The following is a 50922-nucleotide window of genomic DNA, read 5'->3' as shown; positions in this document are numbered from 1 at the left end:
TTATCAAGCATGTGGTGCCGGCGTTTCGGTGAGCGTCCGAAATTTAGTGTTCGATAAATGAAAAACGCCCCGGGTGATTTGGGGCGTTTTTTGTTTTGGCCGGAGTCGCTCGAGTTAAACGTCAGTTCATGAGCGCGGGCGACACTCGGCCACTGTCGAAGAGCTGCTTGAATATCTCCACGACAATCTCAAAATTTGAGCAGATGGCTGAACCAGCAACGGCGTCGCCTTGGATATGCATGATTCCGCCACGATTTTTATCACCGCAAAATACTTTGACATCGTAGTCATCGCCATCATCAACGCCGAGAGTCAGTGCGTACTTGCCTGTCTCTGCAACAACCTGCAATGTCAAGAGTTCGAAGCCTGCTAATTCTTCAATATCCAGGGTTACACTCCCCAAATTTCGGCAGGACTCTTCAAGGTGCGCAACGACATCATTCCAAGATGGATCTCTTTGCGTGCCACCTTCACAGGTTCTGCCAAAACCGACCGTCCAGGAGAGAGAGCGCTTCATATTATTTCACCTCTTTTACTGATTTCATTCCAGGGCGCCAATAAAGCGTTTTACCTGTCGCAAGCTCTTTGATGGTAAGTGAGGACAGGCCAGACTCGTTAGCCATTGCAGCAATGTCTCCACGGCAGAACCCACATACTGCCTTTCCAGATACCCTGAGCTCCATGCTCGCCCCGACCGTTTTCCCTGCAGTGAACGCCTGCTGGATCACACCAATTTCTGCATGTGCATCAGCCATATTGCCATTTGGGAGAACTTTCTTGGTGGACGTCGCTTTGGTCGTGACTCGATTAGAAATTAGCGTCGGTTCATTGGCATTTGCTAATGATGGTGGACGAGCAGTCTGATTTGTATCCTTGAATATCTCCCCGCCGATCCTCCCTTCAGCAGTTACGGCTGGGGCGAGCTTCAACACATAGCCACCAAGTGCCAGCGCCATATTCAGCGTAAGGTCAGCCCAATAGCTTGGCTCACCCAGCATGTAGCCATAATGATCCATTGCACCCGAGAAATCACCGGTTTGCACTCGTTGTATTGATGACGCAACGTCTAGGCTCCAAGAAGGTTGCGAGAGGTAGTTTTCCTTCCAAGCCGGGGGTAGCTTGCTGAAAATCGCATACTCAGCAGGTTCCATAATCACCCTGGGCTGATTGTCCGGCCCGAGGATCGTATACCCCACCGCCACGCCGGAAGCGTCGATATTCTCGACTACGCCCTCCCCAATACTTCGCGAAGTGACCCCGGCCATTTTAAGGATAGTGGAGCAACCGAATCCGGAAGGATTGGCTCGACACGCATCGTAGTCCTTTCCAAAGTCATCCCAATGAGCTTGGTAGTTGTAGGTTGTAGCATTGCCCGCCACGGTCGAGGCAATCCCCGCATCACCACCTGAAAGAGTAGCGCCGAGCACACCCACAATTTGTGAAAGTGCTAAAAGATTGGCTGATGCTTGGTTATATTCCGGCGTTCCTTGAACGAGGTTCGAAGGTAGTAACTTGTCACCCAACAACCCAACGAGCACCTCGTTGGCTCCGCCAGCAATTGCCCCGGTTCGGAAATCCCCACCCATGGCTTCAGCCAGCAAGCCACCTAATGCCGCGTGAAGAATTATCTTTTCGAAACTTCCATCGACGAGAGGAAGGTCTCCAATCTTCCCCGCACCAACCGCCCCACCAATACTGGCCGCCGTACCTGCAGCCGAAGCTGCGAGATTATCCTGCAAGCTACCACCATAAACTGCGGTTCTTATCAGAGCATCGGCGGTTACTTTGATGGCGATCAGTTTGAAGCTATTAGAATCGAACCCTAGCGCCCCTGGATCGTAGTTCAGCCCATCGGCAACGCCTGCCGTCGCAGCCGCTACGACGTAACTTTTTAATGCATCTTTCGAGGTAACATCCTTCAGCACTTCGCCCAGGTTGCCCCGATTATCAATTGTACTGACAGTTGCCTTTGTCGCTGCCGTGATCGCTAAACCCTGCAGCATCGTATTCATGCCCGCCATCATCGGACCGAGAACTGCGGCCATCGCGATAGCGATGATCAACTGCGATGCCGGCCCCAAACCCGACGTTTCGTACTTAAACGAGTCATGAATTTCTTTGACCTGACGCCAATCTACATCGCCACGCGCTTCCGCATCCTTTAGCCATTGAAGCTGAGGGTCCGCCTTTACCATCGCATCAATGGTTTGGCTAACGCTTTGCTGATCGACCTGTTTAATGTCAATTTTCAGGCCTTCAACCGCGTTGATAGTAAGTTCGCCAGCAGCAAACAAACTGCTTTGTCGCAGTGTTTCGTCGGTATTCCCCTGTCCTTTCGAAGCAGTCCAGAACGCATCGCCTTTGCTCTTGGTATGACTTTCATCATGGAGGTCCTTTACCCCCTGAAAGTAAATCTCTCCCCCACTATCCAGCGTTATGTCTTTGCCGCTTTCTATCTTCGCGGCCTGATACCGCTGGTCTCCTTCACTGACGAGTGTCACGTCACCACCCGCCTTGATCTGGCTCCCCACATGAGTGATCTGGGTGACTTCGTCACGCTGCATCTTATTTGCGCCGAAACCACCCTTCTCCTTCATATCGTAAAGGGTGTAATCCTTGTTCTGCGCGGCCAGAAGGTTCAGGTCGTTGCCCGCGTAGACGTAGGCTTCGTTGCTCGCGCTGATCTTGCTCGCGACCAGTGTGGTGTCGCGGCCGGAGTTGGTTTTTACGTCGCCGCCAGCGATGAATTTAGCGGCTTTCTGGACGGTGTGGTTGTCCTCTTGGTGAACGCGTTCCCTGCCGTCCTTGCTGCGGGTTTCGACGTTGTGTTCATCGCCGGCCGAAACCAGATTCAGGTCACGTATTGCGTCGGCTATAAGATTGCCTTTGGCCTCAGCGGTGCTGGCGATGACATTAATGTCACGTCCAGCGTCCATAGTCAGGTTGCCACCGCTTTTCACCGTCGACGCAAGGTTTTCCACGGTGGTGGTGATGACGGAGCGATGGCCGCCATTGAACACTTCGTGCAGTTCGTTTTCGTTGCGCGTCGCCAGCAGGTTGATGTCGCGGGTAGCGCTCAGGCTGGCGTCGCCGCCGCTGCTGATTGAGGACGAATTGACCAGATCGTTGCCGGACTTAATGGTCAGGCTGTCGCGCGCAGTGATGTTGCCGCCCTCATCGACGAGGGTGCGCATGCCATTGCCGTCACGCACCGCGATGGCGGTACGATCGTTGACGATGTCGCCCTTGAGGCTGGTCAGTTCGACCTGGTTGCCACGGATTTCGCCGGCCAGTGCGTTGCGAATGCTGTCGGTGGCCATCAGCTTGATGCGCTCATTGGCTTCGACCAGACCGCCCTGATAGAGGCTGCCCTTCACATCGACAGAAACGTCTTTGCTCGCGCTCAAGGTACCGACGTTGACCAGATCGTTACCCGCCAGCAGTTCCAGATCGCGGCCCTGAATCAGGCTGCCGCCACGCACGTTGCGCGATTCGGCCTGGGCCAGGTAGAGCACAGGCACCAGCACTTTCTGGCCGTCGACGATACGTTCTTCCATCCAGACGATGTCGTGGGTCAGTGCGGCAACCTGCGCGGAGGTCAGGCTAACGCCGACCGACAGGTTCAGTTCGTTCTTGCTGGCGAGCGCGTTATCCATCAGGTAACGGAATTGCTCGTAGTCGTTCTCCAGGCCATTGGCGAGGAAACGCTGGCCCGTCTGGGCCATCACCGCATCACTGATCAGACGCGATTCGTAGCGACCATCGCCGAGGCGGCGTGCGGCTTCATCGGCGCTGAAATCGAGTTTGCCGAGCAGGTAGTCGGAACTCATGAACGCCGTGGTCTGGGTCAGCTCCGGGTTGGTTTCGATCAGGTAACGGCTCTGCGGATTGCTGCTCTGCACGAACATGCCGTATGGGCCTTTCGGCAGTCGGAACGTCGAAGACGCCGTCGGATCAACCGCCGCAAACGGCACACCTTTGAAGTCGACCGGAACAAAGCTGATCTGCTTCACGCCGTCGGCATCGACATGCTCGATGCGAGTCACGGCAGTCGGTGCCTGGACACTGGCATCAGTGCTGCGCTTGCCCAGATTGATGTTGATGCCACCGACCGCATCGGTCTGGTCGCTGGACAACGAGCCGGTCAGTTGGCCATAAGTGTTCTCGTACAGCGTGCCGTTCTGAATGCTGTTGGTCACATCCAGCTTGACCTTGCCCCCGGCCTGGAGCACCGCCGCGTAAACGTTGTTGCCGTTGTCATTCCATGTGGTGTCGTCGCTGGTTTGAGCAAAGCGCGAATCGCTGGAGCGGCTGACCAGTTCTTCGAAACGAGCTTCATCGAAATTACCCGCCGCAGTCGCCGCGTTGAAGGCCGGGATATCGATGAACTCCATCTGATCCCACAGGCTGTTGTCGATGTGCCCCGGCGTGCCGATCTGCACCACGCGATGGCCCGAACGCGACACCGCGCCTTTGTTCAGCAGGCTGTCGGCCGTAATGCTCAGATCACCATTCGCTGCCAGCAGGCTGTAACGGTTTTCCACCTGATTGGCGTGAATGGTCAAGTTCTTGCCGGCGACGAAACGCGCCGCACGGGAGTCTTTGAGAACCCGGTCGTCGAAGTCGGTGGTGATGGTGATGTAGCCGCGTTTCCAGCCGTCACCGCCGCCGCAATGCTGACCGCAGACCCAACTGAGGCTGCCGGACGACTGCCCTGAGGTCATCTCGAATTCCGCCTTGGCGTTTTCCACCGAGACCGCGTTGATGTCGATATCACCCTCGCCTTCGACGGTGCCCGACAGGTTGCTGAAGACTGCAGCACGACCACCACCGACCGCATCGAATGTCAGGTTGCCGCGGCTGTAGATGTCGCCATAGAAGTTGTTCAGGCTGTTGCCGTGCAGCTTCATCGTGCCGCCGCTGAACAGCAGCGTATCGGCACCGTTGTAAATGCCGTTGGCGGCGGTGAATTCGAGGTTACCTTGGGCGCCGAGGGTGCCTTCGTTGTTGATCTGCGCCGCCGTCACCATGAGGTTCTGGTTAGCGATGAGGCGGCCGAGGTTGTCCAGCGTGCCGCGCAGGGTCATGACGGTATCGCCACCGCTGACTAGTCGACCGTCCTGTTGAATCACGTCGTTGGCGTTGATCGTAAGCTTTTGCTGCGTCGAGACTTTGCCGCTGTTGAGCAGGTTCCCCCCCAGGTTCAGCGTCAGGTCACCATCGCTTGCCAATTGCCCGGCGTTGTTCAGGTTGGCGACATTCAGATTCAGTGTCGAAGCACTGGCGATCCGGTCGCCGGCGTTGAGCGTCAGGTCCTGCGCGCTGGTGTAAGTCAGCCCGCCGTTGAGCTGCCAAGTGCCGACGCCATTGACCGCGCCGACATCCCACACGCCCTTGCCCAGACCGGTGAGGCTGCCTTGGGTGCCGGTCAGTTGGCTCAGGTCCAGATCGAACAGACCCTGCGCCGCGTGGCGCACGTTGCCGCTGAGGTTATTCAGTTGCGCGCCGGACAGCACCAAATCCTGGCTGCCGATTTCAATCACGCCGCTCTGATTGTTCAGGTTCCCGGTCAGTTTGATCTGACTTGCGGCGCCACCTAGCGCACGGATCTGGCCGCCTGCGCTGTTATCCAAGCCGCCGGCAGTGAGTTTGAGGTTGGTGGCCGATTCGATCAGGCCGCCCTGATTGAGAATCTGCCCGACCGCTTCGAGGCCCAGTTGATTGCCACTGATCTCGCCGCCGCTGTTGTCCAGGCTGGTGCCGGTGAAGATCAGGTGATCCTTGCCGAACAGTTTGCCGGCGCGGTTGGTCAGACGGGTTACGGTCAGCGTCAGGTCATTGATCAGGCTGGAAATCAGCCCGGCCTTACCGTTGACTGCGCTGTTGTCGAGGTCGGCGCTGGTGATATTCAGCGAGTCGGCTTGCAGGGTGCCGCCCTGGTTCTGCAGACTGCCGGTACCCAGCGCCAATTCGGCGTGGCTGCCGCTGGCGAGGATGATGCCCTGCTGATTGAGCAGGGTCTTGCCGGTGATTTTCAGGCCGTCGCTGCCAGCGATGATTTGTCCGGCCGCGCTGTTATTGATCGCCGCGCTGGTGATGTCCAGACGCTTGCCTTGTAGGGTGCCGCCACGGTTGTCCAGCGAAGTGAGCTGATCGAGCAGCAGACGCTGATCGCCGGCATCGACCACACCGGTCAGGTTGCTGAATACACCGGCAATGTTGAGGACAACATCACCGCCGTTGCCGACGATGCCGCCCTTTTCATTGTTGCTAAGTTGAGTGGCGTTGATGTCGATGGTTTTGCCGAGCAGGACTCCGGCGCGGTTATCGACGACATCGCTTTCGATGTGCAGGTCGGCGTCGCTCTGGATCCGGCCCTTGTGGTTGAGCAGTTGCGATTGGCCCGGCGCGGTTTGCGTGAGGAGCAATCGCGCGCCATCGGCACCCGCCGCCAAAAGGCCGCTGTCACTGTTATCGAGGCTGGCGGCGTGCAGCTCCAGACCGTCGGCGATCATGCGCCCGCCACGGTTGTCGATGTGGCCGTCTTTCGCCACCATCCACAGCTGTTTTGCGGCAACGATACCGCCACGGTTATCGACCGAGCCGGCCTGAATGTCGATGTCAGCCTGACTGGATTGCAAGCGACCCAAGGCGCTGTTCAGGTGTTGCTGGACGACTAGCGTAAGCTGGCCGGTTTCGGCGCTGATCGTGCCGTCATTGTTGCCAGTAAGATTGCGCAGGTTTGCATCGACTACGCCACCGAGCAGTTTGCCGCTGGCGTTTTGCAGATCCTGCGCGGTCAGATTGAGGCGATCAGTGCCTTGAATCAGACCCTGGCTGTTGTCCAGATCTGCGCTGGTGATCAAAGTGTCAGCGGAGGAAATCGTGCCTTGGGCGTTGTCGAGCGCGCCAACGCTGGTCACCTCAAGGGTCTTGCCGGTCAGGCTGGCGTTGCGGTTGTTGATGCTCTGCGCGGCCACCGTCAGGCGTTCCGACGCCTGCACTTTGCCGTCGTGGTTATCCAGATCCTGCGTCAGCGTCAGTTCGGCTGTACCGTTTTCGGCACTGATGTCACCTTTGTCGCTGTTATCGAGGCGCGCCGCGGTGACCTTGATCTGGTCAGCCGCCAGCGTACCGCCCTGATTGAGCAATTCGCCGCCAGACACTGCCAGTGTGGTTTTCGCCTGAAGCTTGCCTTTGCCGTTGTCCAGACGCTCACGGGCGACCACTTTGGCGTCGCTCTGGCTGGCGCCGATCAGGCCGCTGCTGTTGTCGAGTTGGCGGGCATCGATGTCCAGGCGCCCGGCAATGATTTTGCCGTCGGTGTTTTTCACATCTCGGGCATTGAGCTTGAGACTGCCACCAGCGATTTCAATACGCCCGTGACGGTTGTCCAGGCTGTCGACGACCAGGCTCGCCGCTTGCCCATCGGCGAAGCGAATCAGACCGTTGAGGTTGACGATGGCCGGAGCGCTCAACGCCAGGCGATTCTCACCGTAAATGCGTGCATTGACCCCTTGGTTGACCAGTCGCGCAGCGTTGAGCGTGACGGTTTTTGCCTGGACGATGCCGTTCTGGTTGTCCAACACAGTCGCTGCCGTGGCATTCAGGGTGCGGCTGGCCAAGACACTGCCAGTGTTGCTCACGGTGGCGCTGTTGATCGACAGATCACCGGAGGCATTGCGACTGTTGTCGGCATTCACCCCGGCTTCGATCACGCCGTTGTTGGTCAGCTTGCCGCCGCTGCTCAGGCTGACGCCGTCGCGGGCGGCCAGGCTTTGGCGGTTGATCAGTTGCTCGGTGGTTTGCACGTTCAGTTGCGTGCCGGCGTACACCGACCCTTGAGCATCGAGGCTTTTCGCTCTGATGGCGACGGCGTTGCTGGCCGTGACTTTGGCCATGCTCAACTGGCCATTGACGTCGATCTGGATATCACCGGCGCTGGCAGCGAGATCGCCCGCCAGCTTCACGCCGACGCCCTGTTCGGTGCCCACCAGTTTGATCGCACCGGCATACATGCCGCCGAGCGCCGAGGAGTCGATGGCCAGTTGCGGTTTGGCGCTGCCATCGTCGGCGCGCGCGGTGGCGGCGAGGGTCTCGGCGTTGACGTCATTGCGGCCGGTGGTGATGTTGAGGTGCTTGGCGTGGATCTGCGCGTTGATCTGCGCACTGCGGGTGATGATTTCGAAGCTGTCGACGCTGCTCGCATCGAGGCCGGCGCCATCGATGGAGATGCTGCCCTGATCCACCTGAAAGTGATCCAGTCGACCGTTGTCGAGCACCGGTTTACCGGTGGTCAGCGTCACACGCGGGGTGTTGATGAAGCCGCAGCCGTTGCAACTGATGCCATAAGGGTTAGCGACGATCACCCGCGCCGACTGCCCTGCCACTTCGGTGTAACCGCGCAACTGGCTCGGGCTACCGCCATTGACTTCGTTGAGGATGGTTTGTGCCGCCGCACCGCGCAGGTTCGGATTGCCGAGGATGATCCCGCCCAGTTGCGTTGGTTGCGTGCGCGCTGTGGCGTTGTTGAGGATGACGCCCTGCGCGCCGACGTTGTAATCGTGAAACTGGTTATGCGACAGCCCACTGGCATTGGGTGCGGCGATGTTGACGATCGGCACGCCATTGCCCGCGCGATCCAGACTGGTGCCCGGCGCATTGACCACGATGCCATCCGCCTGCGCCCACATCGGTTGCCAGAACATGACGTTGGCCAGCAGGAACGCCAGGCCGCGTTTAGGCATGCCCCAGAAGTGCTCGCGCGGTTTGACGGCCGCAGAAGGTTGGCCGGCCATGAAGGTCAGGTGGCGAATGTCCATATCAGAATCTCGGGGCAGGCAAAAATTAAATGAAGAAATCCAGACGGAAGTAGATCGGCGCTTCACGCTCGGTCAGCGCATCCGGGCGTTCCAGAGAGTGCGCAAAGGTCACGCCGGCGGACAGGTATTTGCCACGGGCAAACAGGTCCAGCGAATTGCTCGACATGCGCCCGTGCTGATCGCCGTTGTAGCGACCGTTCTGGATCACACCCTGGTCGTAACCGAGGCTGGTGCCGTATTCGGAGAACACCGGTTGCAGCCATTCGATGGTCACCGGACGCGTCCAGCGCAGGTCATTGCGCCAGTAACCACCACTGTCGCCGGACAGCGACTGATCCTTGTAGCCACGGATCGACGACGAGCCGCCAAGGCTGGTGCGCTGCGGACTGAACAGCACGTCTTCACTACGCTGGCCGGTCATCAGGCTGCTGAAGCTGAAGGACTCGCCCCACAGTTTGAACGGCTGCAGGTAGCTCAGGGTGGCGGTGTATTTGCGATAGCGTGCATTCGGCTCACCCGGTCCCGGATCATGACTGCCTTGAGCGTCGAAGGCGCCAATGCCCTCCTGCATGCCGGCGTCAAAGTTGACGAAGGCACTGCCGACACGGCGACCGTGGTTGAAGCCGAACTGCGCTTCACTGATGCGGTTGCTGCTCAGTTTGAGTTTGCTGTCTTCGATGAAGTTGTTGGTGCGCAGGTACGACAGACCAGCGCTGAGCGAAGTCTTGCTGACAGCGTCGCGGTGGATCACCCGCTCGGCGCGCAACTGATGGTTTTCGCTGTCGCCGGTCTGTTTGAAGTTGTAGAGGTTGGCGGCGATTTGCGAGCGGTATTCGCTCTGGCTGTAGGTGTAGCTGAACGTCCACCAGCCCCACGGCAGGCTGTAATTGAGCATGGCGTTACGGGAGGTGTGCTGATGGTCGGTCATCGCATCGTGACCGCCACGCAGGCTCAACTGATCGGCCAGGCCAAGCGGGCTGTCCCAGTCAAACGTGGTGCCCCACTGTTGCTCACCGGTGCTGCGCTGGCCGTCGTTGTTGCGCGACAACCCGACTCGCCATGGCTTCTGCGGGGTATTGTTGACCAGCACTGCACTGCCACCGACGTTCTGGCCGGGCGCCAGCTCCATTTTTGCCTGATTGGATGGTAGACGATTGAGCTGATCGACCATTTGCTCGATCTCGCGCAGGTTGACCAGGTCACCGGTTTTGCCGGGAAAGGCCATGGCCAGTTCGCGCTCCGAGAGCTGGCTGTTTTCCGCGCCTTTCATGCCTTCGAGCTTGCCTTCGACCACCAGCACTTGCAGATGCCCGGTGGACAGATCCTGCTGCGGCAGGTAGGCGCGGCTGGTGACCAGGCCTTTCTCGATGTAGTGATCGGTGATGACTTTGAGCAGTTCGTTGAGCTGCGGCACACCGAGGCATTCACCGATATAGGGTTTGAGCAGACGAGTCTTGTCGCGCTCGGAAAGACTGTCGGCCCCTTTGAGTTCGATGTCTTTGATCGGGAAACAGCGGGTATCGGTGGGGGCTACCGGTTGCGCAGGCTTGGCGTCCTTGCCAGGCAAATCCTTGAGTTCTTCGAGGCGCCGCTGCTGCTCTTCGAGCAGGCGGTTCTGGCGGTCACGGATAAGGTCTGTGTCACCAGGAGTCGGTGCGGCGACGGCAATCTGAAGTGGAGACAGGCACAGCAAAGCTACGCACAACCTCGCCACGAGGGCGGGTGAGGACATGTTCGATCCCTCGAGACGAAAGTGACATCAAAATAGTGGCGCGATATTAGATGGCCATCATTTTGACGTCAAACTATCGTTTAAACCTTTTGTCGGTTTTGTATCAAGGATTGAACAAACGGGGCCGTTGCAGCCCCGCAATGTTTCTGACTGGCTTACCCGCGAACACGGTGCTCATCAAAGGCATAATCTTCCTGGCAATCCGCCGAAGGGCCTTTCTCCACATTGACGTAATGCACCGTGTCAGCATCAGTAAGCTTGTAGGTGTAAACATCAGGCGCAGCGACGCCATTGGTTCTCAGCACACTCTTGCCATTGGTAGCTGCCCAGGTGCCATGCTCGGTTTGCACCCTCTGTGTCTGCTCGGCGTCGCGGAAAAAGGTGATGGAGAAAGTACCGTCGGCGTTGAACTGGTTTTTCCAGGACATGAACTGGCATTTGCCGTTTTCGTCGCGCTGACCTTTCCATGAACCGACCAGCGATGGGTCAACGACCGGCTTATTAGTGGCGCAGCCAGACAATGTCGCGGCCAGAATAATAAGTGCCAGGGAGAGATTCCGTTTCACAGGGTGTTTCCTTTTTTCGATAAATTCAGTGCGCTGTGCATGCCGACTCAACTTTTTACGAGCGTGCGCTGCCGAGGCTGAGTAACGTCATAAACATGCTGTTCGCAATGCTCACCGCTGAACTGGAACTCCACCTGGTAGACCTTGCCACGCTCGGGAGTGAAAACAGTGGTCAGCGGCCCGCAGGTATAAATACCTCCCGTAACCCGGCTGTTCGAATACCCCGAAACCTCAAAGGGCTTGTCGGCATCCGCTTGTGCCTCCACTTGCGGGAAGCGCTTGACCGTGGCGCTGTTCGCCACTTCATTGAGTTTGGCGATCCAGCCGAAAACATGGCCCCGACCTGAATCGACGACGGTGCCAAGGACCTCCATTCGACGGTCAGGATCATCCGCGCGCCGGATGGAAAACTCCACCGGATGGGTGCCACCGGAGGCTTTCATGATGACCTTGGCGTGCTGGTCATCCGTTGCCACTTTGTTCTGGCCCAGTTGAACACCATCTTTCAGCAGGCTTGGAGAAGAATCCCGAACATTGGAATGGCAGCCTGCCAGCGTAAAAATCACAGCCAGAGGCAATAATGCGCGTTTATTCACGGACGAATTTTCTCGATTAAGGACGGGCGCCAGGAATGACATCAAAATAGTGGCGCGATATTAGTTGGCCATCATTTTGGCGTCAAACCTTTGTTCATCAGTGTTCAACACCCAGTCGCGTCGCGACGTCCTCCGGTGCCAGCGCGCGACCATCGGCCGAGATCAATTCCAGCTTGCGAATCGGCTGACGATCCTTTGCATCAACCATCACCGACCCCGGCTCACCCGGCGCGTACATGAATTCACCGCCCCACTGCGACAGCGCGACGATCACGGTCTGCAAGGCTTTGCCACGTTCTGTCAGCACGTATTCCTTATAGGCCCCGCCGTCAGCGGCTGGCAGCGCTTGCAGAATCCCCTGCTCCACCAGCCCCTTGAGGCGTGCGCTGAGCATGTTTTTCGCGATATCCAGACTCTTCTGGAAATCATTGAAACGCCGGATGCCATCCAGCGCATCACGAATGATCAGCAGCGACCACCAGTCACCGATCAGGTCCAGCGTGCGGGCGACCGGGCAGGCATTGCCCTGCAAACTTTTGCGTTTCACGTAAATGTGCTCCCTCGAATCAGTGGGCGGCTGCGCGGTTCAGGGTTGCATCATACAACTCTATCGCCGTTCGACGGCTGAACTGCGCAAAACCAGCACCTGCATACAAGTAGCCGGATCGCTTTGCGCTGATAGTGAATGCCGCCATTTCGGCAGCGAACCCTGAAGCAGGAGTTTCCATGAGCACTTTCACCACGCAAGACGGCACCGAGATCTATTACAAAGACTGGGGCAGCGGTAAACCCGTGCTGTTCAGCCATGGCTGGCCACTGGATGCCGACATGTGGGAATACCAGATGGAATACCTGAGCAGCCGTGGTTACCGCACCATCGCCTTCGACCGCCGTGGTTTCGGCCGTTCCGATCAGCCGTGGACCGGTTACGACTACGACACCTTCGCCGATGACATCGCGCAACTGATCAACCATCTGGACTTGCGCGACGTGACACTTGTGGGCTTCTCGATGGGCGGTGGCGACGTCAGCCGCTACATCGCCCGGCATGGCAGCGAGCGGGTTGCAGGTCTGGTGCTATTGGGTGCGGTGACGCCGCTGTTCGGCAAGAAAGCCGACTTCCCACAGGGCGTCGACACCTCAGTATTCGATGGCATCAAGGCTGGCTTGCTGCAAGATCGTGCGCAGTTCATCGCCGATTTCGCCGCGCCGTTCTACGGCACCAATCAGGGCCAGAAAGTCTCCGACGGCGTGCTCACGCAAACGCTGAATATCGCCCTGCTGGCTTCGCTCAAAGGCACCGTGGATTGCGTGACCGCATTCTCGGAAACCGACTTCCGTCCGGACATGGCGAAAATCGACGTGCCGACGTTGGTGATCCATGGCGACGGCGACCAGATTGTGCCGTTCGAAACCACCGGCAAACAGGCTGCTGCACAAATCAAAGGCGCCGAGTTGAAAGTTTACGCCGGGGCGCCCCATGGCTTTGCGGTGACGCATGCACAGGCATTGAATGAGGATTTGCTAGCGTTTCTCAAACGCTGAAAATTCGGCATTAAAAAAGTCCGTCGGCATCGGCTTGACGGACTTTTTTGTTACCCTCGTTCAATGACCCCTTCCGACCGCAACGAAATGGACGAAGACATCTCTCTGCAAGCCGCCGATTGGTGCATGCGTCTGCACGATGACGATTGTCCGCCGGCTGAACGCGAGGATTTCCAGCGCTGGATAGAGCGCGACCCGCGCCACGCTTTCGAGTACGCCAAAATGCTCGAGATCTGGGATCTCAGCGGCCAATTGCCGGATGAGCCCGAGACGGCGAAAAAACTCCTCACCGGTCATGGGCTGGCGCCACAACGCAAACGTGAAATTTAAGAGTCAGGTTCACCCCGACCTTCCCGCCTACCGAGCTGCAGCCCGCATTTTTAAAGGCTTTCGGCTTTCTGCATCAGAATTTTATCTTCACATCCCAGCTTAATAATATTTTACCGATACCCCCCCTCTCCCTAGTCTGACCTCAAGCCAAACGGACAAGCCAACAGCGGCCCGAATCCCACTGCCTTGCTAGGAAGGATGTAAAGATGACCCCTGAAATAATAAAAACAGACACGCTGATCGTGGGTGCCGGCCAAGCGGGCGTGGCGATGAGCGAGCACCTGAGCAAACTCGGCGTGCCGCACCTGGTGCTGGAGCGCAATCGCATTGCCGAACGCTGGCGCACCGGGCGTTGGGACTCGCTGGTTGCCAACGGCCCGGCGTGGCACGACCGCTTTCCCGGCCTGGAATTCGATGACGTCGACCCTGACGGTTTCGCCCCGAAAGAGCGCGTGGCCGACTATTTCGAAGCCTACGCGAAGAAATTCAATGCGCCGATCCGCACCGGTGTGGAAGTGAAAAGCGTGGTGCGCAATGTCGGACGCCCGGGTTTCACGATCGAGACCTCCGAAGGTGTGATCGAAGCCAACCGTGTGGTCGCCGCTACCGGACCGTTTCAGAAACCGGTGATCCCGGCGATTGCCCCGCAAGACGAACGTCTGTTGCAGATCCATTCCGCTGACTATCGCAACCCGCAGCAATTGCCGGCGGGCGCCGTGCTGGTGGTCGGTGCCGGCTCTTCCGGCGTGCAGATCGCCGATGAGCTGCAACGCTCCGGCAAGCAGGTTTACCTCTCCGTTGGCGCCCATGATCGCCCGCCTCGCGCCTATCGCAACCGTGATTTCTGCTGGTGGCTGGGTGTGCTCGGCGAGTGGGATCAAGCGGCGATGAAGCCGGGACGCGAGCACGTGACCATCGCGGTCAGCGGCGCCCATGGCGGTCGCACCATTGATTTCCGTGGTCTGGCCCATCGCGGCATGACCCTGGTCGGCGTTACCGAGTCGTTCAATAACGGCGTGGTGACCTTTAAGCAGGACCTCGTCGGCAATCTCACTCGCGGCGACGAAAACTACCTGGCGCTGCTGGACGCCGCCGATGCCTACATCGAGCGCAACGGGCTGGATCTGCCGGAAGAACCGGAGGCACGCGAAACCTATCCGGATCCCGAGTGCGTGAAAAATCCGCTGGCCGATCTGGATCTGGCCAAGGCTGGCGTGACCTCGATCATCTGGGCCACCGGGTTTGCCGTGGATTATTCGTGGCTGCAGGTCGCGGCGTTCGATGACAAGGGCAAGCCTGTGCACCAACGCGGCGTGTCGAGTGAGCCGGGCGTGTATTTCCTTGGTTTGCCGTGGCAGTCGCGTCGCGGTTCGTCGTTTATCTGGGGTGTGTGGCACGACGCCAAGCATGTTGCCGATCACATCGCCACCCAGCGCAAATATCTGGACTACCGCGATGCCGAGCAGCGTGAAGCCGCCCTGCATTCGAACGCCCACAACAAGGCCGCTGACACTGTCGACGCTTGATGTCCTTTTCGCTCCGGCGCCGATTGCGCCGGGCAACCCCTCTTTCAGGAGCTGCACATGAGCAAGCCAACCCACACTCGCATCCGCATGTTCAACACCAAAGACACCTACCCGAACCAGACGCTGGACAACGATTTGTGCCAGGCCGTTCGCGCGGGCAACACCGTTTATGTGCGCGGTCAGGTCGGCACCGATTTCGACGGCAATCTGATCGGTCTGGGTGATCCGCGTGCGCAGGCTGAACAAGCCATGCGTAACGTCAAGCAACTGCTCGAAGAAGCCGGCAGCGACATGAGCCACATCGTTAAAACCACCACCTACCTGATCGACCCGCGTTACCGCGAGGCGGTGTATGGCGAAGTCGGCAAGTGGCTAAAGGGCGTGTTCCCGATTTCCACCGGGCTGGTGGTGTCGGCGCTGGGGCAGCCGCAGTGGCTGATGGAGATTGATGTGATTGCGGTGATTCCTGAGTAAGGCATCACACCGAGTCGCGGCCTTCGCGAGCAAGCTCGCTCCCACATTTGGAATGCATTTCATTGTGGGAGCGAGCCTGCTCGCGAAGAGGCCAGTCCAGACACACAAGGAGTTCAATAGATGACCTTTTCAATCGCAGCCCGCTGCGCCGAAACCGGCCAGTTCGGGGTCGCCATCAGTTCCTCCAGCATCGCCGTGGGTGCCCGTTGCCCGTGGCTGCTGCCAGGCGTTGGCGCGGTGTCGAGCCAGAACATCACCCTGCCCTCCCTCGGCCCGGAAGTCCTTGCGCTGATGGAGCAAGGCCTGGCCCCCGATGATGCGCTGGATAAAGTCCTCACCCGCAACGGCTACAGCCAGTACCGCCAGATCACGGCGATCAACCACCTCGGCCAGACCGCGCATTTCAGCGGTGCGCAAACCCTCGGCGTGCACAACGCCGTCAGCGGTGAACAGTGCGTTGCCGCCGGCAACATGCTTGCCGGGCGTTCGGTGATCGAAGCCATGGTCAGCGCCTTTGAGGAGGGTGAAGGTCAACTCGCCGATCGTTTGCTCAAGGCCCTGCACGCTGCACAAGCGCTCGGTGGCGAAGCCGGCCCGGTGCATTCGGCCGCTGTCGTGGTGGTCGGCGAGCAGACCTGGCCGATCGTCAACCTGCGCGTCGACTGGGCTGATGAAGACCCGATCGGCCAGTTGCAAAAACTCTGGGACGCTTACGAGCCGCAGCTTCAGGACTACATCGACCGCGCCCTCGATCCGGCCAAGGCGCCGGGTTATGGGGTGGCCGGTGATGACCGATGAATAGCGTCGAGTTGCTTAAGGCGCTGGTGGGGTTCGATACCACCAGCCGTGAATCCAACTTGCAACTGATCGAATTCGTTCGCGATTACCTCGAAGGTTTCGACGTACCGTGCGCGCTGATCTACAACGATGAGCGCAGCAAAGCCAACCTGTTCGCCACGATCGGCCCGGTGGATCAACCGGGCATCGTGCTGTCCGGGCACACCGATGTGGTGCCGGTCGACGGTCAGCCGTGGACGCTGCCGCCGTTCGAATTGACCGAGCGCGACGGCAAACTGTACGGCCGTGGCACGGCGGACATGAAGGGCTACATCGCCTGCGTGCTGGCCCTGGTGCCGTCGCTGGTTAAAATGCCGCTGCGCATGCCGGTGCACATTGCCTTGTCCTATGACGAAGAAGTCGGCTGCCTCGGCGTGCGCTCGTTGCTTGAGGTTTTGCAGCAACGCCCGATCAAACCGTTGCTGTGCATCATCGGCGAGCCGACTGAGCTGAAACCGGTGCTCGGCCACAAGGGCAAACTGGCAATGCGCTGCGATGTGCACGGCCACCCTTGTCATTCGGCCTATGCGCCGCTTGGAGTCAATGCGATTGAATACGCCGCCGAACTGATCGGCGAACTGGGCCGCCTCGGCCAGCAGCTGAAAGCGCCGGAGCAACGCGATGCGCGCTTCGATCCGCCTTACAGCACGGTGCAGACCGGTGTGATCAGCGGCGGCAAGGCCTTGAACATCGTCCCGGCCGATTGCCGCTTCGATTTCGAAATCCGCGCCCTGCCCTCGCAGGATCCGGCGCTGGTTGCCGAGGCACTGAAAGCCTACGCCGAGCGCGAAGTACTGCCGCGTATGCGTGCGGTCAGTGCGCAGAGTGAAATCCGCTTCAGCGCCTTGTCGGCGTATCCGGGGCTGGCCACAGATGCGCAGAGTCAGGCAGCCGAGTTGATTTCGGCTTTTTGCGGCTCGAAGGATTTCGGCACCGTGGCGTTCGGCACTGAAGGCGGGTTGTTTGATGCGGTGGGCATTCCCACAGTGGTCTGCGGTCCCGGCAGCATGGACCAGGGCCATAAACCCGATGAGTTTGTCAGCCTCGATCAACTGCAAGCCTGCGATGCCATGCTGCAACGAATGCTGGCGTTTATCAGCCTCTGACTATCGGCCCGACGGCACTCACGGGTGCAGTCGGGCCAACTCTTCGCGGCAATGATCGACAAACAACTGCACCGGTTTGGTCAGTTGCACACGACGCAACCAGGCTGCGGACAATCCCGATCCGGTGACGTTTTCCGCCAGCGGCACACAGACGACTTGCTGACCGTCGTAGGTGTAGTCGCTGAACGGTTTGGTCACCAGAATCGAAAAGCCGAAACCGTTGCCGACCATGCCACGCACCATTTCGATCGACGGTGAGCTGAAGACGATATTCGGCGTCAGCCCGCGCTCTTCGAAGATGCTCACGAAATAGGTGCGGCTCGGCACTACATCGAGCAGGATCATCGGTTCCAGCACCAGATCATGCAGCGAAACTTTCGCCTGTTGCGCGAAGCGATGGCTGGCCGGCAACAACGCATAAGGCTGTTGCGGCGGCATCAGCGGCGCGGTTTCGATGGTGCTGTCCAGATCGTGTTCGAACATCATTGCCACGTCGATGCTACCGGCGGTCAGCGCTTGCACCAACTCCTGTTGCTCACCGTCGCGAATGCGGATTTCCACCCCCGGCCAACGCGCCTTGAACCCGGCGATCAGGCGCGGCAGATAGAGCGGCGCGACGGTTTCGAAACAGCCGACATCGATCTGCCCCGCGACCACATCATTGTCGGCCAGCGCGTTCTGCTCGAACTCGTGAGCCACCCGCAAAAGCTCCAGCGCCTTGCGATAGAAGCGCGAACCACTGGGCGTCAGCGAAACCCCTTGGGCGTGATGGCGGATAAATAACTGCACCCCAAAGCTTTCTTCCAGATGTTTGATCGCGGTCGATACCGACGGTTGCGCGATGTAGAGCTTGCGCGAGGCCTCGGCAACGCTGCCGCAGTCGGCGGTGGTGACGAAGTACTTGAGCTGGCGCAGGTTGTAGGCGGCCATGTGAGTCTCCCAAAGAGCGCGGGTGTTCGCCCTGTTTCCCTGGCGCACGATCAGGTTTGAACATACCGGACGCCCGCGCCATCCGAAGCATATTTTTTTTAAGGTCTGAAGCAACAAACTTACTAATTTATCTATCCCGACGCTTTGCACATGATCACTTCAACAAGAAATGCGCCGCCCGTGCCGGCGCTTGCCGAAGTACGTCCACGTACTCATCCTTGCCTTGGAGTTCGTCATGGCTACCCCTGCAGCATCCTCCGCTCCGCTGATTGAAAAACACACGATAGGATACGTGCCCCCCGAAGATCGCCACGGAAAGGTCAGGGATCTGTTCACGCTCTGGTTCGGCGGCAACATCGCGCCGTTGCCCATCGTCACCGGTGCGCTGGGCGTGCAGTTGTTTCACTTGAATCTGCTCTGGGGCATCGTCGCGATTCTCGTCGGCCATCTGGTCGGCGGCGTGCTGATGGCGCTGCACTCGGCACAAGGCCCGCAGATGGGCATCCCGCAAATGATCCAGAGCCGCGCGCAGTTCGGCTCCCTCGGTGCATTGCTGGTGGTGTTGATTGCCGGCGTCATGTACATCGGCTTTTTCGCCTCCAACATCGTGCTCGCCGGCAAGTCATTGCATGGCGTGGTCGACAGCGTTCCCGTGCCGGTCGGCATCGTCATCGGTGCGTTCGGTTCGGGCATCATCGGCATCATCGGCTACCGCTTCATTCACGTGCTCAATCGCATCGGCACCTGGGTGCTGGGGATCGGCATCGTCGTCGGTTTCGGCTACATCTTCACTCACATTCAGACTGACGACTTCCTCACCCGTGGCAGCTTCAACCTGTCCGGCTGGCTGGCCACCGTGTCGCTGGCGGCGTTGTGGCAGATCGCGTTTGCACCTTACGTGTCCGACTATTCGCGTTACTTGCCGGCCGACGTGAAGGTTTCTTCGACCTTCTGGACCACCTATCTGGGTTCGGCGCTGGGTTCGAGTCTGGCGTTCATCTTCGGTGCCGTTGCCGTGCTGGCAACACCGGTGGGCATGGACACCATGGACGCGGTCAAACTCGCCACCGGCTCGATTGGCCCGCTGATGCTGGTGCTGTTTCTGCTCAGCGTAATCAGCCACAACGCCCTCAACCTCTACGGCGCGGTGCTGTCGTTGATTACTCTGGTGCAAACCTTCGCCTACCGCTGGATCCCCACCGCCAAGAGCCGCGCGGTGATCTCGATCATCGTCTTGCTGGCCTGCTGCTTTGCCGCCGTCGGCGCCTCGAAAGACTTCATCGGCCACTTCGTCGACATGGTGCTGGTGTTGCTGGTGGTGCTGGTGCCGTGGACGGCGATCAACCTGATCGACTTCTATGCGATCCACAAAGGCCAGTACGATATCCAGTCGATCTTCCAGGTCGACGGCGGCATCTACGGGCGCTACAACCCGCAGGCGCTGCTGGCCTACGCGATCGGCATCGCCGTGCAGATCCCGTTCATGAACACGCCGCTGTACGTCGGCCCGGTGTCGGCGCACATCAATGGCGCGGATCTGTCGTGGCTGGTGGGCTTGCTGGTGACCTCGCCGTTGTATTTCTGGCTGGCGAATCGGGATACGTCCTATCGTCGGCGGATGATGGGCGGCAAACTGGCGGGCAGCCTCTGAGATTGATTGGTTAAGAATGGAAGGCCCGCCAAGTGCGGGCCTTCTCCGTTGCGGTGTGGTATTTCTTTACGCCTGATGATTATTGGGAAAGGGACATCCAGTGCTGCGAATACTCGGTAAAGCCTCATCGATCAACGTGCGCAAAGTGCTATGGACGTGCGCTGAATTGCAGATTCCCTTCACCCGTGAAGATTGGGGTTCGGGGTTCAAGTCGACAGACACGCCTGAGTTCCTGGCGTTGAATCCCTGCGCCATGGTGCCGGTGATTCAGGACGGTGATTTCACGTTGTGGGAGTCGAACACGATCATTCGTTATCTGGTATCGCGCTACGACGGCGCGCAGTTTTATCCGACGGAGCCGATGGCTCGGGCGCGGGTGGATCAGTGGATTGATTGGCAGGCGTCGGAGCTGAATCGCTCGTGGTCGTACGCGTTTTTGTCGCTGGTGCGCCAGTCGCCCGACTATCAGGACAATGCCGCGCTGGCGAACGGCATTGAGCAATGGTCGAAGACCATGGCCATCCTCGACCGACAATTGGAAAAGACCGGCGCCTACGTCAGCGGCGAACAGTTTTCCCTCGCGGACATACCCATCGGACTGTCGGTGAACCGCTGGTTCGAAACGCCGCTGGCTCACCCGGATTTTGCCGCGGTGAAAGCCTATTACGAACGTTTGAGCCTGCGCCCAGGCTACTTGCTGCACGGTCGCAACGGCACGCCGTGATCGAGGTTATTTGCCTTTGAACGCCTCACGCCGCGCCTGTCGTTCAGCGGCGTAGGCTGCTTGTGGCTGGCTGATCAAATCTTGTCGACGCAATGGTTCGCCGCAGTGTTCGCACAGCGGCCCGAGGCCGGCGCTGTGGTTGCAGGTTTTGTGGGTCATGTTCACTGCCAGCCCCTCTTCCGGTGTTTTGCACCAGGTTTCTCCCCACGCCCGCAACGCAATGATCACCGGGTAGAACGCCTCACCTTTTTCCGTGAGGTGATACTCATAGCGTTTCGGTCGTTCGTTGTACAAGCGGCGTTCGACCAGCCCATCCGCTTCCAGACATTTCAGACGCGCGGCGACCATTTGCGGCGTACCGCCGGTCTGCGCCTGGATCTCGTCATAGCGATGATTGGCCATGAACAACTCGCGTAAAACCAGCACTGTCCAACGGTCGCCGACAATCGTCTCGGCCCGGGATATCGGGCACAGCGTGTCAGGAAGACTATCGTTTACTGCCATCAGGGCTTGCCTCTTTCACAGTTACTATGATTATCATATCTACACGATGCCGGGACAAGCCCCGTGCACCGATAATCTCATTGCCGGAGCATGCAGCCATGTCGAATACCCCCTATCCGCTGGACAGAATCGCCTATCTGTTGGTCGATCCGTACAACGATTTTCTGTCGGACGGCGGCAAGATTTTCCCTTTGATCAAACCCATGGCCGAGCAGAACGGCCTGCTGGACAACCTGCGCAAACTCGACCAAACGGTGCGCGACCTGAAAATTCCGGTGGTCATCGTACCGCATCACCGCTGGGAAAAAGGCGACTACGAAAACTGGGATCACCCGACCCCGACCCAATGCAAAATCATGCACATGCATCATTTTGCCCGGGGCGAATGGGGCGGCGAATGGCACCCGGATTTTGCGCCGAAGGACGGCGACATCGTGGTTCAGGAACACTGGGGTTCCAGTGGTTTCGCCAACACCGACCTGGATTTTCGCCTGAAGCAGCAAGGCGTCACCCACGTGATCATCGTCGGTCTGCTGGCCAATACCTGCATCGAAGCCACCGCGCGCTATGCCGCGGAACTGGGCTACCACGTCACTCTGGTCCGCGATGCGACAGCAGCCTTCAAAGCGGAAATGATGCACGCCGCCCACGAACTGAACGGCCCGACGTTCGCTCACGTGATTGCCAGCACGGACGAACTGATTGCCAACCTCAAATCACAGGGTGAAGCGCAATGAGTCTGACCGGCCATTTGCTGATTGGCGCGGCGGATGTCGCCGCCACCGAAGGCACGATGAAAGCGCTGAACCCGGCGACTGATCAACTGATCGAACCGGACTTCGCTTTCGGCGGTGCGGCACAGGTTGATCAGGCAGTCACTCTCGCCGACACGGCATTCGACCGCTACAGCCACACCTCGCTGGCCGAGCGTGCCGCGTTTCTCGAGAGCATCGCTGACAACCTCGATGAAGTACGCAGCGACTTGGCCGCACGCGCGGCACTGGAAACCGGACTGCCCGAAGCTCAGCTTGAGGGCGAAGCTTTGCGAGCCGCGACCCAGTTCCGCCAATTCGCCGAGGTGGTGCGCCGGGGCCGCTTTCTGCACCTGGCCATCGACCCGGCCCAACCCGAGCGTCAGCCACGGCCACGGATGGATCATCGCCTGCAAAAAATCGCCATCGGCCCGGTGGCGATTTTCGGCGCGAGCAACTTCCCGATTGCCTATTCGGTGGCGGGCGGCGATACCGCGTCGGCATTGGCGGCCGGGGCGCCGGTGATTCTCAAGGCGCACAACGCGCATCCCGGCGCTTCGGAAATCCAGGCGCGGGCCATTCGTAAAGCCGTGCAGGCGCATGGCTTGCCTGAAGGTGTTTTCTCGATGGTGCGTGGTGGCGGCAATGCCATTGGCGAAGCGCTGGTCGATCATCCGTTGATCAAGGCTGTGACCTTCACCGGCTCCGAACCGGGTGGCATGGCGCTGTATCGCCGTGCGCAACTGCGCCCCGAGCCAATCCCGGTGTTCACCGAAATGACCAGCGTCAACCCGACCTTCATCCTGCCCGAGGCCATGGCGGCTCGCGGCGCCGAGATCGGTGACGGCTTTATCGAACGGATGCTGGTCAACGTCGGTCAGGCCTGCTTGTGCCCATCGATCCTGATCGCCATTCGCGGTGCGGGGTTTGATGAACTGCGCGACGCCATGGGCAAACGGGTCAGCGAGGCCCCGGCGCGGACGATGCTGACACCCGGGATTCATGGCGCCTACGTCAAGGGTCTGGTGGCGATTGAAAGCGCCGGGGCGCAGGTGATCGCCGTGGGCAATCCGGCCGATGCCACATTCGCCGGGCGTGCGAGCTTGCTGGAAGTCGAGGGAGACCAATTGCTCAACGAACCGACGCTGGCCCATGAAGTGTTCGGCCCGTCGGCGCTGCTGGTGGCGGTCAGTGATGCCGAGGAGCTGCTGGCGGTCGCCCGCTCGTTCAGGGGACAGCTCAGCGCGGCCATTCACCTTGAAGATGCCGACCTCGAATTGGCGCGGCGCCTGCTGCCGATCCTCGAACGCCGCACCGGACGCATCGTGGTCAACGCCTTCGCGCATCCACAGGAAGTGACGTACGCCACGGTGCACGGCGGGCCGTTTCCGGCGACGTCGGACAGCCGTTTCACCTCGGTCGGCATGACGTCAATCGAGCGATTCCTGCGGCCGGTGGCGTATCAGGGTTTTCCGGATGAGTTGTTGCCAGAGGCGCTGCGTGAAGCCAATCCGCTGAATGTGCCGCGCAGCATCGACGGGCAATAACGGTGACCCAGTGCGCGACAGACGCGATCATGCATCTGCGCGCACCACTCCGCGCTCTTCAAGCAACCGCACAAACATGCTCAAACTGCGCGATACCGTGCCCCGTCGCCACACCAGCCAGGTGGTCAGGTAACGAAAATCCGCCGCCAATGGCCAGACACTGACGGTGGCGCTGCCGGGCATGCTCTGCAGCATTTTGCGCGGCATCAGGGCTAACCCGGCGCCCGCGCTGACACAGGCGAGCATGCCGTGGTACGACTCCATTTCGAAGATCTTGCCCGGCACGGCAGCGTCGGTACTGAACCATTTTTCAAAGTGGTGACGGTAGGAGCAGTTGGAACGGAAGGCGTAAATATTCTCGCCATTTACGTCCGCCGCGCGCTGGACGGGCGCGTGATTGATCGGGGCGATGATGACCATTTCTTCCTCGAACGCCGGCACGCCTTCCAGGGTCGGATGCAACACCGGGCCGTCGACAAACGCTGCGGCGAGGCGCCCGGACAGCACGCCATCGATCATCGTGCCGGACGGCCCGGTGGACAGGTCGAGGTCGACTTTCGGGTGCAGTTGATTGTACGCCGCGAGCAATTCGGGAATGCGCACCGCGGCTGTACTTTCCAGCGAACCCAATGGAAACGCGCCCTGCGGTTCCTCCCCCGCCACCGTCGCCCGAGCCTCCTGCACCAGGTCGAGAATCCGTCGCGCGTACTCAAGAAAACTCCACCCGGCCGGGGACAAACGCAGACGGCTTTTCTCGCGGATAAACAGATCAACACCGAGATCCTGCTCAAGCTGCTTGATCCGCGTAGTCAGGTTCGACGGCACGCGATGGATCTGCGCGGCGGCGGCGCTGATGCTGCCGTGTTCGGCAACGGCTTTGAAGATTTCCAGCTGCACCAGATCCACAGTCATTCTCCAATCGTGAAAGAAACGATCTTTATTATTCAGTTTCCAGAAAACAAACACCACCCTACTCTAGGTCCATCCGACGAACCTGCAGGACGACGCCATGAGCCAGATTTCCAGCCAGACCCACGCCATCTCGATCAACCCCGCCACTGGCGAGCAGATCGGTCATTACGCGTTTGAATCCGCCGCTGCCCTCGACGCCGCGCTGACCCGCGCGGCCTATGGCTTTGGCAAGTGGAAGCGCAAGCCGCTGCAAGATCGCTCGCGTTTGCTGACCGCCCTCGCTGGCGCGTTGCGTGAAACCAGCGAGGCCATGGCCACCATGATCACCCTGGAAATGGGTAAGCCAATCGCCCAGGCTCGCGGCGAAATCGAGAAATGCGCCAAGCTCTGCGAGTGGTACGCCGAACACGGCCCGGCGATGCTCGACGCTGAGCCGACGCAGGTTGAAGGTGGCAAGGCGCGCATCGAGTACCGTCCGCTCGGCTCGATTCTCGCGGTGATGCCGTGGAACTTCCCGATCTGGCAGGTATTGCGCGGTGCCGTTCCGGCGCTGATCGCCGGCAACACCTACGTGCTCAAGCACGCGCCGAACGTGATGGGCAGCGCCTACCTGCTGCGCGACGCCTTTACCCGCGCCGGTTTCGCCGATGGCGTATTTGAAGTGATCAACGTCACTCCGGAAGGTGTTTCCACCGCCATCGCTGACCAACGCATCGCCGCCGTGACCCTGACCGGCAGTGTCCGTGCCGGCATGGCCATCGGCGCTCAGGCCGGTGCTGCGCTGAAGAAATGCGTGCTGGAACTGGGCGGTTCCGATCCGTTTATCGTGCTCAACGATGCTGATATCGACGAAGCCGTGCAAGCCGCGGTCATCGGTCGCTACCAGAACTCCGGTCAGGTCTGCGCGGCAGCCAAACGTCTGATCATCGAAGAAGGCGTGGTCGAAAAATTCACCCGCAAGTTCGTCGAAGCCACGCGCAAGTTAAAGGTGGGTGATCCGCTATCCGCCGAAACTTACATCGGTCCAATGGCGCGTTTCGATCTGCGTGACGAGCTCGACCAGCAAGTGCGTGACACCCTGGAAGAAGGCGCCACCCTGCTGCTCGGCGGCGGCAAGTCCGAAGGCCCGGGCAACTACTACGAGCCGACCGTGCTGGCCGATGTCACCGACCGCATGACCTCGTTCAAACAGGAACTGTTCGGCCCGGTCGCGTCGATCATCACCGCCCGCGATTGCGCGCATGCCGTGGCCTTGGCCAACGACAGCGAGTTCGGCCTGACGGCAACGATCTACACCGCCAACGTGGCACTGGCTCAGCAACTAACCAGCGAACTGGATACCGGCGGCGTATTCATCAACGGCTACTCCGCCAGCGACCCGCGCGTGACCTTTGGCGGCGTGAAGAAGAGTGGTTTCGGTCGTGAACTGTCGCACTTCGGCGTACGCGAGTTCTGCAACGCCCAGACTGTGTGGCTGGATCGCAAATAATCCACACACCACAAAACCCTGTGCGAGTGAGCCTGCTCGCGATGAGGCAATGTCAGCCAACACATCAGTTGCTGACACATCGCTTTCGCGAGCAGGCTCGCTCCCACAGGGATTCGCGGACAGATTGAAAACAGGTGGCTTGGCACAATCCAAAGTGGGAGCGAGCCTGCTCGCGAAGAGGCAATGTCATCCAACACATCAGTTGCTGACACATCGCTTTCGCGAGCAGGCTCGCTCCCACATTGGGTTTATGCGGCAGCCTGTTGCGGCTCCGCGACGCTGCGATCCTTGCTTAACAATCCCAGTACCCCCGTCGCCGACACCAGCGTGATGACCGTCAGGATGTGCAGCAGATACTGAAACGCCGACGCATAACCTTGCACTAAACGTTCGTTGGCCAGCCCTGGAACGGTGTTGATTGCATGCGCCATATCGCCGGTGGTCACCCGGTGCGCGGTCTCGGCAATCAACGAGGCCTCAGTGCTACCCGTCACCGCGTGCACCGCATTCGACAGATCAGCTTGCAGCAATGACGCCAGCACTGCCGCGACAATCGCCAGGGCAATGCCCTCACCCGCCACGCGCACGGTGCTGAAGATGCCCGCTGCCATGCCGGCGCGCTCTTTCGGCACGACACTGACCGACAAACCATCCATCAGCCCCCACGGCAAACCGGCGCCAATACCGATCAGCAGCATCGGCACCACCAGCGCAAATTTCGCCTCACCGACGTTGTACAGGCTCAGCCAATGCAGGCCCACAGCGGCAATCAGGAAGCCTGCACCGGACAAGATACCGGCGGAAACGAAGCGCGCCATCGATGCGGCTAGCATCGGCACCACCAGCATCGGTGCCGACAACGCCAGCAACAGCAGACCGGCGTCGATCTCGCTCAGACCCTCAACGCCGATGAAGCGCAGCGGCAACATCACCACCAGTACGATGTAGCAAAAACAGGTGCCGATCGGCAGCATCTGCACGCCAATGAATCGCGGATAACGGAACAGGGTCAGATCGAGCATCGGCCGTTCGACACGCATTTCGACGACCACAAAAGCTGCCAGCAACACGGCCGAAGCGCCCAGCAAACCGATCACCAGCGGACTGTCCCAACCACTGTCCGGTGCCTGGATCAGGCCAAACGTGAACAGCGCCAGCATTGCGCTGAACAGCAGCGTACCCGGCCAGTCCAGCCCTTTGGCATCGGGGTCGCGGGTTTCGCGCATGCGCGGCACCCCGAAAACCAACGCGATGATTCCAATCAACGCGGTAAAGACAAAAATCGCCCGCCAGTTGAAGGCCTCGATCAGCGCACCCGCCACCAACGGCCCGAATGCCAGACCAATACCGAACGTCGTGCCGAGCACGCTATACGCCCGGGTCCGGGCATGGCCTTCGAACTCTTGAGCCAACGCCGCCGAACCGCTGGCCAGCGCCGCTGCCCCCGCCACACCTTGAACGGCCCGCAACACATCCAGCCAGAACACCGAAGGCGCCAGGCTCTGCGCGATCGAGGCGGCGGTAAACAGCAACATGCCAAAGGTGAACAGGCGTTTGCGTCCATACACATCAGCCAATGCGCCGGCGGCCATCAGCAAACTGCCGAACGTCAACATGAATGCGTTGGTGATCCAGGTCAGCGCCACCGGACTGCCGCCCAAGTCGCGGCCGATGGCCGGTGTCGCTACCGCGCCGCCAGTAAAACTTAACGGCAGGACCAGTGCCGAGAGGCAAACGGCCGCCAGTATGAGCAACTTGTCGCGCGCTCCGTGCGGCTGAGTCATAGCGTTCATCATTCCATCCTTTGAGAATCAAAAAGCTGCACTGCGCAGCGAATAAGGCGTGAAAAACCGGAAAAAATCCACCGAAGTTTGCAGACGATGAAAATGACAGCGAGCGGCCTCAAACCTGGTCGAAGTTGATGCGACTTTAAAGCCGTGCTACTGATGCGATAATCCCAACAATTTTGCATGACTTTGTGAAAGGCATTCACAGATGAAATCACCTTCGGCGGCGGATCTCAGCGTTTTCCTCTGCACCGCGCAGTGCCTGAACTTCAGCAAAGCCGCCATCGAACTCGGTCTGACGCCCTCCGCCCTGAGCCATTCGGTGAAGGCGCTGGAAAACCGCCTCGGCGTGCGCCTGTTCAATCGCACCACCCGCAGCGTGGCACTGACCGAGGCTGGCGAGCGTCTGTATGCACGGTTGAAACCGGCGTTCCGTGATATTGACGATGCGCTGGAAGACCTCAACCATTTCCGCGACAAACCCTCAGGCAACCTGCGCATCACCTGCGGGCGGCAAGCCTGTGAGCTGGTGCTGCTGCCGATTGCCAGCGAGTTTTTGCAGGTTTATCCGGACATTCGCCTGGAAGTGGTCGAGAGCGATGCGCTGCTGGATATTGTCGCGGGCGGCTTTGATGCCGGCGTGCGCTTCGGCGATCGCCTGGAGGCCGACATGGTGTCTCTGCCGATCGGCCCGACGATGCGCTCGGTGGTGGTCGGTTCACCGGCATTTTTCGAGCGCCACGCGGCACCGCAAAAGCCCGAGGACCTGCACGGACTGCCGTGCATCCGTCACCGCTACCCCAGTGGTTCGATGTATCGCTGGGAGTTCGAGCGCGGCGGCATTGCCCAGGAAATCGAAGTCAACGGCCCGCTGACCCTCGGCGATGTCAGCCTGATGGTCGGCCCCGCGCTGCAGGGGCTGGGCTTGGCCTATGTGTTCGAAGACATGGTCAGCGAACACCTCGCCAGCGAGCGTCTGGTGCAAGTGCTGGCAGACTGGTGCCCGTTCTATCCGGGCCTGCACCTGTACTACCCGAGCCGGCGCCATGTGCCGGCCCCGCTCAAAGCCTTTGTCGACTTTGTGCGCAACCGGCGTTAGGCGCTTACAAATACTTCAGCCAGGCAATGTCGCGACGACGCGCCTTCAATGCCGAGAACCAGCGTACGGCCGGGTACAGCGCAATCGACAGAAGCGCTGCCGCCAGCCAGATCGCCGCCACTGACGAGAAGCCGAAATAGCTGCCCTGATTCAGCCCGAACAGGGCCACGCCGATCAGGTACAACAGCTTCAACGCGTACAAATGCAGCAGATAGAAAAACATCGGCGCCGAACCGAACACGGTCAGCCAGCGAATCCAGCGACGGCCCTGCACACGCTCGAAGGCCAGTAGCAGCAACAGCCCGACGCTCACGGTCAGCGCGATAAACAGCAACGACGGCGGGTACTTGGTGATGTTGAAAAAACTCATCAGGGTTTGCACCGACGTATCGCCCACGGCCCACGGTTTTTCGCCATAGCCATTGATCAGCCGCAGCCCGACAAAACCCAGCAGCCCGGCGCTACCCGCGATCAGCAGTTGCCACTGACGCAAACCCGCTTCAACGCCGCGAGCAAACCACGGCCCCAGCGCATAACCCAGACCGATTACACCGATCCATGGCAACAACGGATAGGAAGTGCGCAGACGAAGGTTGTCGCTAACTTCGATCCAGCCGCGATCATGCAAAATCGCCCACGGCACATGCAGCGCCGACTCCACCGGAAAGTGCACCGCGTCGAGCAGGTTGTGGCCGGCGATGATCATCAGGCTCAACGTCAGCAACAGCCAGCGCGGCAGCCACACCAGCAGCGACAAGGCGATCATGCTCAAACCGATCGCCCAGATCACTTGCAGATAAATCACGCTCGGCGGCAGCTGGAAGGTCCACGCGAAGTTCACCAAGGTGAACTCCAGCAGCACCAGAAACAGACCACGCTTGAACAGAAACGCACTGACATCAGACTTGCCCGCGTACTTTTCGCCAAACAACCACGCCGATAATCCGGTCAGCAGCACAAACACCGGCGCACACAGATGCGCCCACGTGCGGCTGAAAAACAGCGCTGGCTCGGTGCTGGCAATGTCCATCGGGTCGCTGACTTGGCGATGCAGCAAAAAGGTTTCGCGCACGTGGTCCAGCAGCATGAACAGAATCACCAGGCCTCTGAGGGCATCGATGGACAGCAGCCGGCCAGTGGCCAACGGGGCAGAACGAGGAAGCACAATCGTCATGAGCGTTTCGCAATCGAAGGGATAACAGCAGATGCCTGCAAGGGGCACCTTGAAATTTGCGTTACCTTATAACATCAAACAATAAATAACCACGCTCAAACGATAGTAATTCTCAGAAAAACTTCGACAACACACGTTGCCCAACAGGCTCAGGCTTCTATAGTGATCAGATCTACCCCGCCCTCGCGGCCTGCTGTCGAGCGTTGTCCATGGTCAACACCGAACACCTGATCATCTGCGAGCACTGCGATTGCGTGTACGAAAAAGCCGTGCTGGCCAAACACCAGAAGACCTCCTGCGTGCGCTGCGGTGGCGTGCTGCAGCGCTTCAACGGTTTGACTGTTGAACAGCGTCTGGCCCTGACATTCACAGCGGCAGTGCTGTGGCTGTTCGCCAATTTCTATCCGGTGATGAGCATCAGCATGAAGGGCCTGAAAAACAGCGCGACGCTGTGGGATTCGGTGCTGGCGCTGAGTCAGGGGCCGATTACTTTCATCGCCATGGTCGCAGCCATTGCAATCATCATTGCCCCGGCGTTTCAACTGGTGCTGCTGATCTGGGTGCTCAGCTTCGCCTTGTCCTCCCGACGCGCGCCGAGCTTCAAGCTGTGCATGCGCTGGCTGGAGACCCTGCGGCCGTGGAGCATGCTCGAAGTGTGCCTGCTGGGGGCGATGGTCGCGGTGTTCAAACTCGCGGGGCTGCTCGATGTGTTGCCCGGCATCGGCCTGTTTGCGCTGGCGGTACTGAGTTTGATGATGATCAGGATTGCCGGCCGCGACATCCGCGACCTTTGGGACATTCTATGAAGCGACCACCGACCGCCAGCGAGCTCAATCTGTGCCTGTGCCACAGCTGCGGGCTGGCCTGCGACATGACCGACTCGCCACACGAATGCCCACGCTGCGACGCACCGCTGCATCGGCGCAAGACCAATTCGCTGACGCGCACCTGGGCTTACATGTTCGCCGCACTGGCGTTTTACGTGCCAGCCAATCTGCTGCCGGTCATGAATACGGTGATGCTCGGCAATGGCGCCGACAGCACGATCATGAGCGGCGTGCTGGAGTTTTGGGAGCACGGTGCGTGGGACATCGCCCTGATCATTTTCATCGCCAGCATCGCAGTGCCGGGGGTCAAGTTCGTCGCCCTGTCGCTGCTGTTGATTACGGTAAAGCGTGACAGCGCCTGGGCGCGCAAGGAGCGCTCGAAGCTGTACCGTTTCGTCGAGCTGATCGGCTATTGGTCGATGCTCGACGTTTTGGTGGTGGCGCTGGTCGCGGCCCTGGTGAAGTTTCAGGCGCTGGGCGATATCGAGCCACGACCGGGCATTCTGTTTTTTGGCCTGGTCGTGGTGTTCACCATGCTCGCGGCGATGAGTTTCGATCCGCGCCTGATCTGGGACAAGGACACGGGCGACGACCTCAGCGACGTTGAACCTCAAGCAGCACCTGCAACGGATGACGCAGTGCCTGATCCGACTGGCGCTTGACCTGACTGCGGCAGGAATAACCGGTCGCCAAGGCTTCGCCCTGCTCTGCCGGCGCATCGACCTGACGCGCCCAGGACTGTTCGTAGATCACTGCTGACGTCTGGCGATTGCGCGCCTCGTGACCGTAAGTGCCGGACATGCCGCAGCAACCGGTAGCCTGCGTGGCCAGCTTCAAACCCGCACGTTCGAACACTTGCTCCCACTGCCGGGTTGCGGCCGGGGCGTTGGTTTTCTCGGTGCAATGGGCGAGCAGTCGGAACGATGCGGAGTTGTCCTGTTTCGTTTGCTCCGGCATCACCTTAAGCAACCACTCCTGCACCAACGCCACTTCCGGGCACTGCATACCGGGGACTTTCAGGTACTCCTGGCGATACACCAGCGTCATCGCCGGATCGAGGCCCAGCAACGGCACGCCCACATCCGCCAATTCACGCAGTTGCCGAGCGTTGCGCAACGCCGCGCGATTGAACGCCGAGAGGAAGCCCTGCACATGCAAAGGCTTGCCGTTGGCGCTGAACGGTGCCAGATATACCTGATAGCCGAGGCGCGAAATCAACTCGACCAGATCAGCCAGCAGCGGCGCTTCGAAGTAGCGCGTAAAGGCGTCCTGCACGATGACCACACTGCGCTCGCGTTGCGCCTCGGTCAGCGCCGACAAGGTCAAAACCTTCGCCGGTTGCACCTGCCAACGGCGCATCGCCGCATGGAAATCAAAACGACTGAGCAGCGGCACATCGACCATGCCACCGATCCGCTCCAGCAGACCACGGACCCACGAAGCGCCCATCAAACCGTTGTACAGCGCCGGAATCCGCGCCATGTGCGGGATGCTGTATTCCAGCGAGGCAATCAGATAATCCCGCGCCGGACGCAGATAACGGCTGTGATACAGCTCAAGAAAGCGCGAACGAAACTCCGGCACATTGACCTTCACCGGGCACTGCCCCGCACAGGATTTGCACGCTAGGCAACCGGCCATGGCGTCGTAGACTTCATGGGAAAAGTCTGCAGAAGCCGAACGACTGTTACGCCAGCGCTGCCACAACGAGCTGAAAAATGCCGGTTGGCGAATCACATCGGACAATACGTCAACGCCCGCCTCGCCCTGCAAACGCAGCCACTCACGAATCAATGAGGCGCGGCCCTTGGGCGACTGCGCACGTTCGCGGGTGGCTTTCCACGACGGGCACATGGCGTCATCGGGATCGAAGTTGTAGCAGGCGCCGTTGCCGTTGCAATGCATGGCGGCGCCGTAGCTCTGCCAGACTTTTTCGTCGATCTGCCGATCCAGTTCGCCACGCAAAGTGATTTCGTCGATTTTCAGCAGCGCAGCGCCGGTGTTCGCCGGGGTGGCGATCTTGCCCGGGTTGAACTGGTTGAACGGGTCGAACGCGGCCTTCAGGGCTTGCAGCGCCGGATACAGTTCGCCGAAAAACGCCGGGGCATATTCCGAGCGCAAGCCTTTGCCGTGCTCGCCCCATAGCAAGCCGCCGTAGCGCTGAGTCAGCGCGGCGACGCCATCGGACACCGGCCGCACCAGCGCGGCTTGCTGCGGGTCTTTCATGTCGAGAATCGGCCGTACGTGCAGCACGCCCGCATCGACGTGACCGAACATGCCGTACTGCAAACCATGACTGTCGAGCAGGTCTCGCAACTCGGCGATGTATTCGGCCAGGTGCTGTGGCGGCACCGCCGTGTCTTCAACGAACGGCTGCGGCCGCGCTTCGCCGGCGACGTTACCGAGCAGGCCTACTGCGCGTTTGCGCATGCCGTAGACCTTGTTCACTGCCGCGTGTCCGACCGCCAGCGTGTGGCCCAAGCGTTCAACGGTTTGATCGCGGCTCAGATGTTCGACGAATGCTTCGACCCGGCGCTGCAAGTCCTCCGGATCGTCGCCGCAGAACTCCACCAGATTGATGCCCAAGGTCGGCCGCTTGGCGCTTTCCGGGAAATACTCCGCAACGCCGTGCCAGACGATGTCCTGCATCGCCAGCAGCAAGACTTTCGAGTCCACGGTTTCGATCGACAGCGGCTTGAGCGCCATCAAGGCCCGCGCATCGCGCAAGGCGTCCATGAACCCGGCGTAGCGGATGTTCACCAGCATCGTGTGCTTGGGAATCGGCAACACATTCAGCCGCGCTTCAACCACAAAACCCAGCGAGCCCTCAGCGCCGCACAGCACGCTGTTGAGGTTGAAACGGTTGTCCGCCTCACGCAGGTGCGCGAGGTCATAACCGGTCAGGCAGCGGTTGAGATCGGGGAAGCGCTGTTTGATCAGTTCACCCTGCTCATCAATGATCTGCCGCGCACAGCGATAGACTTCACCGACGCGATCTTCGCGGGCGCACAGGGCTTCAAGTTCGCTTTCCTCAAGAGGCAAACCGTGCAGGCGCTCGCCACCGCGCAAGACCATGTCGAGTTCGAGTACATGGTCGCGGGTCTTGCCGTAGGTGCAACTGCCCTGACCACTGGCATCGGTGTTGATCATGCCGCCGACGGTGGCGCGGTTGGAGGTCGACAGTTCCGGGGCGAAAAACAGCCCGGCGGATTTCAGCGCAGCGTTGAGCTGATCCTTGACCACACCGGCCTGCACACGCACCCAGCGTTCCTCGACGTTGATTTCGAGGATGCGGTTCATGTGCCGCGACAGGTCGACGACGATGCCGTCAGTCAGTGATTGGCCGTTGGTGCCGGTGCCACCGCCGCGCGGGGTGATCACTACTTGCTGATAGGCAGGCTCTGCAATCAACCGTGCGACCCGCGCCACGTCCTCGGCATCCATCGGAAACACCGCCGCTTGCGGCAGGCGCTGATAGATCGAGTTGTCGGTCGCCAGCACCACGCGGCTGGCGTAATCGGCGCTGATTTCACCGCGAAAGCCACTGCTCTTCAGGGCTTTGAGAAACTGCTGGTAATCGCTGTTCAAGGCTTTGGCGGGGGACAGCTGGGCAATCATCGGTCAGGTTATCTCATTCAAATCGGGCCGTGCGGCGGTGAACAGTTGTACGCAACGAATGATTGCGTCAGGCTCCGCCATCTCATGGTGCCCATGTTCATTGCTGACGAACGCCGGGACAACCGTAAATTCGACCCGCTATTGATGACTTTTACGAATGAATCCTCGCACGCTCACCCCTTCCATGTCGTTGTTGCTGGCTTTCGAGGCCGCCGCGCGCCATGAAAGCTACACCCGCGCCGCCCACGAACTGTCGCTGACGCAGAGTGCGGTCAGCCGTCAGGTGCAGATACTCGAGAAGATGCTCGGCATGCGTTTGTTCACTCGCGAAGGCCGGCAAGTGGTGCTGACCGATGTCGGGCGCATGTATCAACGCGAACTCGCCGAAGCGCTCGGGCAGATTCGCAGTGCGACATTGCAGGCGATGGCGTTTGGTTCGGGCATTCACAGTCTGCGTCTGGCAACGCTGCCGACCTTCGGCTCGAAATGGCTGCTGCCACGGTTGAAGGACTTCTACACCGCGCACCCAGGTATGACCGTGCATTTGCATTCGCGGATCGAAGCGATCGACTTTGATACCAGCGAAATCGATGCGGCGATCTGTGTTGGCGGCGGGGAGTGGCCGGGACTGACCGCCCTGCCCTTGCACACCGAGGAACTGGTGGTGATTGCCAGTGCGCAGCTGTCCAGCGCCGAGCGCAATGACGCCGAGCAGCACATCGCCGGGCAACTGCTGCTCAATGTCAGCAGCAATGCTCAGGCGTGGGCGGAATGGTTCAGCCATCAGGGTCTGCCGCACCGCAGCATGCGCATCGGGCCGAGCTTCGAGATGACCTCGCACCTGATTCAAGCGGTGCGGGCGAATATTGGTGTGGGGTTGGTGCCGCGAATTCTGGTCGAAGATGAGTTGTTGAATGGTGAACTGCTGCAACTGGGTGAGCCAATTACCAGTCGCCGCAGCTATTACCTGGTGTATCCGCCGCGTAATGAGAATTTGCCGTCGCTGAAAGCGTTTCGGGATTGGCTGGTGCATACACTCTGAAGAATGAGTCGCCCCCTTCGCGAGCAAGCCCGCTCCCACACATTGGAATACATTTCCCTGTGGGAGCGAGCTTGCTCGCGAAGAGGCCAGCGAGAACGACATCAAAACCTCGGTTTAACTGCCTTCCAATCCGGCTTGTACCGCTGCATCTGCCGCACATCATCACGCTGACGAATCCCGCAGGTCAGATACTGATCATGCAGCTTGCCCAACTGCTCATGATCCAGCTCCAGCCCAAGCCCCGGTGCGCGAGTAATCTTCACGCAGCCATCAACAATCGGCAGCTTGCCGCCCTTGATCACTTCTTCATCTGGCTCCTGCCACGGGTAATGCGTATCGCAGGCATAGTCCAGATTCGGCACCGCCGCCGCGACATGGGCCATTGCCATCAGGCTGATGCCCAGGTGTGAATTGGAATGCATCGACACGCCGAGGCCAAACACGTCGCACATCTTCGCCAGGGTCTGCGTGTCGCGCAGGCCGCCCCAGTAATGGTGGTCGGCGAGAACAATCTGCACGCTGTTTTGCGCGATGCTGCGGCGGAATTCATCGAAATCGGTGACCACCATATTGGTCGCCAGCGGCAGACCAGTGCGTTTATGCAGTTCGGCCATGCCGTCGAGGCCAGGGGTCGGGTCTTCGTAATATTGCAGGTCATCGCCAAGCAACTCGGCCATGCGAATCGAGGTTTCCAGTGACCAGTTACCATTCGGATCGATGCGTAACGGGTAGCCGGGAAAGGCCTTTTTCAGCGCCTTGATGCACGCCACTTCATGCTCCGGCGGCAACGTACCGGCCTTGAGCTTGATGCTCTTGAAGCCGTACGCCTCGATCATCCGTGCAGCCTGCGCGACGATTTGCTGCTCGCTGAGTGCTTCACCCCAGTTGTCCGGTTTGTACGGCGAGTCGACATGTTGCGCGTACTTGAAAAACAGGTAGGCGCTGAACGGCACTTCATCACGAATCGCACCGCCGAGCAGATCCACCAGCGGCACATTGAGGTAATGCGCCTGCAAATCGAGGAACGCCACTTCGAATGCCGAATAGGCGTTGCTCACCGCTTTACTGGCATGGGAACCGGGGGCCAGTTCGGCACCGGCAAGGCTCGCAGGTTTGTTCGCAGCAACGGTGGCCTGCACGATCGCGCGTAACTGGTTGAGGTTGAACGGATCGAGACCGATCAGTTGCGCCTGCAACTGCTGCTGGATCGCCAGCGCTGGCGCATCGCCGTAGCTTTCGCCGAGGCCTATGTAGCCGTTGTCGCTTTCGATTTCAATGATCGAACGCAGGGCGAAGGGTTCGTGGATACCGCTGGCGTTGAGCAGCGGCGGATCGCGGAAGGCAATCGGAGTCACGGTGACACGGGTGATTTTCAAGATAACGCTCCTGACAGATCAACAATCAATTCAATGGCTCGCGGCCGGGCTGGCCGTCGCGACAACGGCGGTGACCTCATGTGGCTTTGCCGGGGCTTTGCCTTTGGCTCCTGGCGCTGTGCGGGCGAAGAAGATCACCACCGCAGCGATCAGTGACGTCGCCGCCAGGCCATAAAGTCCGCCCTCGATCGAGCCGGTGGTTTCTTCGAGGAAGCCGAACGCGGTCGGCGCAACGAAACCGCCGAGGTTGCCGATGGAGTTGATCAGGGCGATCACCGCAGCGGCGATACGCGCATCCAGATAGCTTTGCGGGATCGGCCAGAACAACGCCGACGCGGCCTTGAAACCGATGGCGGCGAAGCAGATCGCGACGAAGGCGAAGATCGGCCCGCCAGTGGTCGACATGAACATGCCGATCGCCGCAATCACTAGCGTCAGCGCGACCCAGGCTTGCTGGAATTTCCATTTGCCGGCCATTGCCGCGAAGCCGTACATGGCGACAATTGAAATGATCCACGGGATCGAGTTGAGCAGGCCGACCTGAAAGTCGCCGAGGTTACCCATCTTCTTGATCATGCTTGGCAGCCAGAACGTCGCGCCGTAAATGGTCAGGGCAATGGAGAAGTAGATGAAGCAGAACAGCGCAATCTGCCGATCCGCCAACAGCCTGAACATCGACGGTTTGGCCACCTGCGACGCCTCACGAGCGCGCTGCTCTTCGACAATCGCCGCCGCCAGCGCTTCGCGCTCTTCTTCGCTCAGCCACTTGGCCTGACGCGGATGCGATTGCAGCCAGAACCAGACAAACGCGCAAAGCACCACTGAAGCTGCGCCCTCAATCAAAAACATCCACTGCCAGCCATGCAGGCCCAGGCCGCTGATGTGCAGCAACGCACCGGAGACCGGGCCGGAGATCACCGAGGCAATCGCCGAACCGCTGAGAAACACCGCCATGGTCTTGCCGCGCTCGGAGGCCGGCAGCCATTGGGTGAAGTAATAAATGATCCCCGGAAAGAAACCCGCCTCCGCCGCACCGAGAATAAAGCGCAGCACGTAGAAACTGGTTTCACCTTTGACGAATGCCATGGCCATGGCGGCGGCACCCCAGGTGAACATGATCCGCGTCAGCCAGACCCGCGCACCATAACGCTGCAGAAGCATGTTGGACGGCACTTCGAACAGTGCGTAGCCAACAAAGAACAAACCGGCGCCGAGACCATAAGCCGCCGCGCCGATGCCCAGATCGGTTTCCATGTGGCTGCGCACGAAACCGATGTTGACCCGATCGATGTAGTTGACGATGAACATCACCACGAACAGCGGCAGCACGTGGCGCTTGACCTTGGCGGCGGCACGGGCGAGAACCGTGACGTCCAGCGGACTCTGGAGGGTTTTCAAGGGGCGACTCCCGATCTTGTTTTTTTAGGGATGGCGTAATGCGATGGACCGATCATGGACGGCGATCATTGATCCCGTCTAATCTAACTTGGCATTCGATTGATACCCGGATTAGATCAATGTTCGAACTGACCCAGCTACGCTGCTTCACCACCGTCGCCACCGAACTCAACTTTCGCCGCGCCGCCGAGCGACTGAACATGACGCAGCCGCCGCTCAGCCGGCAGATCCAGTTGCTCGAGCATCACCTCGGCGTCGAGCTGTTCACCCGTAGCACCCGCAGCGTCGCGCTGACCGCTGCTGGCCGTGCATTTTTCATCGAAGCACAGAACTTGCTGGAGCGCGCGCAGCAGGCAGCCGTCACCGCCCGACGGTTTGCCGAGGGCGATATCGGCTCGGTGAACATCAGTTTTGTCGGCAGCGCGGTGTATGAGTTTCTGCCCAAGGTGATCGCCGAGGCGCGACTGAAACAGCCGCAGGTGAAAATCGATCTGTCGGAAATGAACACTTACCAGCAACACGAAGCCCTGCGCGCCCGCCGCATCGATCTGGGCATCGCCCGTGCGCCGTTATTGGAACCGGGCTACGCCACCGAATGTCTGGTGCGCGAGCCGTTTGTACTGGCAGTCCCGAGCGCACATCCATTGGCGACAGCGGCTGAAGTGGCGGTCAGTGATCTGGATAAACAACCTTTCCTGATGTATTCCCACGCCGCGTATCCGCCGTTCAATGAACTGCTGACCGGCATGCTGCGCTCGGCTCGGGTCGCGCCGGATTATGTGCAGTGGCTGGGGTCATCGTTGACGATTCTGGCTCTGGTCAACGCCGGCATGGGCCTGGCACTGGTGCCGCGTTGCGCTACCAGTGTGGTGTTCAAGAATGTGGTATTTCGCGATATCGATCTGGGCGAAGGGGTGCAGAGCGAATTGCATCTGATCTGGCGGGAGAACAACGACAACCCGGCGTTTGCGATGTTGCTGGAAGCGATTCGCCGGGCGGTGGCTGAGGGTTGGGGCTAAGGAAATACTAGCTCTTCAGCGGTGGTGGAGCACTGGGTGCCTTGGGCTGCGCATTTGCCACTGGCTTGCCATCTTTCGTGTAGCGGCGCGCCACCCATTCTGGCATTGGTTGCGGTGCTCTGGCTGTCATAACGAAACCTCCGATTTCGGGCCGAATTCGACCCACTTGACCTTGCCGGAATCTATCAGCAAAAACTCAGCGCCAAAAGGCACTTCTGCCCCTTCGGCATCCAGCCAACAGGGATTCTGCATCACGAACTGGCCACTGCTGGATTCCGGCGGCCACTCCACGGGCCAGCCAAAAACGCGCCTTTCGTCGTTCAAATGCAGCGTGACCAAACGATGATGCTGGGCAAAAACGCTGAACCATTCGCTGGGATAGGAAGTTTGTTTCGTGACATTTCGACTGCGTAACCAGCCATGCAATTTGTCATTCGTAGCCAGATAGCAGGACAGCAACCCGAGCGTCACCGACACAACGAATGCCCATATCGTTTCCGCTTTGGCATCCCATCGGCCCAGAGAAAATCCTTTCGACCCCACCCACAAACTCAGAGCTCCGATTCCCCAAACCGCTCCCTGAATCACAAACGTAAAAATCAGCGCCTGCACAATCTGCCCGAACGTATCAGGCCGCTTGAACGCCGTCAGCGAGTAAAAAATCCACGCCGACAAAAAGCCGGGAATCAGGTACTGCAACAGCGGAATAACTTCTTTGACCAGATCATCCATGATCCGAGACTCCTTGAAAGGTCGTACCGGCCTGACTATCCACCAGCCCTCAAAAGCCTAGTGCACACAACTGCAAACCCTCGTGCGCAACTGTCACCGTTCATTTCGCGAATCAGATCCCACCTCATCAGTCTCCAGGCAAGCAAAAAAAAACAGAAACCGACGATACGGCTTCTGCTTTTTTTGTCTCTGCAGGCATCGTTACAGGCAATCACGTACCGATTGGCGCAACGAACCGGACTTCGCCCACGGCGGCCCCTGATACAACGAAACCCGGCTGCCATTCTTGTACTTGACGATGTCGAGAATCTCATCGGCCGTGATGATGCTTGGCGCGGTGATGCGATAGCCGTTGGAAATCGATGTCTGCGAGGTTTTGGCGACATCCTTCTGCCACAACGGTAATACACACGCGGCATAGTCCTTGGGTGCCTTGTCACTGGTCTTGTTGACATTCGGCTCACCCGGCACCAACGACGCCGGCAACGAGCAACCCGCCAACAGGGCCAACGCCAACGTCCCGATCCATATCCGCATAGTGTTTTCCTGATCTGAAAAAAGTGAATGTAGCGCGTAACCCGGCGCACATCCATCGTGGCACCGCGCCCTCAGCATAATCTGCACAACTTTTCACAACCGCTCGGCGTGCTGACGAACGCGCTTTGCCCATCGACGAAAAATGCGACTACTCTTTTCTACCGAGAATGTTCTGGAGGTGATCATGCGGCTCAATGAATACGAACACGAACTTCAACGCGACCTGCAAAGCGTTGCATCGGACCTGCGATGGTCGGCGGTCGACCTGAAACGTATCGCGGAACAACTGCGCAAATCCGGCAACGAGGCGGATGCGCAAACTGTGCTGAGATCCTGCGAGGTGCTGCAAAGCGATGAAGAACGGCTGCAACTCTATGCCAGGGAAGTGAAGGCCCGCGCCATCAGCCGTACCAAGGTCCACTGACCGCCCCGCCCTTTCCCCCATATAAAAGCCCCGACACATGCCGGGGCTCTTTCGTTACAACACGTCAGTGATTTTTGTGACTTTGCGCGCGCGTCGAGCGTTTTTTGTAGCCGGGCAAGGCAGCAGCGTAGGCCAGCGCCTCCTCCCTGCTGCCAAACGACGCCAGCCGATCACCCTGGGTGCAAACCCGCCATGGGCCATTGTTCACGCTAAGCACGTCATAGCCGTTCATGTGCATCTTGTTCAACATCGGCATGCTCATGGACACCTCCATTTTTGCTAACGGTCAGATCCAGCTCACGCGTTTACCTTACACCCGCATTCGCACGAATGGCCGACCGGGTGTCGCCAGCCCCGGCAGTCAAGGATCTGGCACTTTTCCCCGGAGCGATCGCTCCAATACCTCATGAAACCTTTACCTCAAGGCCCGGCTCAAATATTGCAGTTTTATTTCTGTCTTATGACAAACGTTAAAACAGGTAACAGATGAAAGTACGTGCAACCGTTATATGCGAACAGGATCGCCACATTCTCCTGGTGCGCAAACACCGCTGCCGCTGGACATTGCCCGGCGGTAAGGTCGAGCCAGGGGAAACCCGGGCGGAGGCTGCCGTGCGCGAATTGCAGGAAGAAACCGGCCTGGATGCCGACGAGGTGTTGTATCTGATGGAACTGCAGAGCGGCAGCACGCGGCATCATGTCTACGAGGCGTCCGTGCAGGACTTTGAGCAGGTGCGCCCGCAAAACGAGATCATCGATTGCATCTGGCATCCGCTGGATGCGGTGCGCAATCTGAACACCAGCGAAGCGACGCTGCGCATTGTTCAAGCGTTTCAACGACGTTTATGAGGGCTTAGCCAGCGAACGCGCGACGACCGGCGCTCATTTCGGTGCGTAATTCACCGATGAAGTTGGAAATGTCACGGACAGTGACGAGATGCTCGGGCGAAACGCCATTGAGCAATAAATCCACCCGTCCGCTTTCCGGGTCATAAACCTTGATCTGCAGGAGCCCATGCGCTGATGGGGTGCAGTCACATTTACGTGCCGGAAAGCCAGACTCGACAATGCGGCAAATATCGGCAATGACAAGCATGGGTGGACGCCTCGCAGGCGATGGTTCGCTGAATCCGTAGAGCATAGATGAGCAATTTGTGTCTTGCTCGACACAAAAATGCCAAGCGCGTCACAACTTTCTCAGTGCGCGTCATGATCCCAGATCCAGTTCCACATCCCCGGCAAACTCACCGCTTCCGAGCTTTTTTCCACCGTGCGCGCCAGCGCCGCTTTCTCCAGCGCGACGTGATCGTCATAAAAAGGCTTGTCCGCCAGCCTCACGCCCGTGGCGGCGGCGCTATCCAGCAAAATCTGCAGGTATTCGCGCGTGTGCCGCGCGGTATAGCGGTTGAGATCATGGAACGTCACCACCACCGGAATGACCCCGTCCACGGTTGGCAATTCGCCAAGGGCAATACGTTCACGAACCTCCGATAACTGTCGCAGCATGTTTGCCCGGCGCCGCGGGCTGGCATTGAAGCCCCAGATCTTGCCGTCGTTGGCGCTCAAGTCCGTAAGCAACACATGCAAACCGTGCTGCTGATAGGCGGCAAAGGTGCGTTTGTCGTAGTTCCAGAACGGCGGACGCAACAGTGTCGGCGGCGCCCCGGTGATGGCGGCGATATCGGCTGTGCCGTTGCGCAGCGACTCTTCGAGTTCTAGCGGGTCGAGCAAACGATGATTGGTGTGCCAGTGGGTCGCGGTGTGGAACGCGAGAATGTGCCCCTCATCATGTTCACGACGCATGATGCTGCGACCAATGTCACTGTTGCCCGCTCGTGGCGCACGCGTCTGCACGAAGAACACCGCTTTGATGTCTGGCTGCAGCGGATTGTCCTTGAGACTGTCGAGCACTGTGGCCGACGGATTCCACAAACTCGAAGCGCTGGGGCCATCGTCGAACGTCAACAGAAAACGCACCGGGGGCTGGGTCTTCAGGCGCGTTTCGGTTTGCGCGGTCATTTCTATCGGCGCGGCGATGCAACCGGCCAACCCAAGCGCAATCAGCGCAGCACAAAGAAGCTTGAATCCGGATGTCATGTTTTGCCTTGAGCACGGCGACGGCCGTCATGTTGTCGATTGGCAAAACTCCCTCGCCCTTATCCATCCCTGCGCTCCGATACACGAGCGGAGGTTGGATAAGGTACACAGGGTTTGGTTCCGGCGCTCGCTCAGTGCGTCAATGCCTTTTGAAAAGACGTGTCGATAATGGCGGCGGTGGCCAACGGCGCCGGCAGCGCTTTCACTTTGAACAGGAAGTCAGCAGTGCTTTGCAGGTCCGTCGCAGCCTGCTGATCCACCGGCCCGACCGTCATGTGCGCCTGACGCAACCAGTGCCGTGACACCTGCTGATCGAGATTGGCTTTCTTTGCCCACAGATCGGCGTACTCATCGGTGTGGCTGTCGACCCAGGCTCGCGCCTGTTTCAAACGGCCGAGGAAATCCGCGATGGCGGCACGCTTGCTGTCGATGGACGGCGTCGACGCGGCGATAGCGCTGAGCCCCGGCATCAGGTTTTTTGCGGTCAGGATTGGCCGCGCGCCGGAGAACACGATCTGCTGGGAAATGTACGGTTCCCACACCGGAAAGGCGTCAATACTGCCCTGTGGCAACGCGGCGGCGGCATCGATCGGCATCAGCTTGACGAAGTCGACATAGTTTTCCGGCAGACCGCTCTGCTCGAGGGCGCGCAAGGTCAACTGCTGACTCCACGCACCGGGCCAGTAAGCGACTTTCTTGCCTTTCAGGTCGGCGATGGTTTTCACCGGAGAATCCTTCGGCACCAGCAACGCGATGGTGTCGGGATTCTGCCGCGAGACGCCGATCAACTTCACTGGCGCCTGCTTGGCGGCCAGAAACAGAAAGCCGGAATCACCGAGAAAACCCAGATCCAGCGAGCCGGTCTGCAAGGCTTCCGCCAAGGGTGCTGCGGCTTGGAAGTGTTTCCAGTCGACAGTGTAAGGCGCGTCTTTCAATACGCCGGACGCCTCTACTGAAGCGCGAATGTTGTAGTAGTTCTGATCGCCGACATGCAGGACCAATGGGTCGGCTGCGTAGGAAAGCGGCGAGGTGAACAGTGCTGTGAATAACGCACTGCGTAGGAAACGAGAAAGCATCATGGCCTGTCCTGCAAAGGGAAATTGCATAGACCATAACGCTGTTATTTCTCGGTGTTGAAATTCGATTAACGCATAAGCTCATCACGCTTGATGCCTGCTGTTCGCGTGGCAACAGTGGCGAACCACACTGTTGCCCATGCAACAGCGAAAATCCTGCTTCCGGCCTTCAGCCCCTTATAAATCGGTACCTCCAAGCACATGGCACAGAGCCTGCAATATTCCTTTCATGCAGGAAGCATTCGACAAAAATATCTTTTTGGACATAAGAAACCTGTGCCTTTGCCGGAGCGCCCCATGACATCGTTCTTCTCTCATTTCAAACCACTGCTGGCCGCCAGCGCCATGGTGCTGAGCCTGCAACCATTCGCCCATGCAACTGAGACCGCGCCGGCGGAAGTGCATCTCGACTACGCCTATTACTCGCCGGTCAGTCTGGTGCTCAAGCACTTCGGCTTCCTCGAAAAGGCCTTGCCGCAAACCAAAGTCAGCTGGGTATTGAGCCAAGGCAGCAACCGCTCGCTGGAATACCTCAACAGTGGCGGCGTGGATTTCGCTTCCAGTGCTAGCCTGGCCGCTGTTCTGAGTCGGGCCAATGGCAGCCCGATCAAATCCGTCTACGTCTATAGCCGCGCCGAATGGACAGCGCTGGTGGTACGCAAGGATTCGCCGTACCAGACTGTCGCTGACCTGAAGGGCAAAAAGATTGCCGCCACCAAAGGCACCGACCCGTATCTGTTCACCCTGCGCAGTCTGCAGCAGGCCGGGCTGAAAAAAGATGATGTCGAACTGGTCCATCTGCAACACCCGGATGGTCGTACCGCGCTGGAAAAAGGCGATGTCGACGCCTGGGCCGGACTCGATCCGCACATGGCCGCCAGTCAGGTGCAGGCCGGTTCGCGCCTGCTCTATCGCAACCCGGCGTTCAACAGTTACGGCGTGGTCAGCGTCACCGAGCAGTACGCCAAGGAACACCCGCAGACCATCGACACCGTCATCAAGGCTTACGAACAGGCCCGCGACTGGGCATTGAAAAACCCCGACGAATTCGCCGCCCTGTTGGCCAAGGAGTCCGGTTTGCCACTGGACGTGGCCAGGTTGCAGCTGTCGCGCACCGACCTGAGCAGTCCGCAACTGACCAATCAGGACATCAATGCATCCAAGGCTGCGGCACCAATTCTGGTCTCCGAGGAACTGGTGCGCCGTGGGGTGAACGTCGATCAAGTCATCGATCAATTGCTCGACAGCGGTGTGCAGCAAGCCGTCGCCCACCAGTAATCGATCAATCTCACAATAAATCCGCGCCCGGCGCGGATTTGTCGTGAGCGGAGCCAAAACCATGACCACCCACAGCAAAGACTTGCCCGCGCCACTTGCCGTACCGCGCCAGCGTCCTGCGAGTTTGAATCCGACGTGGCAGCGCCGCTGCAAAGGCCTGGCCCTGCCCCTGCTGATCATCGTCGCGCTGGAAATTATCGTACGCATCGGTTGGTTGCCGTCCTACCAGATGCCGGCGCCGAGCGAGATCGCCCTGACCCTCACCGACCTCGCCGAAGGCGCATTGTGGAAGCATATTGGCGCCAGTCTGATTCGCGTGTTGCTGGGTTTTGCCATTGGCGCCAGTCTAGCGCTCGTGTTTGCTGCCTGGGTCGGTTTGAGCCGCGAAGCCGAGGCCTATCTGGAGCCAACGTTTGCCGCCGTGCGTTCCATTCCGAGCCTGGCCTGGGTGCCGCTGCTGTTGTTGTGGCTGGGCATCGACGAGACGTCGAAAATTGTCTTGATCGCTATCGGCGCGTTCTTTCCGGTGTACGTCAACGTCGTTGCAGCCATTCGCAACATTGATCGCAAACTGGTGGAAGTCGGGCGCATCTATGGCTTCAGCCGCTTGCAACTGGTACGACGGATCTTGCTGCCGGCCGCCCTGCCCGGCCTGTTTACCGGGTTGCGCAGCGGCATGAGCCTGGCGTGGATGTTTCTCGTCGCGGCGGAATTGATCGCGGCGACCAAGGGCCTGGGTTATCTGCTCAGTGACGGCCGGGAAACCTCGCGACCAGACATCGTGCTGGCTGCAATCATCGTGCTCGCCTTGCTCGGCAAACTCAGTGACGGCTTGCTGGCCATGCTCGAACGTCGCTGGTTGAAATGGCGTGACACCTTCACCGGTCAGGATGCCAGCGACTAAGCTGAAATCTCCAACCGGAGATCGGCCCATGTGCGGAAGACTTTCGCAGTACCGTGGCATTCACGACTTTGTCGCGGTGCTGAGCATTCCCGACGCGTTGATCAATCACGTCGGCGATGCGCCGCTTGATCGCTACAACGCGGCGCCGACCACCGCGCTGGCCGTTCTTCATCAACAGGGACAGCAACTGCATGCCGACAATCTGCGCTGGGGCTGGCGGCCGCACTGGGCCAAGGATCGCCCCGCACCGATCAATGCCCGGGTGGAGAAAGTCGCCCACGGCCCGTTCTTCCGGGCGATCTGGCGCCATCGTTTGATTGTGCCCGTGGATAACTGGTTTGAATGGGTCGATAGCGCAGACAAAACCCGACAACCGTGGCTGATCCGTCGCGCGGACCGCGGAACGGTTTTCTGCGCCGCTATCGGACAATTTCCGACAACTGAAACAGCTGTCCGGGATGACGACGGTTTCGTGATCATCACCGCCAATGCCGTCGGCGGCATGCTCGATATCCATGATCGCCGTCCGGTGGTGTTGCCCGCTGGATTGGTGGATGAATGGCTGGATCCGGCGACGCCGGTTGAGCGCGCAGAGCAAATGTTGCTGTTCGAAGGCGAAGGTAGCGAAACTTTCGAGTGGTACAAAGTCGGCAAAGCTGTCGGTAACGTGCGCAATCAGGGGGCCAGTTTGATTATTGAGCAGACTTAAGCATTTATCGCCGTCATGCGTTTAGCAAATGTCGGAGTTGCCGAAGACTGCGATCTTTTGACGCAGCGTTATAAGAATAAATCTATTGCAACCTTCAACAACTCATAAAAGCGAATCACTGCAGTTACAAACTCTGTTTCATTTTTGAGACGCTGCAAATAAAACACACGTTCGAATGAACTAACCGCCTGTCTGACATTTCAACCGTCATACATACATTTAGATGCACTACGGCTAGCATGCGCGCCGCATTTCCATTTGGTATACCAGTTGACCAAAGAGTCAACAAACCAGGAACCCCCTAACGTCTACAAGCCTTGCAGAGAAATAAGTTGCGCGACGATTTTGCAATCAAACAGGTCAGCGGCCTGGAGTGTATTTATCTGTCCATGACAGAGCGCTTTGAACTCGACTGTTTTATCGGCCACTACATCAAGACCCGAAACCTGCGTGGCGTACCCGATATCGAGCGCGTTCTGCGCACCACGCTTGAAGGGTATCCCGGCCATGCGCCGGTGATGGTCAACGAGCTTAATGCGTGGATTGATCGAACCTTGGGATATCGGGCCACACACCCCGATTTCACGCAGTTGGACGATCTTTGAAACCGTAAAAAAGCCCTGCGTTTGCGGGGCTTTTTCGTAGAAATCACTCAAAACTTGCGGTCAGGGTCTGAAAGCTCTCTGCTGTCATCGTGCTTCCAGGTTTGTTCCTTGTGCTTCTCCCGCTCTATTTCCTCTTCTGTTGGCTCATCCGTCTCTTGCTCATCCGTCTCCGAAAGCTTCTGCTCAGTCGCCATGTGCACCTCCCGTTATCAGTAACCCTTCATCCTTAAAGCGTAGAACAGACAACTTACAGCCACCAGCGCAGCAAAAAGAAGAACGCCATGCTCAACAACATGCTGAGCAAAGTACTGCGCGTGTAGATCACCAGGGCGATCGCCACCAGCGAACTGAGCAGGTACGGATTGTCCCACTGCAGATTCAGCTGTTTGTCGGGCATGAAGACAATCGGCCCACAGATCGCGGTAAGCATCCCCGGTACTGCAAAACCGAGGAACTGCCGCGCATTGCTGCTCAGACGCACCGGCAAGCGCGGCTCGAGAAACACGTAGCGATTGAGAAACACCAGAAGCCCCATGCCAAAAATCACCGCCCAAACCATCATGTGCGCTCCCGATAAAGCTTGTTGCAGATAAATCCGGCAGTCATTCCGGCCAGACCAGACAACACCAATGCCGAGCCCCACTGCCAGTAACTGAACAACACCGAACAAAACAGTGACACCGCCACACACACCACCGTCGGCACGTTACGCACCACCGGTGTGATCAACGCGATAAACGTGGCGGCAATCGAGAAGTCCAGCCCCAGATGCTCAAGCCCAGGAATGCTGCTGCCGAGAACAATGCCGGCGAGGGTGAACAGGTTCCACGCGATGTAGAACGTCAGGCCGACGCCCAGCGCATACCAGCGGTTGAACTGCTGGCGGTCATGCTGACTGGTCAACGCAAACAACTCGTCGGTGAGCAAAAAGCCCAGACCTATGCGCCAACGCCCAGGCAGCGGCGCAATCACTGAACGCATGCTCATGCCATACAGCAAGTGCTGCGACGTCAGCAGCAGCGTGGTCAGCAGAATCGAGAAAATCCCCGCACCACCCTTGAGCATGCCGATCGCCACCAATTGCGCGGCACCGGCAAACACGATGCTCGATAAACCTTGACCTTGCAGCGGCGTGAGGTTGGCCTCGATCGCCATGGAACCGGCCAGCAGCCCCCACGGCGCAGTGGCCAGAGACAACGGCATGATCGCCACAGCGCCGCGAAGGAACGCACTGCGCGGCATAAGTGAATCAGACATAAACGTTCTTCAACCAGGAAACGGTCGAAGACTGTGCCAGCCATTTCGTCTTTTTGGCTTGAACAATCTTGCGCACTTGTAGGAAATGGACCGGATGCGCGCGCAATTCGCTGATTTTCGCACTGACCTCTAATGCCCTGAGCGGCGTAACATAGCGCCATTCACAACCGCGTCAGGGAGACGACATGCTGTACCGAATCGCAGCCGACGGGCTGGTGCTGTTTCATTTGTCATTCATTCTGTTCGTGCTGTTTGGCGGGCTGCTGGTACTCAAATGGCCACGGGTGATGTGGCTGCATTTGCCGGCTGCCGCCTGGGGCGTGGCGGTCGAAGTGTTGCACCTGACCTGCCCGCTGACCTACTGGGAAAACCTCATGCGCCACGCCGCCGGGCAGACTGAATATGCCGGCGGCTTCATCGAGCATTACATCTGGCCGATCATCTACCCGGCCGGGCTCACACCACAGATTCAACTGGCGCTCGGCAGCGTGGTGCTGGCGGTCAACCTGCTGGTGTACGGCCGCTTGATCCGCTCGTGGAAGCTGCGTAGAGCCGCTTCACACTCTTAAACGCCCTCGCGCACGGCTTTGAAGCGTGCATCAAAATCCGCCGCCAGATCCGCCAGAGTGATACCGCCCAGGCGCGCCATCAACAGCGCCTGGGCCTCATCGAAGGTGCGGGTCAACGCGGCATTCACAGCCTGCTCGACCAGGCATTGCGGGTGATCCGTCGACAGACCGATGGAAAATATCGACTGCGTGCCCAGTGCGTGGTGAATCTCCAGCAAAGTGATCTGCGTCAGCGGTTTGGCCAGTGCCCAACCGCCCTGATGGCCCTTTTCCGACGTGACAAAGCCCTGCTCCTTGAGTAGCCCCATGGTGCGCCGCACCACCACCGGGCCTGTTTGCCATGCCACGTACACGCATGGCGAGTCCGCTGGCCGAGCAATTGGGATGCGCATTCGAAGATGGCCCGATGGGGCCGTTCATTCAGACCGATGCCACACAACAGACCAGCGTGCCCGCTGTGTTTGCCTGCGGCGATGCGGCGCTGGCGGCCGGTTCAGTGGCGCTGGCGGTGGGTGATGGGGCGCGTGCCGGCGCCGGCACTCACCGCTCACTGATCTTCGGTTGATTGGCGGCAGCAGATGCCTAGCGTGGCGTCTGCTTCAAGGCTTCGAGCCAGGCCGGATCCAGGCGCGTTTGCTCGGTATCAAGCCCCAGCGCCAGCATCCGTTCCTTGTGCGCCTCAACTTCCCGCCACAGCTGCCCATGATCGCTGGAGTTACCGTCCAGTTCGTGCATTTGCGTCAACCCCAAGTGGTAGAAACGCAGAACCTTCATCGCCACCGGATCGTTCTGCTCCACCGCCGCCGTCACCTGATGCATCACATTGGTGATGCTCATCAGGTTGCGCTTGAGTCGCCAGCTGTACACCGCCGGCGCCATCCAGCTCTGATTCCAGAAGCGCCCGCGCAGCAGCGCAGCCGTCAGCAGAAACGCGACAAACACCCCACCGACATTGAAGCGCAGGTTATCGCCGCCAGGCTCGCCGAACAGCGCCACCGCCACGCTCGAGAACAACATCGCCAGCACTAGAAACAGCACGGCGATGATGATCGTGCTGCGTCGCGTCTGCTGGCGAAAGGTGGCGGCATCCATTGGCTGAATCTCGAACATCACAAATGACTTCCTTGAGCGACAAAAGGGGTAACTGAAAAAACCGGCCGGCGCATTATCGCCTCTACGACGGATTTAGCTATGCTGGGGCTCCTCTTCATCTTTTCAGCGTCCAAAGGGGACATGGCGGTATAGCGCAGATCGTGCCATCTTCATTCATGGATACACACTATTCGGATGCCATTGCTCAGCTTCGTGATGACATCGTTTTAAGGATCATTGCATGACCCAACGACACGTA

49 protein-coding genes and 1 pseudogene (1 of these 50 only partly in view) are annotated in these 50922 nt (G+C 59.2%); 25 read left to right on the top strand and 25 right to left on the bottom strand.

Annotated elements, in window-relative coordinates:
* Nucleotides 1-121: 121 nt before the first annotated feature.
* From F8N44_RS27610 to F8N44_RS27585, 6 genes are all read right to left on the bottom strand, one after another.
* On the bottom strand, nucleotides 122-517 hold the full coding sequence (locus F8N44_RS27610) for a DUF6911 family protein (protein ID WP_150652151.1): 396 nt from the start codon (nucleotides 515-517) through the stop codon (nucleotides 122-124).
* A 1-nt stretch (nucleotide 518) separates the two neighbouring features.
* Complete coding sequence (locus F8N44_RS27605) at nucleotides 519-8822, bottom strand: DUF637 domain-containing protein (RefSeq protein ID WP_150652542.1); 8304 nt, start codon at nucleotides 8820-8822, stop codon at nucleotides 519-521.
* Between the two features lie 25 nt (nucleotides 8823-8847).
* Nucleotides 8848-10554 (bottom strand): ShlB/FhaC/HecB family hemolysin secretion/activation protein, encoded by a 1707-nt coding sequence (locus F8N44_RS27600; RefSeq protein WP_150652541.1) that lies wholly within the window; start codon nucleotides 10552-10554, stop codon nucleotides 8848-8850.
* 155 nt (nucleotides 10555-10709) lie between these two features.
* Nucleotides 10710-11120 carry a lipocalin family protein gene (locus tag F8N44_RS27595; protein ID WP_150652540.1) on the bottom strand — a complete coding sequence of 137 codons (411 nt, stop codon included), beginning with the start codon at nucleotides 11118-11120 and terminating at the stop codon, nucleotides 10710-10712.
* A 47-nt stretch (nucleotides 11121-11167) separates the two neighbouring features.
* The gene (locus F8N44_RS27590) at nucleotides 11168-11716 is read right to left on the bottom strand and encodes a hypothetical protein (protein WP_095125771.1); all 549 of its coding nucleotides are present in this window, start codon (nucleotides 11714-11716) and stop codon (nucleotides 11168-11170) included.
* Between the two features lie 97 nt (nucleotides 11717-11813).
* The gene (locus F8N44_RS27585) at nucleotides 11814-12263 is read right to left on the bottom strand and encodes a winged helix-turn-helix transcriptional regulator (RefSeq protein ID WP_150652539.1); all 450 of its coding nucleotides are present in this window, start codon (nucleotides 12261-12263) and stop codon (nucleotides 11814-11816) included.
* A gap of 179 nt (nucleotides 12264-12442) precedes the next feature.
* Between F8N44_RS27585 and F8N44_RS27580 the strand changes: the two genes are divergently transcribed.
* The 6 genes from F8N44_RS27580 to argE all read left to right on the top strand — a co-directional run bounded on the left by F8N44_RS27580 (nucleotide 12443) and on the right by argE (nucleotide 17534).
* Nucleotides 12443-13261: an alpha/beta fold hydrolase gene (locus F8N44_RS27580; RefSeq protein ID WP_093437554.1), complete on the top strand. Its 819-nt coding sequence runs from the start codon at nucleotides 12443-12445 to the stop codon at nucleotides 13259-13261.
* A 63-nt stretch (nucleotides 13262-13324) separates the two neighbouring features.
* Complete coding sequence (locus F8N44_RS27575; protein ID WP_150652538.1) at nucleotides 13325-13591, top strand: FecR/PupR family sigma factor regulator; 267 nt, start codon at nucleotides 13325-13327, stop codon at nucleotides 13589-13591.
* Between the two features lie 206 nt (nucleotides 13592-13797).
* On the top strand, nucleotides 13798-15117 hold the full coding sequence (locus tag F8N44_RS27570; protein ID WP_150652537.1) for a flavin-containing monooxygenase: 1320 nt from the start codon (nucleotides 13798-13800) through the stop codon (nucleotides 15115-15117).
* A gap of 57 nt (nucleotides 15118-15174) precedes the next feature.
* Nucleotides 15175-15591: a RidA family protein gene (locus tag F8N44_RS27565; protein ID WP_127926852.1), complete on the top strand. Its 417-nt coding sequence runs from the start codon at nucleotides 15175-15177 to the stop codon at nucleotides 15589-15591.
* A gap of 120 nt (nucleotides 15592-15711) precedes the next feature.
* On the top strand, nucleotides 15712-16389 hold the full coding sequence (locus F8N44_RS27560) for a DUF1028 domain-containing protein (protein WP_150652536.1): 678 nt from the start codon (nucleotides 15712-15714) through the stop codon (nucleotides 16387-16389).
* Nucleotides 16386-17534 carry an acetylornithine deacetylase gene (gene argE, locus F8N44_RS27555; protein ID WP_150652535.1) on the top strand — a complete coding sequence of 383 codons (1149 nt, stop codon included), beginning with the start codon at nucleotides 16386-16388 and terminating at the stop codon, nucleotides 17532-17534. The genes F8N44_RS27560 and argE overlap by 4 nt, the downstream gene beginning before the upstream one ends.
* A gap of 18 nt (nucleotides 17535-17552) precedes the next feature.
* Here the strand turns inward: argE and F8N44_RS27550 are convergent, their stop codons facing one another.
* Nucleotides 17553-18464 (bottom strand): LysR family transcriptional regulator, encoded by a 912-nt coding sequence (locus F8N44_RS27550; protein ID WP_150652534.1) that lies wholly within the window; start codon nucleotides 18462-18464, stop codon nucleotides 17553-17555.
* 235 nt (nucleotides 18465-18699) lie between these two features.
* Between F8N44_RS27550 and F8N44_RS27545 the strand changes: the two genes are divergently transcribed.
* Together F8N44_RS27545 and F8N44_RS27540 are read left to right on the top strand one after the other, a co-directional pair.
* Nucleotides 18700-20115 (top strand): purine-cytosine permease family protein, encoded by a 1416-nt coding sequence (locus tag F8N44_RS27545; protein WP_150652533.1) that lies wholly within the window; start codon nucleotides 18700-18702, stop codon nucleotides 20113-20115.
* A 100-nt stretch (nucleotides 20116-20215) separates the two neighbouring features.
* A complete protein-coding gene (locus tag F8N44_RS27540) occupies nucleotides 20216-20839 on the top strand; it encodes a glutathione S-transferase family protein (RefSeq protein WP_150652532.1) in 624 nt (207 codons plus the stop codon).
* 6 nt (nucleotides 20840-20845) lie between these two features.
* Here F8N44_RS27540 and F8N44_RS27535 read toward each other — a convergent pair whose 3' ends face one another.
* Nucleotides 20846-21343 (bottom strand): winged helix-turn-helix transcriptional regulator, encoded by a 498-nt coding sequence (locus F8N44_RS27535; RefSeq protein WP_150652531.1) that lies wholly within the window; start codon nucleotides 21341-21343, stop codon nucleotides 20846-20848.
* 98 nt (nucleotides 21344-21441) lie between these two features.
* Between F8N44_RS27535 and F8N44_RS27530 the strand changes: the two genes are divergently transcribed.
* Together F8N44_RS27530 and F8N44_RS27525 are read left to right on the top strand one after the other, a co-directional pair.
* Nucleotides 21442-22080 (top strand): isochorismatase family cysteine hydrolase, encoded by a 639-nt coding sequence (locus F8N44_RS27530; protein ID WP_150652530.1) that lies wholly within the window; start codon nucleotides 21442-21444, stop codon nucleotides 22078-22080.
* Nucleotides 22077-23642 (top strand): aldehyde dehydrogenase (NADP(+)), encoded by a 1566-nt coding sequence (locus F8N44_RS27525; RefSeq protein ID WP_150652529.1) that lies wholly within the window; start codon nucleotides 22077-22079, stop codon nucleotides 23640-23642. Before F8N44_RS27530 ends, F8N44_RS27525 begins: the two co-directional genes overlap by 4 nt.
* Nucleotides 23643-23669: 27 nt before the next feature.
* Here F8N44_RS27525 and ptrR read toward each other — a convergent pair whose 3' ends face one another.
* Nucleotides 23670-24548, bottom strand: a complete 879-nt coding sequence (gene ptrR, locus F8N44_RS27520; protein WP_150652545.1) for a putrescine utilization regulator PtrR — start codon at nucleotides 24546-24548, stop codon at nucleotides 23670-23672.
* Nucleotides 24549-24651: 103 nt separating this feature from the next.
* Here ptrR and F8N44_RS27515 point away from each other — a divergent pair, with 103 nt between their 5' ends.
* Nucleotides 24652-26043 carry an aldehyde dehydrogenase family protein gene (locus F8N44_RS27515; RefSeq protein ID WP_150652528.1) on the top strand — a complete coding sequence of 464 codons (1392 nt, stop codon included), beginning with the start codon at nucleotides 24652-24654 and terminating at the stop codon, nucleotides 26041-26043.
* Nucleotides 26044-26291: 248 nt separating this feature from the next.
* On the opposite strand, the gene F8N44_RS27510 is transcribed toward F8N44_RS27515, so the two are convergent.
* Nucleotides 26292-27836, bottom strand: a complete 1545-nt coding sequence (locus F8N44_RS27510; protein WP_150652527.1) for an MFS transporter — start codon at nucleotides 27834-27836, stop codon at nucleotides 26292-26294.
* Nucleotides 27837-28038: 202 nt separating this feature from the next.
* Here F8N44_RS27510 and F8N44_RS27505 point away from each other — a divergent pair, with 202 nt between their 5' ends.
* Nucleotides 28039-28929, top strand: a complete 891-nt coding sequence (locus F8N44_RS27505) for a LysR family transcriptional regulator (protein WP_150652526.1) — start codon at nucleotides 28039-28041, stop codon at nucleotides 28927-28929.
* 4 nt (nucleotides 28930-28933) lie between these two features.
* Here F8N44_RS27505 and F8N44_RS27500 read toward each other — a convergent pair whose 3' ends face one another.
* On the bottom strand, nucleotides 28934-30103 hold the full coding sequence (locus tag F8N44_RS27500; RefSeq protein WP_150652525.1) for a DUF1624 domain-containing protein: 1170 nt from the start codon (nucleotides 30101-30103) through the stop codon (nucleotides 28934-28936).
* 209 nt (nucleotides 30104-30312) lie between these two features.
* On the opposite strand from F8N44_RS27500, the gene F8N44_RS27495 reads away from it, so the two are divergent.
* Nucleotides 30313-30909, top strand: a complete 597-nt coding sequence (locus F8N44_RS27495) for a paraquat-inducible protein A (protein ID WP_150652524.1) — start codon at nucleotides 30313-30315, stop codon at nucleotides 30907-30909.
* Nucleotides 30906-31592, top strand: a complete 687-nt coding sequence (locus F8N44_RS27490) for a paraquat-inducible protein A (protein ID WP_150652523.1) — start codon at nucleotides 30906-30908, stop codon at nucleotides 31590-31592. The genes F8N44_RS27495 and F8N44_RS27490 overlap by 4 nt, the downstream gene beginning before the upstream one ends.
* Here F8N44_RS27490 and F8N44_RS27485 read toward each other — a convergent pair.
* A complete protein-coding gene (locus tag F8N44_RS27485; RefSeq protein ID WP_150652522.1) occupies nucleotides 31525-34548 on the bottom strand; it encodes an FAD-binding and (Fe-S)-binding domain-containing protein in 3024 nt (1007 codons plus the stop codon). The genes F8N44_RS27490 and F8N44_RS27485 overlap by 68 nt on opposite strands.
* 157 nt (nucleotides 34549-34705) lie before the next feature.
* Between F8N44_RS27485 and F8N44_RS27480 the strand changes: the two genes are divergently transcribed.
* A complete protein-coding gene (locus F8N44_RS27480; RefSeq protein ID WP_150652521.1) occupies nucleotides 34706-35590 on the top strand; it encodes a LysR substrate-binding domain-containing protein in 885 nt (294 codons plus the stop codon).
* 101 nt (nucleotides 35591-35691) lie between these two features.
* Here the strand turns inward: F8N44_RS27480 and F8N44_RS27475 are convergent, their stop codons facing one another.
* Nucleotides 35692-36966 carry a glucarate dehydratase family protein gene (locus tag F8N44_RS27475; protein ID WP_150652520.1) on the bottom strand — a complete coding sequence of 425 codons (1275 nt, stop codon included), beginning with the start codon at nucleotides 36964-36966 and terminating at the stop codon, nucleotides 35692-35694.
* A 30-nt stretch (nucleotides 36967-36996) separates the two neighbouring features.
* Complete coding sequence (locus tag F8N44_RS27470; protein WP_150652519.1) at nucleotides 36997-38364, bottom strand: MFS transporter; 1368 nt, start codon at nucleotides 38362-38364, stop codon at nucleotides 36997-36999.
* A 119-nt stretch (nucleotides 38365-38483) separates the two neighbouring features.
* On the opposite strand from F8N44_RS27470, the gene F8N44_RS27465 reads away from it, so the two are divergent.
* Nucleotides 38484-39383, top strand: coding sequence for a LysR substrate-binding domain-containing protein (locus tag F8N44_RS27465; RefSeq protein ID WP_150652518.1), 900 nt, complete (start codon nucleotides 38484-38486; stop codon nucleotides 39381-39383).
* A 126-nt stretch (nucleotides 39384-39509) separates the two neighbouring features.
* On the opposite strand, the gene F8N44_RS27460 is transcribed toward F8N44_RS27465, so the two are convergent.
* Both F8N44_RS27460 and F8N44_RS27455 read right to left on the bottom strand, forming a co-directional pair.
* On the bottom strand, nucleotides 39510-40115 hold the full coding sequence (locus tag F8N44_RS27460; protein ID WP_150652517.1) for a DUF6338 family protein: 606 nt from the start codon (nucleotides 40113-40115) through the stop codon (nucleotides 39510-39512).
* 201 nt (nucleotides 40116-40316) lie between these two features.
* Nucleotides 40317-40652 (bottom strand): hypothetical protein, encoded by a 336-nt coding sequence (locus F8N44_RS27455; RefSeq protein ID WP_127926835.1) that lies wholly within the window; start codon nucleotides 40650-40652, stop codon nucleotides 40317-40319.
* A gap of 184 nt (nucleotides 40653-40836) precedes the next feature.
* Here F8N44_RS27455 and F8N44_RS27450 point away from each other — a divergent pair, with 184 nt between their 5' ends.
* Nucleotides 40837-41076 (top strand): hypothetical protein, encoded by a 240-nt coding sequence (locus tag F8N44_RS27450; RefSeq protein WP_065259780.1) that lies wholly within the window; start codon nucleotides 40837-40839, stop codon nucleotides 41074-41076.
* A 64-nt stretch (nucleotides 41077-41140) separates the two neighbouring features.
* Here the strand turns inward: F8N44_RS27450 and F8N44_RS27445 are convergent, their stop codons facing one another.
* Nucleotides 41141-41338 (bottom strand): DUF2188 domain-containing protein, encoded by a 198-nt coding sequence (locus F8N44_RS27445; RefSeq protein WP_150652516.1) that lies wholly within the window; start codon nucleotides 41336-41338, stop codon nucleotides 41141-41143.
* A 224-nt stretch (nucleotides 41339-41562) separates the two neighbouring features.
* On the opposite strand from F8N44_RS27445, the gene F8N44_RS27440 reads away from it, so the two are divergent.
* Nucleotides 41563-41925, top strand: a complete 363-nt coding sequence (locus tag F8N44_RS27440; RefSeq protein WP_150652515.1) for an NUDIX hydrolase — start codon at nucleotides 41563-41565, stop codon at nucleotides 41923-41925.
* Between the two features lie 4 nt (nucleotides 41926-41929).
* Here the strand turns inward: F8N44_RS27440 and F8N44_RS27435 are convergent, their stop codons facing one another.
* The 3 genes from F8N44_RS27435 to F8N44_RS27425 form a co-directional block, all read right to left on the bottom strand.
* A complete protein-coding gene (locus F8N44_RS27435; protein WP_150652514.1) occupies nucleotides 41930-42172 on the bottom strand; it encodes a DUF1652 domain-containing protein in 243 nt (80 codons plus the stop codon).
* Between the two features lie 101 nt (nucleotides 42173-42273).
* Nucleotides 42274-43173, bottom strand: coding sequence for a polysaccharide deacetylase family protein (locus tag F8N44_RS27430; RefSeq protein ID WP_150652513.1), 900 nt, complete (start codon nucleotides 43171-43173; stop codon nucleotides 42274-42276).
* 131 nt (nucleotides 43174-43304) lie between these two features.
* Nucleotides 43305-44252, bottom strand: a complete 948-nt coding sequence (locus tag F8N44_RS27425) for an ABC transporter substrate-binding protein (RefSeq protein WP_150652512.1) — start codon at nucleotides 44250-44252, stop codon at nucleotides 43305-43307.
* Nucleotides 44253-44546: 294 nt separating this feature from the next.
* Between F8N44_RS27425 and F8N44_RS27420 the strand changes: the two genes are divergently transcribed.
* From F8N44_RS27420 to F8N44_RS27405, 4 genes are all read left to right on the top strand, one after another.
* Nucleotides 44547-45527, top strand: a complete 981-nt coding sequence (locus F8N44_RS27420) for an aliphatic sulfonate ABC transporter substrate-binding protein (protein WP_150652511.1) — start codon at nucleotides 44547-44549, stop codon at nucleotides 45525-45527.
* Between the two features lie 61 nt (nucleotides 45528-45588).
* Nucleotides 45589-46431 carry an ABC transporter permease gene (locus tag F8N44_RS27415; protein ID WP_150652510.1) on the top strand — a complete coding sequence of 281 codons (843 nt, stop codon included), beginning with the start codon at nucleotides 45589-45591 and terminating at the stop codon, nucleotides 46429-46431.
* 28 nt (nucleotides 46432-46459) lie between these two features.
* Nucleotides 46460-47140 (top strand): SOS response-associated peptidase, encoded by a 681-nt coding sequence (locus F8N44_RS27410; protein WP_150652509.1) that lies wholly within the window; start codon nucleotides 46460-46462, stop codon nucleotides 47138-47140.
* 332 nt (nucleotides 47141-47472) lie between these two features.
* On the top strand, nucleotides 47473-47745 hold the full coding sequence (locus F8N44_RS27405; RefSeq protein ID WP_150652508.1) for a hypothetical protein: 273 nt from the start codon (nucleotides 47473-47475) through the stop codon (nucleotides 47743-47745).
* A 47-nt stretch (nucleotides 47746-47792) separates the two neighbouring features.
* Here the strand turns inward: F8N44_RS27405 and F8N44_RS31440 are convergent, their stop codons facing one another.
* From F8N44_RS31440 to F8N44_RS27395, 3 genes are read right to left on the bottom strand one after another with little or no spacing between them, the layout of a single operon-like run.
* On the bottom strand, nucleotides 47793-47939 hold the full coding sequence (locus F8N44_RS31440; RefSeq protein ID WP_191630957.1) for a hypothetical protein: 147 nt from the start codon (nucleotides 47937-47939) through the stop codon (nucleotides 47793-47795).
* A 53-nt stretch (nucleotides 47940-47992) separates the two neighbouring features.
* Nucleotides 47993-48304: an AzlD domain-containing protein gene (locus F8N44_RS27400; RefSeq protein WP_162835977.1), complete on the bottom strand. Its 312-nt coding sequence runs from the start codon at nucleotides 48302-48304 to the stop codon at nucleotides 47993-47995.
* Nucleotides 48304-49002, bottom strand: a complete 699-nt coding sequence (locus tag F8N44_RS27395) for an AzlC family ABC transporter permease (protein ID WP_150652507.1) — start codon at nucleotides 49000-49002, stop codon at nucleotides 48304-48306. The genes F8N44_RS27400 and F8N44_RS27395 overlap by 1 nt, the downstream gene beginning before the upstream one ends.
* Nucleotides 49003-49187: 185 nt before the next feature.
* Here F8N44_RS27395 and F8N44_RS27390 point away from each other — a divergent pair, with 185 nt between their 5' ends.
* Nucleotides 49188-49571, top strand: coding sequence for a DUF2784 domain-containing protein (locus F8N44_RS27390; protein WP_150652506.1), 384 nt, complete (start codon nucleotides 49188-49190; stop codon nucleotides 49569-49571).
* On the opposite strand, the gene F8N44_RS27385 is transcribed toward F8N44_RS27390, so the two are convergent.
* On the bottom strand, nucleotides 49568-49963 hold the full coding sequence (locus F8N44_RS27385) for an Rrf2 family transcriptional regulator (protein ID WP_150652505.1): 396 nt from the start codon (nucleotides 49961-49963) through the stop codon (nucleotides 49568-49570). The two genes, F8N44_RS27390 and F8N44_RS27385, sit on opposite strands and share 4 nt — an antisense overlap.
* Here F8N44_RS27385 and F8N44_RS27380 point away from each other — a divergent pair.
* A pseudogene (locus F8N44_RS27380) lies at nucleotides 49900-50136 on the top strand (thioredoxin reductase); the annotation flags it as partial. The gene F8N44_RS27385 and the pseudogene F8N44_RS27380 sit on opposite strands and share 64 nt — an antisense overlap.
* 17 nt (nucleotides 50137-50153) lie before the next feature.
* On the opposite strand, the gene F8N44_RS27375 reads toward F8N44_RS27380, so the two are convergent.
* Nucleotides 50154-50681: a DUF3087 domain-containing protein gene (locus tag F8N44_RS27375; RefSeq protein WP_150652504.1), complete on the bottom strand. Its 528-nt coding sequence runs from the start codon at nucleotides 50679-50681 to the stop codon at nucleotides 50154-50156.
* Between the two features lie 223 nt (nucleotides 50682-50904).
* Here F8N44_RS27375 and ppnN point away from each other — a divergent pair, with 223 nt between their 5' ends.
* Nucleotides 50905-50922, top strand: the 5' portion of a protein-coding gene (ppnN, locus tag F8N44_RS27370) for a nucleotide 5'-monophosphate nucleosidase PpnN (RefSeq protein WP_150652503.1). 1356 nt of this gene lie beyond the right edge of the window; 18 of the gene's 1374 nt are visible here — the first part of the coding sequence; its start codon is at nucleotides 50905-50907; the stop codon falls past the right edge of the window.

Source organism: Pseudomonas fluorescens (assembly GCF_902497745.1).
Taxonomy (GTDB): domain Bacteria; phylum Pseudomonadota; class Gammaproteobacteria; order Pseudomonadales; family Pseudomonadaceae; genus Aquipseudomonas; species Aquipseudomonas fluorescens_BM.
The sequence above is the reverse complement of the archived record's forward strand: the minus strand, read 5'-3'. Positions and strand labels throughout refer to the sequence as shown.

Excerpts from the sequence above, each read along its gene's own strand:
- F8N44_RS27500 (WP_150652525.1), bottom strand. The coding sequence starts at position 30,103 with ATGACGATTGTGCTTCCTCGTTCTGCCCCGTTGGCCACTGGCCGGCTG.
- F8N44_RS27480 (WP_150652521.1), top strand. The coding sequence starts at position 34,706 with ATGAATCCTCGCACGCTCACCCCTTCCATGTCGTTGTTGCTGGCTTTC.
- F8N44_RS27550 (WP_150652534.1), bottom strand. The coding sequence starts at position 18,464 with ATGGCCGCCTACAACCTGCGCCAGCTCAAGTACTTCGTCACCACCGCC.
- F8N44_RS27390 (WP_150652506.1), top strand. The coding sequence starts at position 49,188 with ATGCTGTACCGAATCGCAGCCGACGGGCTGGTGCTGTTTCATTTGTCA.
- F8N44_RS27560 (WP_150652536.1), top strand. The coding sequence starts at position 15,712 with ATGACCTTTTCAATCGCAGCCCGCTGCGCCGAAACCGGCCAGTTCGGG.
- F8N44_RS27395 (WP_150652507.1), bottom strand. The coding sequence starts at position 49,002 with ATGTCTGATTCACTTATGCCGCGCAGTGCGTTCCTTCGCGGCGCTGTG.
- F8N44_RS27495 (WP_150652524.1), top strand. The coding sequence starts at position 30,313 with ATGGTCAACACCGAACACCTGATCATCTGCGAGCACTGCGATTGCGTG.
- F8N44_RS27445 (WP_150652516.1), bottom strand. The coding sequence starts at position 41,338 with ATGAGCATGCCGATGTTGAACAAGATGCACATGAACGGCTATGACGTG.
- F8N44_RS27415 (WP_150652510.1), top strand. The coding sequence starts at position 45,589 with ATGACCACCCACAGCAAAGACTTGCCCGCGCCACTTGCCGTACCGCGC.
- F8N44_RS27535 (WP_150652531.1), bottom strand. The coding sequence starts at position 21,343 with ATGGCAGTAAACGATAGTCTTCCTGACACGCTGTGCCCGATATCCCGG.
- F8N44_RS27510 (WP_150652527.1), bottom strand. The coding sequence starts at position 27,836 with ATGAACGCTATGACTCAGCCGCACGGAGCGCGCGACAAGTTGCTCATA.
- F8N44_RS27485 (WP_150652522.1), bottom strand. The coding sequence starts at position 34,548 with ATGATTGCCCAGCTGTCCCCCGCCAAAGCCTTGAACAGCGATTACCAG.
- F8N44_RS27410 (WP_150652509.1), top strand. The coding sequence starts at position 46,460 with ATGTGCGGAAGACTTTCGCAGTACCGTGGCATTCACGACTTTGTCGCG.
- F8N44_RS27530 (WP_150652530.1), top strand. The coding sequence starts at position 21,442 with ATGTCGAATACCCCCTATCCGCTGGACAGAATCGCCTATCTGTTGGTC.
- F8N44_RS27575 (WP_150652538.1), top strand. The coding sequence starts at position 13,325 with ATGACCCCTTCCGACCGCAACGAAATGGACGAAGACATCTCTCTGCAA.
- F8N44_RS27490 (WP_150652523.1), top strand. The coding sequence starts at position 30,906 with ATGAAGCGACCACCGACCGCCAGCGAGCTCAATCTGTGCCTGTGCCAC.
- F8N44_RS27525 (WP_150652529.1), top strand. The coding sequence starts at position 22,077 with ATGAGTCTGACCGGCCATTTGCTGATTGGCGCGGCGGATGTCGCCGCC.
- F8N44_RS27430 (WP_150652513.1), bottom strand. The coding sequence starts at position 43,173 with ATGACATCCGGATTCAAGCTTCTTTGTGCTGCGCTGATTGCGCTTGGG.
- F8N44_RS27515 (WP_150652528.1), top strand. The coding sequence starts at position 24,652 with ATGAGCCAGATTTCCAGCCAGACCCACGCCATCTCGATCAACCCCGCC.
- F8N44_RS27605 (WP_150652542.1), bottom strand. The coding sequence starts at position 8,822 with ATGGACATTCGCCACCTGACCTTCATGGCCGGCCAACCTTCTGCGGCC.
- F8N44_RS27455 (WP_127926835.1), bottom strand. The coding sequence starts at position 40,652 with ATGCGGATATGGATCGGGACGTTGGCGTTGGCCCTGTTGGCGGGTTGC.
- F8N44_RS27400 (WP_162835977.1), bottom strand. The coding sequence starts at position 48,304 with ATGGTTTGGGCGGTGATTTTTGGCATGGGGCTTCTGGTGTTTCTCAAT.
- F8N44_RS27505 (WP_150652526.1), top strand. The coding sequence starts at position 28,039 with ATGAAATCACCTTCGGCGGCGGATCTCAGCGTTTTCCTCTGCACCGCG.
- F8N44_RS31440 (WP_191630957.1), bottom strand. The coding sequence starts at position 47,939 with ATGGCGACTGAGCAGAAGCTTTCGGAGACGGATGAGCAAGAGACGGAT.
- F8N44_RS27425 (WP_150652512.1), bottom strand. The coding sequence starts at position 44,252 with ATGATGCTTTCTCGTTTCCTACGCAGTGCGTTATTCACAGCACTGTTC.
- argE (WP_150652535.1), top strand. The coding sequence starts at position 16,386 with ATGAATAGCGTCGAGTTGCTTAAGGCGCTGGTGGGGTTCGATACCACC.
- F8N44_RS27460 (WP_150652517.1), bottom strand. The coding sequence starts at position 40,115 with ATGGATGATCTGGTCAAAGAAGTTATTCCGCTGTTGCAGTACCTGATT.
- F8N44_RS27375 (WP_150652504.1), bottom strand. The coding sequence starts at position 50,681 with ATGTTCGAGATTCAGCCAATGGATGCCGCCACCTTTCGCCAGCAGACG.
- F8N44_RS27565 (WP_127926852.1), top strand. The coding sequence starts at position 15,175 with ATGAGCAAGCCAACCCACACTCGCATCCGCATGTTCAACACCAAAGAC.
- F8N44_RS27545 (WP_150652533.1), top strand. The coding sequence starts at position 18,700 with ATGGCTACCCCTGCAGCATCCTCCGCTCCGCTGATTGAAAAACACACG.
- F8N44_RS27570 (WP_150652537.1), top strand. The coding sequence starts at position 13,798 with ATGACCCCTGAAATAATAAAAACAGACACGCTGATCGTGGGTGCCGGC.
- F8N44_RS27435 (WP_150652514.1), bottom strand. The coding sequence starts at position 42,172 with ATGCTTGTCATTGCCGATATTTGCCGCATTGTCGAGTCTGGCTTTCCG.
- F8N44_RS27600 (WP_150652541.1), bottom strand. The coding sequence starts at position 10,554 with ATGTCCTCACCCGCCCTCGTGGCGAGGTTGTGCGTAGCTTTGCTGTGC.
- F8N44_RS27465 (WP_150652518.1), top strand. The coding sequence starts at position 38,484 with ATGTTCGAACTGACCCAGCTACGCTGCTTCACCACCGTCGCCACCGAA.
- F8N44_RS27610 (WP_150652151.1), bottom strand. The coding sequence starts at position 517 with ATGAAGCGCTCTCTCTCCTGGACGGTCGGTTTTGGCAGAACCTGTGAA.
- F8N44_RS27385 (WP_150652505.1), bottom strand. The coding sequence starts at position 49,963 with ATGCGCATCCCAATTGCTCGGCCAGCGGACTCGCCATGCGTGTACGTG.
- F8N44_RS27440 (WP_150652515.1), top strand. The coding sequence starts at position 41,563 with ATGAAAGTACGTGCAACCGTTATATGCGAACAGGATCGCCACATTCTC.
- F8N44_RS27450 (WP_065259780.1), top strand. The coding sequence starts at position 40,837 with ATGCGGCTCAATGAATACGAACACGAACTTCAACGCGACCTGCAAAGC.
- F8N44_RS27420 (WP_150652511.1), top strand. The coding sequence starts at position 44,547 with ATGACATCGTTCTTCTCTCATTTCAAACCACTGCTGGCCGCCAGCGCC.
- F8N44_RS27580 (WP_093437554.1), top strand. The coding sequence starts at position 12,443 with ATGAGCACTTTCACCACGCAAGACGGCACCGAGATCTATTACAAAGAC.